This is a genomic window from Lachnospira multipara ATCC 19207, from assembly GCF_000424105.1.
GTDB lineage: Bacteria > Bacillota > Clostridia > Lachnospirales > Lachnospiraceae > Lachnospira > Lachnospira multipara.
The window spans coordinates 1-40856 of sequence record NZ_AUJG01000020.1; the positions used below are offsets into that span (position 1 = coordinate 1).

Here is a 40856-nt window from a genome sequence, read left to right on the forward strand (position 1 = left end):
TATCCCCCTGTATAAGGCAGGTTACCCACGCGTTACTCACCCGTCCGCCACTCAGTCAACAAATCGTCATCCCGAAGGAATCGTGATAAGTTGCTTCGTTCGACTTGCATGTGTTAAGCACGCCGCCAGCGTTCATCCTGAGCCAGGATCAAACTCTCATAAAAAGTTTTACCTTAGCTTAGTTCTGAACGAACTAGCTTAATAGTTTCGTTTCCGTTTAACATTACTGTTATTAAGGATAATCATTTCAAAACAAAATTTGTTTTACGATTGATTACTCGCTTGAATATTTCAAAGAATTTTCAAGGTTGTCATTCTGTTCAGTTGTCAAGGTTCAAATCAAATCCTTTGGATTTGATAGGCAAATTTAAAATCTGTGATTTTAAATTTGAGCGGAGAGGATGGGATTCGAACCCATGCGCCCGTGAAGACAAACGGTTTTCAAGACCGCCCCGTTATGACCACTTCGGTACCTCTCCAGAACATTTCTTAATGTTTTTGTTTTGTTGTCGTTGCTGTATCGCAGCGACTTGATAATAATAACATTCATAATATTTTTTGTCAACACATTTTTCGAGTTTTTTTTAGATTTTTTGCGATAATTTCTATACTTTACAAATCCTTTTGACAGTCTATTTATCAGTAATTTTGACATCAAATTATAAGAAAATAAGGCAAAAACGTCATAAAGCTAGATAAACACTGGCTTAGTTAGCATTTTCATAATAAAAGCAAGCTTAGGTCAGTGTTATTGTTGCTTGATTTTTGCTGCTTTTAAAAGAAATTTTAGCGATTGAAAAAAATTGGGGATTTTCTTTGATTTTAGGGCTTTTTATGGTGTTTTCTTTTGTTAATTCTTAATTTAAATTTGAAATTTAATTGCTTTTTAGTGGTTAAATAGACTACTAGAAATATAAAAAGCAGCTATGTAAATGCTAAATATAAAGATTCGAATTGCAGATGGCTATCAATATACATACAAATGGTAGATATTTGATACACATTTAGGATCATTAAATTAGCAAGTAGTATAGCTGCCTTGATTATTATATGAATGTTGTCTTTCTATATAAGTACATTTTCATAATTATAAGATTGAAGCAAAGAGGGGTGCAAGGATTACCGTAAGGATTCCTGCGACGGCGAGGGAGAGGCTGCTGATGGCGCCTTCTACTTCTCCGAGCTCCATTGCTTTTGATGTACCCATGGCGTGGCTTGAGGTGCCGATGGCGACGCCTTTTGCGATTGGGTGCTGGATTTTAAAGAGTTTGCATATGAGTTCTGCAAACATATTGCCAAAGATGCCAGTTACGATGATTGCAACGATGGTGATGGTGATGACGCCGCCCATTTCTTCTGAAACGCCGATACCGATTGCTGTTGTAATGGATTTTGGTAATAGGGTTACGTATGTTTCGTGGTTTAGCTTAAAGATTGCTGTGCAGGCTAGAACGCAGAGCATGCTAGTTATGGTACCTGATAGAATGCCTGTCATGATGGCAAGTCCGTTCTTTTTTAAGCTATCCATTTGCTCATACATTGGAACTGCAAGGCAAACTGTTGCTGGTGTTAACAAATAGGATATAAAATCTGCTCCTTCTGAATAGCTTTGATAGTCGATTCCTGTAAAGGCAAGGAAGATGATTATTAGAGCTATGGAGATAAGGAGTGGATTGAATATGGCTATTTTAAGCTTCTTCTTTATTAAAACGCCAATGGCGTATGTGATCAGGGTTATGGTTACTCCAAAGAACACTGAACTTTCTAATACTTCCATGATTAATTAACTCTCCTGATTTAATCTTTCTTTTTTCCTAATTACTAATTGTGAGACTCTTCCTGAAACTACCATAACAATTAGGGTTGAGCCGATAATTGTAATGGTGAGTGGGAGCCATACCCCTTTTATGAGGCCCCATTTTTCAAGTAGGCCTACGCCTGCTGGGATAAACATTAGTGGCATAACTTCTATTAAAAAGTCGGCTATGTCTTTTACGTGCTCAACTTTTATAACTTTAAACTGAAGTAAAACAAATAATATTAGCATACCATAAATGCTGCCAGGGATTGGTAGGTCAATATAGTAGTGTATTAGCTCGCCCACAAATGATATGAAAATAATAATTAGAAACTGTCTAACATATTTCATTTTTGTTTTCCTTTCTTTCATTTTTTATAAATGTAAATGCCATAAAATTATAGTGCTTTAAATTGTTAAAAACTAGGTGAATTTTTCACAAAATAAAAAGGGGAATTGCCCACCTATCTTTATAAGTGAACAATTCCCTTTATTTATTAGATACAATTTGTATTAAATTCTATAATTGCCTAATCAGATTACTGCTGATTGTTGAAGCCGCCAAAGGACTGGTTCTGCTGATTAGGATTTGCCTGTGTAGCCTGTGGGTTCTGAGGCTGAGCCTGCTGTGGCTGACCATACTGCTGCTGTGGCTGCTGGTACTGTGGCTGACCGTACTGCTGCTGTGGCTGACCCTGGAACTGTCCTGGCTGGCCATACTGCTGCTGTGGCTGCTGATACTGTGGCTGACCCTGGAACTGTCCTGGCTGGCCGTACTGCTGCTGTGGCTGCTGATACTGTGGCTGGCCATACTGCTGCTGTGGCTGCTGATACTGTGGCTGGCCATACTGCTGTGGCTGACCCTGGAACTGTCCTGGCTGACCGTACTGTGGCTGACCCTGGAACTGTGCATTAGTTGCACCGTAACCTGGACGTCCATTAGTAAGTGCAGCGAATGGGTTTAATACTGGTCTATACTGCACTGCCTTATATACGTAAGGAATGATAACACATTCGTTAATCCAGTATGATGCTGCTAAAATAATAGTTACAATAAGTTCTAACACAAAGCCTGCGCCAAACTTGATCTGGATGATATTACCAAACCATGCCTTGTAGGCGTCAATAAGCTTTTCTGACTGCTTTACATCGTCGTTGCTTACGATTACAGCAAGAATAAATACTACAAATGCTGCAATTGTAATGATTGTTGTTACCGCATTTAATACTGGATTTGACTTACCAAGTGCCTGAATTACAAAAAGCACAATTAATGCAATAATTACGATTAAGAACAATGTACCAAAGAAGTTATAATTTATAAGATTGTATGATGTCTTATAACCTTCTTCAAGCCAATCTTCTAATTCACTGGCATCTAATACAACTCTCTTAATTGGTAAGAAAGCGAAAATAAATGCTAGGATTGCTGCGCAAAAACCTACAATATTAGTTCTTTTTAAATTAAATTGGTTCATGGGACCTCCCTCATTATTATAAATTTTTATTAGATTATAGTATCATTATTTTTTTTAGTCAAGTTGGCTTATATCATTTATTTAATTTAAATTATAAGCCTAATGATTTTAGATGGCCTTTGATAAAAAGCATTCTATGATTGCTAAATCTTCTGGGGTTGTGGCTTTTATATTCTTATAGCTTGATTCTGTTAAAAATGGATCTACGCCTGCAAACTTTGATACTACCATAGCATCATCGGTTACACCGTTAGTTTCCTGGGCTTCATACATTTTCTTATAAGCATCTATTACAAGCTTAAGACCAAAGCTTTGCGGTGTTTGAATCTGATAGAGGCTGGCTCTATCTGGGGTCTTTATGGCAAAGCCTTCTTTGTTGGCCACTTTGATTGTGTCTTTTGCTTTTACTGCTGCAACGCTTGCCTTATATTTAAGGGCGTCGGCTACGCAATTTTCTATTATGTCAGTTGTCACTAGTGGGCGGGCGCCATCGTGGATGAGGCATACATTTTCATCGGAAATATCATGTGAGGGAATCATAGATAAACCGGAGAACACAGAGTCGTAGCGCTCTTGTCCTGCTTTGGCGATTCCATATACTTTGTCGAAATTATACTCTTTTATGATTCCTTTGAAGTAATTCTCGTAGTTTGGTGAGGAAACAATTATAATTCGGTCGATTAGCGGGCTTTCCTGAAATGCTTTAAGTGAGTAGTAAATCAAGGGATGTCCTAGTATTTCAAGATACTGCTTTGGGGTATTTGAACCCATTCTTTTGCCTTTTCCGCCGGATAAAAGTATGCAATAATTCATAATTTGCGCTCCTATTGTGACTAGTTTGTTATTATAGCTTATTAGTATTGTAACTTGTATGTATTAGGGCTGCTGCCCCGTAAGTTAAATTCTTTCGCCAAGTTTTAAGTTTGGCACTGCGTTTAGGTCGAGGCCATGTCTTGTGCCTTTGATGTATTCGTAATATGCTGCGGCGCCTATCATTGCGGCGTTATCTGTGCAGAGTACAAGGGATGGTGAATAAAACTCGATGCCTTCTTTTTCGCACTCTTTTCTTAGGGTTTCGTTAAGGCAAGAGTTCGCTGCAACGCCACCTGCGATGGCAAGCTTCTTTAGGCCGCTTTCCTTAGCTAGCATGATGGCTCTTGATACAAGGGCGTCTACTACTGCCTTCTGGAAGGAAGCAACTAGGTCGGCTCTGTTGATTTCCTCGTGCTTCATCTCTGCCTGGTTTATGTAATTTAGGACGGCTGACTTGATTCCACTAAAGGAGAAGTCGTATGGCGCATCATCCACATGTGCTCTTGGGAATTGTACTGCGTCTGGATTGCCTTCCTTACTTAATTTATCGATCTTTGGGCCACCTGGGTAACCAAGGCCTACTGCACGAGCCACCTTATCAAAGGCTTCTCCTGCGGCATCATCTCTTGTTCTACCTACAATTTCGTATTCGCCGTAGTCTAGAACCTTTATTAAATGTGTGTGACCGCCAGATACTACAAGACCTGCAAATGGTGGCTTTAAATCTGGGTATTCAATAAAGTTTGCAGAGATGTGACCTTCGATGTGGTGAACTCCTACTAATGGTTTCTTTAAAGCCCAAGCAAGAGCCTTTGCTTCTGCAACACCTACTAGTAGGGCGCCCACAAGACCTGGACCGTAAGTTACTGCGATTGCATCTATATCATCCCAAGTCATGTTAGCGTCTGCTAAGGCTTTCTTTATTACTGGGTTAATATTTTCAATGTGCTTTCTTGAGGCGATTTCAGGAACTACTCCGCCGTATTCTGTGTGAATGGCAATCTGAGTGTTGATTACACTTGAGATTACTTCACGTCCATTTTTTACAATTGCACAAGCAGTTTCATCACATGAACTTTCAATTGCTAGGATTGTGATGTCCTTTTTATTCAAATTTTCTGTATCTGCTTTTATATCTTCACTTGTTAAATTACTCATAAATACTCCTAAAGTAAATGACATATTTTGGGCTTAGCCAGATTTCCTGACTAAGCCCCAGTTATCTAAATTATTCTATTACGATTCTTGCTTATTCGCAAGTTTCTTTTTTTACTCTTCCTCTGTTGTATCTAACTCCCAGAAGAGAATCTTCCATTGGCCGGCGTCGTTTTTGCGCATGGTGTACTTATAGTAGGAACTGCGAAGGGTTGAGCCTTCTCTAAAATAATAGAGAACATGTATTGTGGCATACTGTCTTCCTTCAAAGGTTCCATACCTAGTGCCAGAGGCTGTTTGAACGGTGTAGCCGCTTATATAAATATTGGATTCTTTAAATTGTGATACTTCTTCTTTTAGGCCAGCAAGAAATTCATTATATGGATGCTTTTGGTTTAACTCATCATCAAAAAGGATTCTTGCTTGCTTTGCAAGACCATCAATTAACTCTTCTTTAGTGTCCTTGTCATAGTAGCATTTACTAATGCGGGCATAGAGAGCTGCCACCTCTTTTGGCGACTCTGGATAGGTCTTTTCTATATCTCTATTGATTAATGCTGAGGCCTCATCGCTGGCGGCTGCCTGTTCGACTGCTTGTTGGGTTATATCTTTATTAGCTAGATAAAAATAATAACCTACCGCAGCTATTGCTAGCACACCTATTACAATTACGGTTCTAAGGTATTTTTTCATAGTATTCGTCCCCCAACGATATACATAATTTCACGAGTTATTCTAAAAATATAATATCACAATTTTTATTATTAGTCATCCTCAAAATTAAGTTCTATGCTTTGCTGATCTTTAGCTGCAATTACCTTTGGAAAAATGTGCTTAATTGAATCTACGTAGTCCCAAGGTCTTACTAAAGATGGGGAATAGTGAGTAAGCCAGAGTCTTTCTACTTTAGCTTCTTTTGCAAGCTTTGCTGCCTCTTTAAAGGTCATGTGCTTGTATTCCCTTGCTTTGTGATCTTTATCGTTCTCTCCGTACATGCCTTCGCAAATAAAGAGGTCGGAGTTTTTAGCATTTTCAACGATGGCTGGTACTGGGCGAGTATCTGTACAATAGGTTACCTTGATGCCTTTTCTACTAGCTCCCATTACCATATCGGATGTAAAGGTCTTATCGTTAACCACTACATCTTCGCCATGCTGTAATTTATTCCAAAAATGAACTGGAATTTCTAATTCACGCGCTCTTACTGGGTCGAACTTTCCAATTCGTGGTATGCTAATTGAATAGCCATAGCAGGCTACTGTGTGATTTACCTTAAAGGCATCTATCTCATAGCCATTGATATTAAAGTGAGCTGATGGCTCTGTGATTTCGATACATTTTATTTCAAAGGGTAGTTCAGGGGCGATTACTCTAAGGGAGTTAACTACTCTTTGCAAGCCCTTTGGTCCTATTAGGGTTAGGGGGGCTGTTCTTTCTGAGTTGCCAATGGTTAGTAGTAAACCTGGCAATCCGCTTATGTGATCGGCATGGAAATGTGTAAAACAAATTACATCTATAGGGTTATAGCTCCAGCCCTTTTCTTTTATTGCTATCTGTGTTCCCTCTCCACAATCTACAAGTAAACTGCTGCCGTTATATCTTAACATCATTGATGTTAACCATCTCCCTGGAAGGGGCAACATGCCGCTTGTTCCTAGCAAACATACATCTAACATTATCTTACCTTTCTATTGTTTAATCTTATCATTGTCTTTATATATTGTCTTTATATATTCTCTTTGTTTATTATCTTGGACATTATAAGGGCGTCTTCCCTAGGTTTCTCATAGAAGTTTTTGCGCTTTCCTAGGTGCTTAAAGCCTAGCTTCTCATATAGCTTTATAGCTTTATCATTGGATTCTCTTACTTCTAGGAAAAATGCATTGATGCCTCTTTCATGTCCTTTTTCTTCTAAAATATTCATAAGCTTATAGGCTATTCCTAAACGTCTAAATCTAGAGTCTATGGCTACATTAGTTATTTCGCCTTCGTCTAGGCTTTGCCATAAGCCGGCATATCCTGCAACTTCTCCGTCTTTATAAGCTACAAGATAAAGGGTGTTGTCATTGTCTATAGTATCTTTAAAAGAGTCTCTTGACCAGGGAGTTGAAAATGTCTCTTCTTCGATTCTTGAAACCTCATCTAGGTCTTCTTCTTTTAAAATGTCTATGTCTATATTATTCAAAATTATCACCTTAATTATTCTTAGCCTTTTTGGCTGCAAGTTCTCTTTCTGCCTGTGATGGTCTTAAATAATCTGGCTTAACATCATCTGAGGAAACTAGCTTTCCTTCTTTTGCTAAGTCGAGGGCTCTAAGGCCAAGACTTGCTGCGTCCTGAAGTCTATCTAGAGGAGAGGCTTCGCAGTGGTTAATAGATAGATTTTCATTAAAGTAATCTCTTGCTACTTTGATACCGTCTCCTAAGAATACTACGTCATTGTAGGATTCGTTAAGTTCCTTTGTTAAGTCTTCAATTGAGATTAGGTTAGTTTCTCTAAGCTCAACTAACTTGCCTTCTTCAAATTTATAAATTGCACTATATACATGCTTTCTCTTAGCATCCATAATTGGCACGATTGTCTTAGTCTGACCGTATAGGTTATAGGCAAGGGCCTCAAGAGTCTTTACTGGAATCATTGGCTTATCCTTAGCTAGGGCAATTCCCTTAGCTGTAGCTACACCAATTCTTAAGCCTGTAAAGGATCCTGGCCCTACAGATACTGCTATGGCATCTAAATCATCTACGTCTGTTTCAGTCATTCTACAGATTTCATCTATCATTGGTAGAAGTGTCTGTGAATGTGTCTTCTTATGATTAATTGTGTAATTAGCTAAAACGCTGTCATCTTCTACAATAGCTACTGATGCAGTTACTGCAGAACTTTCTATTGCTAAAATCTTCATTACTATTCGACCTTTCCCTCAACTTCAATTAAACGGTAATCAAAGCCTTTTTCTAAATCTTTCTTTATGCTTATCTTAATAGCTTCTTCAGGGATTATCTCTTCTACTAGGCTTGCCCATTCAATTAGGCAGACACCATCTGAAAAGAAATATTCTTCATAGCCTATCTCGTCCATTTCATCTACATCTGCGATTCTATAAACATCAAAATGATATAGAGGAATTCTTCCTTCATGATATTCTTGAACTATAGTAAATGTTGGACTATTAATAGGTTCATCAATTCCAAGGCCTTTTGCAAAGCCTTGTGTAAAGACTGTCTTTCCTACGCCTAAGTCACCTTCTAAGCAATAGATTTCGCCTGAAGCCGCCTTTTGTCCTAATTCAAAGCCAAATTCAAAGGTCTCTTTTGAATTAAATGTTTCTTTTATCATTTTACTTTACTACTTTCTCTAACTTTTGCTTATTAACTTTTACCTGAAAGGGTTTTAATTTCTCCTTAGCAATATCAACAAAGTTAAGAGCGTTAGTGCCCATTGTTTCAAGAGTTAAGATATTAGCTCTTGAAGTGTTAATATATACTAAAAGATTTCTACCACTAAACTTTATCTTATAGATATTATCCCAAGATAAATCTTCCGTCAACTCTCCTTGACTTAAAGTGATTTTATCAGGGCTTACTTGATAATGCATTGGCTTTGTGAAAATGTCTAGCTTGCTTTGCTTTCTTGCTGCAAGCATCATATTAATTATTGGATAAATGCCAAACATAACTGCAAAAAGGAATAACATCAAAGTATATGTAATAGTTGTATTACCTATTGAGATAATGCCAAATACCAAAAATACAATTCCAGCCACTACGCCAAACCAGCCATTAAAGCTGTGGAAATTGTGATATAACTTAAAATCTATAAGGTCTTTTTTTGTTACCTGACTATCAAATTCAATTGTCTTGTCCACGGATAATAATCCTCCTTAATTAGTTTGAAATGTCACTTCTATTATACTAGCATAAATTAGTCGGACTTCGTATTAATTTTTACTAAAATAAAGATAAGTTAGACTAAAAAATCGGGTAAGACAAATTGCCCTACCCGATATTATTTAGATTTGCCTTGTAGGAATACTCCTATACGCAGTGGCACTGCGTTCAAATGCTATTACTTATTCATAAACTTAGCAAGACCGCTTAAGTTAAGCTCGCCTGGCTTCTTCTTGTTATTCTGTCTGTTCTTATTAAAGTTTTTATTAAATGGCTTCTTTCCCTGCTTTTTAGCATTTTCCTTAAACTCAGCCTTAGCCTTAGCTTCTGCTTCATCTAAAATCATTGAAAGTGCAATTCTTTCTTTAACTGTATCGATTTCCATTACACGAACATCAATTACATCGCCTACTGATACAACATCAAGTGGGTGATTTACTCTCTTAGTTGCGCTCATCTGCGAAATATGTACTAAACCATCCTGGTGAACACCGATATCTACAAATACACCAAAGTCTATTACATTTCTTACTGTACCCTTAAGGATCATGCCTGGCTTTAAGTCATTAATATCCATAATATCCTTTCGAAGGATTGGAGCTGGCATCTCATCTCTTGGATCACGTCCTGGCTTTTCAAGTTCCTTAATAATATCTTCAAGGGTAATTTCACCTACACCTAACTTGTCTGCCATTTCCTTAAGATTAGAAACCTTACTCTTAAGGTTTGTTAATTCGCCCTTAGTAATTGAATTTAAATCATAGCCTAAATCCTCTAAGAACTTAGCTGCTGCCTCATAGCTTTCTGGATGAACACTTGTTGCATCAAGTGGATTGTCTCCATCTGATATTCTCATGAAACCTGCACACTGCTGGTAAGCCTTAGGTCCTAACTTAGATACCTTAAGTAACTGCTTTCTGTTAGTAAACTTACCATTAGTCTCTCTGAAATCTACAATATTCTTAGCTACTGTCTTTGATACACCTGAAATGTATTCAAGAAGGGAAGCAGATGCTGTATTAAGATCAACGCCTACCTTATTAACAGAATCTTCTACTACGCCTGAAAGGGTTTCTCCAAGCTTCTTCTGATTCATATCATGCTGATACTGACCTACACCAATAGCCTTAGGTTCAATCTTTACAAGTTCAGCAAGTGGATCTTGAACACGTCTTGCGATTGAGATTGCACCTCTTGCAGCTACGTCATAATCTGGGAATTCTTCTGTTGCAAGCTTTGAAGCAGAATAAACAGAAGCACCTGCTTCGTTTGTGATGATGTAATCTACATTAAAGCCATTTTCCTTAATAATATCTGAAATAATCTGCTCTGATTCACGAGAAGCTGTACCATTACCGCAAGAGATAAGATTAACATTATACTTCTTAATTAAATCTACTACTATCTCTTTAGCCTTATCTACCTGATTTCTTGGCTCAGTTGGATAAATTACCTTATTATCAAGTACCTTTCCTGTTGGATCTACTACTGCTAGCTTACATCCATGAGCATATCCTGGATCCCAGCCAAGTACAGTCTTACCTGCGATTGGTGGCTGTAATAGGAGTTGCTCTAAGTTCTTACCAAAGACCTTAATAGCGCCATCTTCTGCCTTTTCTGTTAAGTTAGATCTAATTTCTCTTTCAATTGATGGTGCAATTAATCTCTGGTATGCATCTTCGATAGCCTTCTTTAAATATTCTGTTGTATATTCGTTATTCTCAGTAATAATCTGCTTTTCAAGGTATCTTAAAATTCTATCCTCTGGAGCTTCAATCTTAACTGTAATAAACTTTTCTGCTTCACCTCTATTAATAGCTAAAATTCTATGACCTGGCATTGTTGCTACTGCCTCATTATAATCATAGTAATTCTCATATACAGACTCTGCGTCCTTATCCTTAGCAGCACATACAATCTTACCTTCTTTAGAAGTAATATCTCTTATATAAGTTCTATAATCTGCCACATCTGAAATAGATTCAGCAATAATATCAAGTGCACCAGAAATAGCCTCAGAAGTGCTCTTAACTTCCTTGCCTTCTTCTTCAGATAAATAATTAGCTGCCTCTTCTTCTACTGAGTGACTAGCCTTCTGTTCATAGATAAATGTAGCAAGTGGCTCAAGACCTTTTTCCTTAGCCTGTGTTGCTCTTGTTCTTCTCTTCTGCTTATAAGGTCTATATAAATCTTCAACAAGCACTAAAGTTTCTGCTGCAAGGATTGCATCCTTAAGTTCACTTGTAAGCTTGCCCTGCTCTTCAATGCTTGATATTACAGAAGCCTTTCTATCCTCTAATCCTCTTAAATACTTAAGTCTTTCATCTAAAACTCTTAATTGTTCATCATCAAGGGAGCCTGTTACTTCCTTACGGTATCTTGCGATAAAAGGAATTGTATTACCTTCATCTATTAATGATACTGCGGCTTCAACTTGAGATACTTTAATTTCCAATTCTTCTGCAATCTTCTTATTAATATCCATGTTGTAATAATCCTCTTTTCAAATTGTCTTAGACATAACGTCAACTTGTATAATTATAACAATACGAAAAAATTATGGCAATAAAAATTAGATTTAACATAAGAATATTTAAAGATTTTCGAATACATTTTTTTCAAATGAAATAAGATCTGTTGCATATTCATCTATATCTAATCTATCATATTCTTTAACTACACTTCCCTTTTTCATTACAAATACCTTGTCTGCAATATTATAAATATCACTAATAATATGCGTACAATAAATAATAATTTTGTCCTTAGCTATCTCTTTTAAATAGCTTTTAAAGTTTTCTCTTTCAATTGGATCTAGACCAACTGTAGGTTCATCAAGAATTATTATCTTTGGATCATTTAATAGGACTTGTGCTAAAACAATTCTTTGTTTCATACCACCTGAATAATTGACAATCTTTCTATTTTTAGCATCAGTTAAATTAAATCTTTCTAGCATTTCTTTAACAAGAACCTTTTTATTTCTTACAGACTTTAAACCTGCAATATAATATAAATACTCCTGTCCTGTAAAGTCTTCATAATATCCTTTGTTTTGTGGCATATAACCAAGTAAAGTTCTATAGTTTTTACCCATTTTAAATATGTTCTTGCCATTATATAAAACCTCTCCACTTGTTGCCTTCAAATTAGTTGTTATAATCTTAAGAAGTGTTGTCTTTCCTGCACCATTAGTTCCTATAAATGCATATATACCATTTTCTAATTCAATATTAATATTTGTTAATGCTTTTAAATTGCCATATTTTTTATTAATATCAATAATTTCTAATCTATTGTCCATTTTTTTATTGCCCTCCTCACTAAAATAACACTTATAGCTAATAACGCAATCATAATTACACTTAGCTCAATAATAGGAATTTTAAGAGAAAATAAATCTATCCCTAAAAAATATCTATAAATACCAAAACAAATCACTATAGATACTAAATAAGTGCTCATATCTGAATATATAAATGAAATACTTATTAGGATTGTTGATACTAGTATTCCTAAACATACTCTTATTAAAATTAAAATAAAAAACATTTCTTTAATTGTTATATCATGTTCAAAGCATTCAAACATTGTTAAACTTTGAATAGATGCATTTAATTCATAAGGCTTTAACACATACGAATATTTTATATTTTCATAGCAAAACATATTAATCATTACTAATGTGATGAATATTATTACTAGCTTTATAGCATATATTCTTGCTAAAAAAAATGTTTTCCCTTTTACAGTTGAACGTATAAGATATGTTACTTCATTCTTTTTTTCAAATGAATGTGTTCCTGTTGAGACAAAAACAACGACAAGCAACATGATAAACACCATTGAAATCATATAATTTCTTCCATTTTTGTTTAGGAGATTGTTGAATTTTATCTCATCAAGAACCTGTACATTCTTTATACCTTTGTTAGATAGTTCCACTAATCTATCCCTAATAGCTAATATTTCCTCTTTTATTTTCTCATATTCATAAATTTTCCCACTAAAAGTAGAACTATCACCTACTCTAGTAGATATATCTCTATACATTTCTATATAGCCATCTATGTTATCTATATAAGATAAAGTTTTATCTTCATAATCTCCATTTACAGCATTATAATATTGCTTAATTTGTATATCTTGTTCTGTTATTGAATATCCTGTAGTTATTTTTAAACTTACCATAACAACAATTATCATAAGTAAAAAAGATAAAACATTTTGTGAAATTATTATTTTTTTTAGTTCCAACAAATGGTAATTATTTTTCAAGTGAACTCTTTCTATATACCTTGAAAAAGAAAAAGTATTATTAAATTTAATTGTAATTCCCATTAGCATCAACACTAAAGTTAATAAGAAAACCACAAATAAATAAAATTCAAAAAATGAAATCCAATACTTACCAATTCCTATTAAGTTGTAAGTGCTAAATAAGTTTTTAGCTGATTGAAAAATATTTATTGTTTTTAAAATCGTTATTATTTTAGCAGAAGATTTTATTGCCATTATTGAAGATTCTACAAGCAAAAAAAATGCAAACACTAACATCCTAAAGGATCTACTTTTGAAAGTGTTAATAAAGTAATAACTCAATAAACCAATGCAAAACAGTTTTAATATTTCTGTACTTAGTATATATAAATATGCTTCTTTTATATTTACAAGCAAAGCCGATAATTTCCATATATTAGAATTCTGAACAGCATAATTTAAAGTATTAAAATCTCCATTTTTTATATTAGAAACGATAATTGGTAAAATAAAGTTTACCGTCACCGTTATAATTACAAGTACTAGTATGGATAGAATATTATATCTATTATATTTTTTCTTTGAGTGCTTAGTAGTGTCAATTAAATCCAAAAAATCATCCCCTGGTCTACCTAAGAAAAAAACAAAAAACACTACAATAAAAATTGATATCATATCATCAATATTGAATGTACTAAATTCATTAAAAGACTTTGTCTCTATTTTTTTTATTTCAACTTTTCTCAGATTAGATAAGTCATATTTAGTTTTTAAAAGTCTATAATAGCTTTCACTTTCTTGCTCAACTAAAGATGTTTTTATATGATTATCTATATTATCAATCTTTTCAGCAATATACTCATTATATTCTTCACTATTATTTAATTCTTCATATGAAATTTCACTATTGCAAAACACAATATACAAGCTAACATTTATTATGCAAGCAATTATAAATACCCCTACAAATTTTATATTAAGTAAACGTTTAAACCCCAATTTCCCCTCCATTATCTAAAATAAGACTAACCTTTTTCGAGGTTAGTCTTTTCATTTTATTGAAATTATATATCTAGTCTAATCACCAATACTTCGTCTGAATAAATTGTTGATAAATCTAACATATACAACTTATAATCATCACCATAAATATAACAGTACTCATCTGTTAAGCCAAGAATAGAAACCATTTCACAATCTTCTAAAGTTTTTCCAGTTTCATCTTGAAATCTAATATTTAAATTTGACACATTTAAGCTCTTATCATTAGTTATATCATAAAGATATATATTCGTATCAGATTCTATATTGGTTTTTTCACCATTAAAATCTATTGGACTGCTCATAGAATTTTCCAAATAATTCTTATTAAATAAAATATAATTATTATTTGCAAAAATTCCATACTCTGATAATTTAAATAAATCGTTAAAATTTTTAATCACTTTTCCATCTATTAAATTTATCAGATTATTCTTATCGTCTAAAGCATATACGTCACTATCATTAGTCGCAATACTTACATTATTAAATGCTGCATATTTACTGTCTGTTGTATAAGTTTCACATATTTCTTCTTTTAAATTAGTGTTTAAATCAACTTTATAAACCACCTCTTTATATGTTTCTAATTCATTATCAGGATAATGACTAGCTTCTAAATATATGCACTGATTTTTTTCTAATATTCTAGATGCATTAACAGAATAATAATTACCATCAAGCTGACAAAGTTCTGAATATTTACCAGTTTCTAGGTTTACTTTGCATATATGCAAAGTGCCATCCTCTGTTAAGCATTTATAATAAAGAAAGTCCTCAATTTGACGTCCTAATACTATATTACAAGGTATATTATTGTCGTAAAGTAATGCAAACCTTTCATAATTCAAGCCTGTCTTATCATATTTATAAAGATATGATCCATTTTCTTCTGTTATTAATTTAAATATTGAGTCATTATAAATATAAAAATCATAATAATATGAATTATCTTCATAATAGGACACGCATGTATTATCGTTATGTTCGCAATCTATTTTACTACAAACAATTGTATCTATACCTGTCTTAAAATCGTAGAAATAAAGCTTCTTTGTAGCTATTTCAGATTCAGAAAATATTACTAGATGATAAATACCATCTTTAGATGAACAAAATTGTGCTGGTGGCTCTTTAATAAAAGCTACATTATCTGTTTCATGAAATGATACTCTTGTTTCTTCTTTACTAGTTGTTTCTTCATTTTCAATATATGCAAATCTCCCACAACCACTAAGTAAAAACAAAAAACTTACAAACACTAACGATAATTTCTTAGATTTCATTTTCATAAAAACCCTACTACTTTATAATTATTTAATATAATTGTATTATATTAAATTATTAACTTTTAATCAATATAATTTTAAAGTTTTATGAAATTTGTTTCTCTTTTAAATAAACAGTAAAGCGGACATTCGGAATCCGCTTCGCTACTTCCTCATGAACGCAGTGGCACTTTGTGCCACCTGTCAGAAGGGGCTTTAACCCCTTCTGACACCAGTAAGCTTTATACCCCCGCTTAAAGCTTACGCTTTTGAAGCGGGGGATTGCCTACTCTGCGTTCAAAAAGGCGAACCCTTAAGGGTCCGCCCATTTAACACATACTAATTTAGGTAATTTTTATTCACTTTTTATTAGTTATAAGAAGCTAAAGCCACTAAGCTTCTTCTTGAATATGTAACCAGTCTAAATTACGCTTCCTCTTGTACGAATACTCCATAAATAGTTCTAATTGCATCTTCAAAATACTTGTTTCTAACACCAATGATAATATTAAGCTCTGATGAACCCTGGTCGATCATCTTGATGTTAATCTTTTCTTTAGCGAGCGCAGAGAAAATAGCGCCTGCAATACCTGAATTATTCTTCATTCCTCGTCCAACAACTGCGATTAAGCTTAGGTCTGACTCTAATTCGATTGTATCAGGATTAACTGCTCTATGAAGGCCTGCAAGTACTTTCTGCTCTTTCTCCACAAATTCATCCTGATGGACAAAAACTGTCATTGTATCAATTCCTGAAGGCATGTGCTCAAAGGAAATTCCATTGTCTTCAAATACCTGCAATACTTTGCGACCAAAACCGATTTCAGAGTTCATTAATTCCTTATCGATGCTGATAGAAACAAAACCCTTCTTACCGGCAATACCTGTAATTGTATAACTTGGTACATTACATGTTGTACCAACAATCATAGTTCCCTTATCCTGTGGTGCATTAGTATTACGAATATTGATTGGAATACCTTCCTTACGTACAGGGAAAATTGCCGATTCATGAAGTACTGAAGCTCCCATATATGAAAGCTCTCTTAACTCCCTGTATGTAATTACATCAATTGACTTAGGGTTCTTAACTATTCTTGGGTCAGCAGCCATAAATCCAGAAACATCAGTCCAGTTCTCATAAACATCTGCTTTAACAGCACGCGCAACAATTGAGCCTGTAACATCTGATCCACCTCTTGAGAAAGTCTTGATTTTGCCATTGGCTAATACACCGTAGAATCCCGGAATAACGGCTCTTTCAACCTTGGCAAGCTTCTTTTGTAGTGTTTCATTAGTTTTCTCTGAATCGAATTCCCCGTTCTTATCAAAGAAAATCACTGTTGCTGCATCAATAAATTCATATCCTAGGTATTCAGCCATTATAATACCATTTAGATATTCGCCTCGTGATGCTGCATAATCACTACCTGCAAGATTCTCAAAATTTTTCTTTATAGTCTTGAACTGGTCCGCTAAGCTTAGCTTTAAACCAAGTCCCTTGATGATTTCGTCATATCTCTCCTTAATTGCCTGAAGAGACTTATCTATATTCTTTCCATTTTCAGCTTCTGCGTAACATTTATAAAGCATATCTGTTACCTTAATATCCTCTGAAAATCTCTTTCCTGGTGCAGAAGGAACTACATATCTTCTTTCTTCTTCTGCTCTGATAATATTACCTACTTTTTTAAACTGTTCAGCACTAGCAAGTGAACTACCACCAAATTTAACTACTTTAATCATTGTTTCTCCTTCATCATATTTCATTTATATGTCTTATTTTTACAAAAGCCTATATCTTGTTTTTGTAAAAATGTTATGTCACATTTTTGCAAAAATTAATTTAAAACTGTATCATCAACTCTAATTCTTGTAATCATATCAAGCTTAGAAACTGACTCATTAAATTCTTTTTCTGTCATCTTCTCAGTAAAGAATGCAAACTCATCTGTTAATTCGTTTAATTCTACGATATTAATTTCTCCTGAAAATGCATCCATTGCCTTCTTAGTATCTTTACCCTTAACTCTTACAAAGAAAGCTCTTACCTCATCATTAGTATCCCCTAAATCTAATTCTTCTTCTGACCAGAAAACTTCCTGGTGATTGCTTAGATTCTTTACACAATCTACAACATCTGCACATACAGCAGCTGCTGTTGGCAACTTACCAGCTCCTGAACCAAAGAACATTAAATCTCCTACCATATTACCGTTAACATAGATGCCATTTAAAACGCCATTTACATTATATAATGGGTGGTTCTTATCAATCATAAAAGGTGCTGTGATTGCATAAACCTTACCATCTTTAACATAGCTGCTTGCAAGTAATTTAATCACACAACCAAGCTTCTTAGCATAAGCAAAGTCTTCGTTAGAAATCTTAGTTATTCCTTCGCAAGTTACATTCTTAAACTTTACTGTCTTTCCAGAATAAAGGGATGTAAGAATTGAAATCTTACGACAAGCATCATGTCCTTCTACATCAGCTTCAGGATTACGCTCTGCATAACCAAGTTCCTGTGCTTCCTTTAAAACATCTTCATAAGAAGCACCTTCCATACTCATCTTAGTTAAAATGTAATTAGTTGTTCCGTTCATAATACCTGTAATCTTGTTAACCTTATCTGCTGTAAGGCTTGTGTTAAGCGGACGAATAATTGGAATTCCGCCACCAACTGATGCTTCAAACATAAAGTTAACATTCTTTGACTTAGCAAGGGCAATTAGTTCAGGTCCCTTTGCTTCAACTAAAGCCTTATTAGATGTGCACACGCTCTTACCTGCTTCAAGACATGCCTTAACAAACTTGTATGGTACATCTACGCCACCCATAACTTCAACAACTACATCAATTTCAGGATCATTAACGATTAAATCAATATCATGTACAATCTTTTCCTGAATTGGATCTCCTGGGAAATCTCTCAAATCAAGAACTGATTTAACTACTACTTCTTCTCCTGCCTTTAACTTAACTGAGTCTGCGTTTCGTTCTAAAACTTCTACTACACCAGAACCTACAGTGCCGTATCCTAATACTGCCACTTTTGCCATTTACCTTGTCCTCCTAATTAACACTTACTACATATCGCCTATAAATCTATTATCTAAATTACTACTATCTAAATTTAATTAACTTAACTATTATCTAACTCCCTATAAAGTCGCATCTGAGCTTAGAATCTTTAAATATCTTACCCCGTGTAGGGCTTCAATTTCCTCAATCATCTTTGATGGATCGAGGGTTTCTTGTAAGATTTCTACACTTAAGGTTAATGATGCAACACCATTAACTGGAATTGTCTGATGAATTGTTAATAAGTTAGCCTTAAAATCTGCCACCTTCTTTAAAACAAGAGAAAGAATTCCAGTTTCATCATTCATTGATAATACAAAGGTAATAGTCTTACCCTTAACATTATCTCTAAATGGAAAAATGTCATCTTTATACTTGTAATAAGAACTTCTACTAATCCCCACTTGTTCTGTAGCATCTGCTACGCTTATATTACTTGATTCTATAAGTTTGTTAGCTTCAGCCACCTTTAATAAAACATCTGGCAGGGCCTTTTGCTTAACAACATAATATTTAATGTTCTCATCCATAATTTCACCCATGTTTTTGTTTTTCTACGAAAGACAACTGTCTTTCGTAGAAAGAATATTAACATATATATTAGAATTATGCAAGGGAAAATACTAGAAAAATCATATTTTTTCACATAAAAAACCCCTCGTGAAACGGGAGAGAAAAAACACGAGGGGTGTATTTAAAAATAAAGCAACAGCTTTATCTTTAAAACCATATTAAATTGTTTACTCCCTTCTTCCTTTAAATAGTTCCGGGGCTATGATTGGGGAAAGCCCCGGATCCTTGGGGGAGAGGGAAAGACAATAGGGGCTTAGGGGAACCTCCCATTGCCTTTATATATGCAAGATACGGCGGGGGGAGGATTGCCATATCCTACATCTAAAAAGTCCTAAGACTTAATAGCAAATTAAAAATATAAATTGTAATAATAATTATGCTTTTAATGCCAAGCGACAGTCTGCCTTATCAACGTTTGGGGACAAGCACATGTCCTGTCGCTTAAGCACTGTAAAATTGAGTAACTTCTACTTTAACCATTGGTTAAAGTCTTCTCTTAACGATGACTTTAAATCAGCCTATTCGCTAACTTAGGTTTCATCTTGTAGGATATTCAAATTTAGCTTATATACAAACTTGTAGCATTAATTCATAAATATTGCTACCCAGTAGTACTTACCTGCTGAGTCTTGTGCAACTCCCACACCTACTCTTGTATACTTAGAACTTACCATACAATTATAGTGAGCCTGTGAATTATGCCATCCAGTTACAATATCTGCTGGAGTTGATTGGTATCTTCCCATTACCTCTCCAAAGCTACCATACTGGCCGTAGTAGTAGCATATTGTCTTAGCTTCTTTTAAACTGCCATCAGATGCATAGAATGGTCTTCTATGATGTCCACCTGAATAGTCAAAGAAATTATTATCAGCATTCTCTGCTGCTCTATGACAAGCCATTATTGTTAAGCTGCTATCGAACGATACTGCTGCTTGACCAACGGCTGCTCTTTCCTCGTTAATAAGGTTATAAACCTGTTGAATATATGATGAATAAGCACCTGCATTAGTTGCTGCCATACCATGATACTCATCGTCTGATCTATGAGCATTAATACTTAATTCTGTAGCTGCCTGAGTAGGAGCTTGTGTTGGTGCCTCTGTTGCTGCCTGTGTAGGCGCTTGTGTTGGTGCCTCTGTTGCTGCCTGTGTAGCTGCTTGTGTTGGTGCCTCTGTCTGGCTTTCTGTTACTGCCTGTGTTGTTTCTTCTCGTGTTGGGGCTTCAGTCTGACTTTGTGTTGTTGATTCATTAGCGCTGCCAGTTGAGCCTACTACTGCTTTATATCCCATATCTGTCTCCTGCTCGTCTACATTGATCTTCCCTGTTCCTGTAGCTAACTCGCTTTCTCCTGCAACTGATCCGCTATTGGTTGTATCAGTTGTATTCGCTGCTGCCACACTCACTGATGCGCTCTTTTTTGAATTGTTGCTTCCTGCAACGTTAATTGCGATAAATGCACCTGTTCCCATAACTAAAAGTGCTGCAATAATTGATAAAAACTTTACATTTTTTCTAGAATTCCTCATAATCATATCTCCCATTCTCCACGCCAAGTTTTAAATGTTACATATGAGTACTAGATAAACATCTTACGTAAAAATCTTAAGCCATCCTGCTTATCTGACTCCCCGAGTCTTATTCGACCTCCATGTCTCATGCGACTTCCTTGTCCAATCCCTAGTAAGTTAACCTCCTTGTTAACTTAAAGATTACTTAAACAGTTGTTTAAAATAAAAAAGCACCCTTACCGGGTGCATAATAAACTTCATTATAACTTAGACACAACTAGCTTTTTACATCCCTGTAAACTTCCAGTTATTAAAAGTTAATCGAAATAAAGTGCAACCGGCTGTCGTTCCTTCGTCCTTGAAGGGTTAGACCCTTGGCTTTGCGTCCTTAGCTTTCGCTAAGTTTGCCAACATATTAAGTTCTCTTTCTATCTTAATTATACCAACTATATATCATATGTAAATAGTACTTTAGTACTATTTTACGCAAATTCGGATATTTTAGGGTTAGAAAATTATTTGCAGATTTATTGATATTTTAAAAAGTACAATCCGCCCTGTTAAAGGCGAATTGTACTTTACTTATTAATTTTCTTCTATTATCATACACGTTCTCTATCAAAAACGCTAGCGTAATATTTCATTACGTTAAGACATTTTTCATCAAGAGCACCTTTAGTCATACGCCACTTCCAGTTAGTTCCTGTGCTTGAAGGCATGTTAATTCTTGCATGATTATCAAGACCTAAAATGTCCCAGACGCCAAAAATTGTAAGGACTGCCACTGAACTATAGGCGGCTCTAAACATTTTATCCAAAAGCTCTTCCCTATTCTTAGTTCCTAAATAGTCAAAGGCGTAGGCAAGCTCGCTATCTGGCCTATCTTTAAAGAAGCCCACAATGGTTTCGTTATCATGGGTGCCTCCATAAACCACGCAATTTTTCTCATAGTTATAAGGCAAATGCGGATTATCCCTGCTGCCACCAAAGGCAAATTCAAGGACCTTCATGCCTGGATATCCGTTATATTCTAGAATTTCATTGACCTCTTCTAGATAGACGCCTAGATCTTCTGCTATAAGCTTCTTATCCCCAAGTTCTTCGTTAATGGCATCAAGAAGGGCTTGTCCTGGTCCTTTTTTGTAGCTTCCATTCTTTGCATTCTCGTCAGCCTCAGGAACTGTATAGTACTTTATAATGCCTAGGAAATGGTCGATTCTTATGACATCGTAGAGCTTAGTTTGCCATTTTACCCTATCTCTCCACCATTTAAAATCATCTTTTGCCATCTTATCCCAGTCGTAGAGCGGATTGCCCCACTTCTGGCCATCAGCACTAAAATCATCTGGTGGAACTCCTGCAACCTTAGTTGGCGTTAAGTTCTCATCCAATTGAAACTGCTCTTGGCCTGCCCAGACATCCACGCTGTCATAGCCCATATAGATTGGAATATCCCCAATAATTTCTATATCAAAGCTGTTGGCATAGGCCTTTAATTTATCCCACTGCTCAAAGAACTTATACTGGATAAACTGCCAGAAACATATCTCATCCTTTAGCTCTTCTTCCTTTGCTTTTAAGGCCTTTTCTTTTCTATAACGAAGATCATCCTCCCAGCTTGCCCAGGATTTGTGGTCGTTTTCAGCCTTTAAGGCCATATAAAGAGCGTAGTCTTCTAGCCATTTAGTTTCCTTTATGAATTTTGAAAATGCATCCGCTTTACTTTTGTCTGTCTTTATAAGCTCAAGGAAACGCTTAAAGGCAGTTCTTAGAATTGTATAGCGGTTTTTATACATTTTCTCATAACTAACGTATCTACTGTCCCCTAGTTTAATATCATAGGCTGTCTCATACTGTCCTAGTAGAGCTTGTTGCTCTGTTACTTCAACAGGGACAAAGCCATCGCCCCAGTCTAGGGCTAATACCTCAGACTTTAAGAGTAACTTCTCCTCAATTAAAATGTCTAGGTCGATAAAATATGGATTTCCTGCATTGGCTGAATAGGACTGGTAAGGGCTGTCGCCGTAGGTTGTTGGGCCAAGGGGCAAAACCTGCCAGTACTTGTGCTTGCTCTCCTTTACAAAATCCACAAATTCATAGGCTGCCTTTCCTAAGCTTCCTATGCCATAAGGCGATGGCAAGGAGCTTATGGGCATTAAAATTCCTGCACTTCTTTTAAATTTAGTCTTGTTCATTCTCCACCTCTTTATTAGCGGCCTCCTTCACCTTCTCGATGTCTGATAATTCTTCCTTTGAAAGAATGGCATCTACGTTTAGTAAAACCACTAATTTACCATTAATATTGGCTACTCTGTCAAAAACCTCTTCCCCTGGTTTTTTAGCTAATTCGGGCATTTCGCTAATGTTAGCGCTTTCCACATCCCCTATGTGTAAAACGCTATCTACTGTTATAGCTAATTTAGTATCTTTAGTTCTTATAACGATTATACTCTTATCGGCTGGATTAGTACTATCCCCGGCAAAAGTGAACTTCTTCTTTAAATCATAAAGAGGAATTACATCTCCTCGAAGATTAATAATACCTTCTACACAAGGAGATTCATTAGGTATTCTTACCGCTTTTACCTGTTTTTCAATTGATAGGATTAGACTTATATCCACGCCAAAGAGATGTCCATTTAATGAGAAAACAACTGGTTTGATGTAACTTGCCATGTATTATCCTCCTTGAATTAGCTTTCCTTTATAAGGATTTGTAGCTTTTATTTCTCCCGTTTATAACTAAAAATATTATAGCACATTTTATTAATAGTGAGAATATATTAGAATTCATATTTAATTGTCAGTTTCTTCGTTGGCCTTCTGGCCTGTGCTTATATAGATTAAATAAGCATTGATAAATGGATCAATATCTCCATCAAGAACCATCTGAGCGTTTCCAATATCCTTGGCTGTTCTGTGGTCTTTTACCATAGTGTATGGCTGTAAAATGTAACTTCTAATCTGACTTCCGAAATTGATATCCTTAACGTCTCCTCGAATATCTGCGGCATTCTTTGCATTTTCCTCTTGAGCAAGTAAATACAATCTAGACTTTAACATCTGCATAGCCTTGTCTTTGTTTTGATGCTGAGAACGCTCATTCTGACACTGTACTACAATTCCTGTTGGAAGGTGAGTAATTCTAATGGCAGAACTTGTCTTGTTGATATGCTGTCCACCGGCACCACTTGAGCGGTATGTATCTATTCTTAAATCATCGTCGTTGATTTCAATGTCAATATCCTTGTCAATATCTGGCATGACATCACAGGAAACAAAAGATGTCTGTCTCTTGCCTGCTGCATTAAATGGAGAAATTCTAACTAGTCTGTGGATGCCATGTTCTGACTTTAAATGTCCATAGGCATTATCACCTGAGATTTCAATAGTTACAGACTTAATTCCTGCTTCTTCACCATCAAGGTAATCAATGATTTCATAGCTGTAATCATGCTTTTCTGCCCATCTTGTGTACATTCTATAAAGCATCTGACACCAGTCGCAGCTCTCAGTTCCACCTGCTCCTGCATGAAGAGTAAGAATGGCATTGCAGCTATCATATTCGCCGGATAAAAGAGTTTCAATTCTTAGATTATCCATGTTAGTCTCTAGCTTACTAAGCTCCTCTTCTACTTCTGCTACAAGGGAAGTATCTTCGTCTTCTTCGGCCATTTCAATTAAAGTCTTAATGTCTTCAAGACTTTGCTTTAGGGCGTCGTAATTCTCAAAGCTAGACTTTAAGCTCTTTAATTCCTTCATCTCTTTATTGGACTTGTCGGGATTGTCCCAAAAGCCTGGAGCTTCCATATCTGCTTCTATCTCTTCTATTCTTTTTGCCTTAGAATCAAGATCTAATGATTCCTTAATTCTTTTAAGGGGATTTTCTAGGGCTTCTAATTTTAATTTAAACTGATCGTATTCAACCATAATGGCTCCTTTAAATTATCTCTTATTTAGATTACATATTATCTTTTTATCAAAAATAATTGTAAAAAGCAAGGACAGTTAAATGTCCTTGCCTTAAATCTTAATTATATCTAATTACTATTATGCTCTACCGCAGCAATTCTTATACTTCTTACCGCTTCCACATGGGCATGGGTCGTTAGGGTAAATCTTCTTATCTACTCTCTTAACTGGTGCCTTAACAGATGGACCGTCGTCCTTATTAGTTCCTGTAACCTTAGCAACCTGTTCTCTTTCAACCTTCTGCTCAACCTGTACATGCATAAGAAGTCTTACTGTATCTTCTGTAATGCCTTCTGTCATTTCGTTGAACATGTCATAACCCATCATCTTATACTGAACAACTGGGTCTTTCTGACCGTAAGCCTGTAAACCGATACCCTGCTTTAACTGATCCATATCATCGATATGATCCATCCACTTTCTATCAATTACCTTAAGTAAGATAACACGCTCGAATTCACGAATCTGCTCTGCTTCTGGGAACTGAGCTTCCTTTTCTTCGTAAAGTCTTACAGCCTTTTCCTTAAGATCTTGCATAAGCTCGTTCTTAGTCTTTATATTCTCATCTGGATAAACCTTTGGAAGTGGAATTGTAGGAATTAATAATTCATTAATAGCTTCATAATCCCAATCTTCGTAATCGGCATCTTCGTTGACTGTACGATTAATTACATTTTCAACAAAGTCAGTAATCATCTTAATGATTGACTTACGCATGTTCTCACCATCAAGAACCTTACGTCTTTCAGCATACATAATTTCACGCTGTTCATTCATTACCTGATCGTATTCAAGTAAGTGACTTCTGATACCGTAGTTGTTAATTTCAATCTTCTTCTGAGCTGATTCAATGGCACGGCTAAGCATCTTGTGCTCAAGCTGTTCGTACTCATCAACACCAAGTCTATTAAAGGTATTAATTAAAGTCTCCTGTGCAAAGAGTCTCATTAAATCATCTTCAAGAGATAGATAGAATCTTGATTCACCAGGATCACCCTGACGACCTGCTCTACCACGGAGCTGGTTATCAATACGTCTTGAATCATGTCTTTCTGTACCAATAATCTTAAGACCGCCTGCTGCTCTTGCTTCTTCATCAAGCTTAATATCAGTACCACGACCTGCCATGTTAGTAGCAATTGTTACAGCACCATGCTGACCTGCTTGAGCAACAATTTCAGCTTCCTGCTCATGGAACTTAGCATTCAATACGTTATGAGGAATGCCTTCCTTTGTAAGCATCTTGCTAAGTAATTCTGATGTCTCGATTGTAATTGTACCTACTAAGACTGGCTGTCCCTTAGCATGAGCTTCCTTAACAGCATTAACTACTGCTGCGAACTTACCCTTCTTAGTCTTAAATACTGCATCGTTTAAATCCTTTCTAAGAACTGGCTTGTTAGTTGGAACTTCTACTACATCAAGGCCATAGATATCTCTAAATTCCTTCTCTTCTGTAATAGCAGTACCTGTCATACCTGCCTTCTTAGCAAATTTATTAAAGAAGTTCTGGAAAGTGATTGTAGCAAGAGTCTTACTTTCTCTCTTAACCTTTACCTTCTCCTTAGCTTCAATAGCCTGATGAAGACCATCTGAATAACGACGACCTGGCATGATACGTCCTGTAAATTCATCAACGATTAATACTTCATCATCCTTAACTACATAATCCTTATCTCTATGCATAAGGTAATTAGCACGAAGAGCTAATGTTACATTATGCTGAATCTCTAAGTTTTCTGGGTCTGCGTAGTTGTCGATGTGGAAGAACTGCTCAACCTTGTGAACACCCTGTTCTGTTAAGTTAACAACCTTATCCTTCTCATTAACGATAAAGTCGCCATCTTCTTCAATTTCTTCCTGCATCATGTACTGCATCTTAGTCATCTCGCCCTTGTATTCACCCTGCTTTAATTGACGAGCAAGTACATCACAAAGCTCGTAAATCTTAGTAGACTTACCTGACTGACCTGAAATAATAAGTGGTGTTCTAGCTTCATCAATAAGAATTGAATCCACCTCATCGATGATGCAGTAATTTAACTTACGTAAAACAAGCTGTTCCTTGTAAATTGCCATGTTATCACGAAGGTAATCAAAACCAAGTTCGTTGTTAGTTACATAAGTAATATCACAAGCATAAGCTTCTCTTCTTTCATCTGGCTTAAGGTCGTGAAGTACAATACCTACCTTTAAACCTAAGAACTCATGAATCTTACCCATCCATTCAGCATCACGCTTTGCTAAGTAGTCATTAACTGTTACTACTAAAACGCCTTCTCCTGTAAGGGCATTAAGGTAAGATGGTAATGTACAAACAAGTGTCTTACCTTCACCAGTACGCATCTCAGCAATACGTCCCTGGTGGAGAATAATACCACCAATGATCTGTACTCTATAATGTTCCATACCAAGAACTCTCTTAGAAGCTTCTCTTACTGTTGCAAAAGCCTCTGGTAAAATGTCGTCTAATGTTTCCCCTTTAGCTAATCTATCCTTGAATTCTCTTGTTTTAGCCTGTAATTGCTCATCTGATAATTTGCTAAATTCATCTCTTAGCGCCTCTACCTTATCAGCAATTGGAGTTATTCTTTTAAGCTCACGTTCACTGTGAGTACCAAAAATTTTCTGAGCTAATCCCATTATTTTACGCTCCTTTTAATTCCTCTAGTGCATCGTTTCAGCCAAATTAAGGCAAAAACGAAATTGGAAAATTTGCACAATTAACAAGTTTTCACACGTTTGTAATTGTAACATTTTGTTAGGTTATACGCAAGTTTTCACGGGGGCTATGAATATTAAATAAAGATAAAGATAAAGGGCATACTTAAAAATTTAAGTATGCCCATAAATATTAATTATATAACTAAGTCTTCCTCTTCCTCTTATTTTAGATAACCAACCCAGTCTTTAGATTACCTAAACAGTTTTTGTTTAATTAGGATTGACTTAGCCAATTCACTAATTAAGTAAAATTACTAGTCTAATTCTGGTTCAATAAGACCATATGTGTTGCCCTTTCTCTTATAGACAACATTAACTTCTTCTGTCTCTGCATTAAAGAATACAAAGAAGTCATGTCCAAGTAATTCCATCTGTACACAAGCTTCTTCTGGATCCATTGGCTTAATGCCGAATCTCTTAGTACGGATGATCTTTACTTCTTCCTCATCCTCTACTTCCTTTTCAACGAATTCCTTAGTGAAGCTTGCATGATTGTTCTGCTTATCAACAATCTTGTTCTTATATTTCTTTAACTGACGTTCAATGACTTCTTCTACTAAGTCAATTGAAACGTACATATCATTACTTACCTCCTCGGCTCTAACGATATTTCCCTTTACAGGAATAGTAACCTCAATCTTCTGTCTTTCTTTCTCAACACTTAATGTAACATTGACTTCTGTCTCAGGAGCAAAAAATCTGTCTAACTTTCCTAGTTTATCTTCTACTGCTGACTTCAAACCCTCTGTAATATCAATATTTCTACCTGTTATAATAAAACGCATGATGTCCAACTCCTTTACATTAGATTGTCGTGGGAAAAACAACTTCACATGTACTAATATCAAACATCTCAATTACTATTCAAACCCCATGAATAAATGTTAATTGAAATGCCTAACCTCTTAAAAACCTCCTTAACACAAATCCCATATGTAAGTTTCACGACTGTTAGATACATATTGTATCTTTATGTGTATATTATACCATATTTACGTATTTAAACAAGTTTAGAACTTATGAACTTTATGTAAATTTTGGAACTGCTTTTCCACTTAGTTTTACCCACTATGTTGATAACTTATTTAAAATATTAGTTCCAAAGTACTAGTATATTTTTCGAAAATGTGGACAAGTCCTATAAGTCTTCTCCTAACTGGCTTTGAACTTGTGGATTATTTACTACCAGTGTGGATAAGTATATTTTTAATTAATACCATTGAACCAATTAGTTATGCTTATTTACTATTTTTAATTAAAAACTAGTACTAGGGTACCGCAAAATTGCTGGTTCATCTCTTAGTCAAAATGTCAAACCCTATTTTTAGATTCTCACTTTTTAACAAAATTCATTTCCTACTTTTAGGGGAATAAATTTAGGTTTAATATTCCACTTTTTAATTGTGGATAAAGTGGATAACTTTGTGGTTAAGTCCAAAAGCCCTTGAAATCAGGGCTTTTGCGCTGTGGATAAGTCTAAAGTTTCCACATTTATAATATCAAGACTATTTTAAATAATTTTAATAGAAAGGATATTTTTTGTAAAAGATGCACAAAAAAATAAAAATCAATAGTAACTTTTGTTATATTTAATCGTTCTTCTTTACTTTAGATATAAAAATCTAATAGAAATAATAAACATTATCAACAATAGAAAGCATAAGCTTTGTGGATAAGTTTTCCACAATCATTATAGCTATACATTTTTAATGGCATAAATAGGGAGTTTTTGATATAATCTAGAAAATAAAATGCAATATTAAATCCGCTTTAAATAGGGATAAATACTAGAAAGGACTAAAAAATGAGTCGAAATATAATTATTACAGGTGCCTCTAGAGGAATTGGAAAAGCTATTGCTAAAAACCTAGCTGGCCCTGATACAAATATTCTTATTAGCAGTTTTCACAATTCAAGCCTTTTAGAGGAGACTAAGAAAGAATTATCGTGCATTTCTAATAAAGTCATTAGTTTTACAGGTGACATGGGAAATTACGAAGATGTGGAAAAGATGTTTGATCTTGCCCTAAAGGAATTTGGCAGTGTGGATGTGTTGATTAACAATGCTGGTATTTCTATGGTGGGGCTTTTCCAGGATATGTCTTATAAGGAGTGGCAAGAGATTCTTAATACTAATCTTGGTTCTGTTTATAACTGCTGCCACTTTGCTGTAAATGACATGATTAAAAGACATGAGGGTAAGATTATTAATATCTCTTCTGTCTGGGGGCTTTACGGGGCTAGCTGTGAGGTGGCTTATAGTGCTACTAAGGGTGGCGTGGATGCCTTTACTAAGGCCTTAGCTAAGGAACTTGCCCCAAGCAATATTCAGGTTAATGCCATTGCCTGTGGCGCCATTGATACAGAGATGAATGGCCATTTATCAAAGGAAGAGCTAGAAGAACTCGCCCTTGAAATTCCTGAAGGAAGACTAGGGGATCCTAGCGAAGTTGCAGAACTTGTAAGAAAAATACTTGAGTCACCTAGCTATTTAACTGGTCAGATTATTCAGTTTGATGGTGGATGGATTTAAGATTTACTTAGATTAAACTAATTATTATGCTTATAGCCAATATCTATAGGGTCTGCGTGAATACTTACATAGCACTTAAACTCTTCTGATATCTGCTTTTCTATTGCGTCCACGCAGTCGTGGGCAGTGACTAGGTCAAGGTCCTTGTCGATCTCTGCATGAAGGGATACAAATTTTCTACCAGGACCGTAATCGTGAACGATAAGGTCATGGAAACCATAAATCTTATTATTAGATAAAACTATTCTTTTAATTCCGGAAACCATTTTTTCATCGGGGGCTTTACCAAGTAGCGGTGAAACCGTGTCTCTAATAGTGCAAACTCCAGCGATTAGTACAAGGATTGCCACAAGGGCACCTGCATAAGCATCAAAGTTAAAGTTTGAAAAGCTTGTTAGAATAACTGAAATTAAAACCACAGATGTTGCAAGGACATCATTTCTTGAGTCGCTAGCAGTGGCAAGCATAGTTGTGGAATTAAATTTGTGGCCTAGCTTGTTATTAATAAGGGCTAGGAAGACTTTAGCAAGGATGGAAAATACTAAGATTACAATGGATACAATGCTAAAGATAACCTTGTCTGGATGAATTATCTTTAAAACTGAAGTGTGTAGTAATTCCGCTCCCATAAGTAGGATAAGTTCAGCTACTACAAGGCCTGCAATATATTCCATACGGCCGTGGCCATAAGGATGTTCTTTATCTGCCGGCTTTCCAGCCATTTTAAATCCTATTAGGGTGACAATTGAAGAGGCAGCATCGGAAAAGTTGTTAGCTGCATCTGCTGTAATTGAGACAGCCCCTGTAATAAAACCGGCTACTAGTTTTAAAATCACAAGGCATAGGTTTACAACAATACCTACAATTCCTGTAAATATGCCTACTCTAGACCTTTTACTGGTCTCGTCTAAATTTTCATAATCCTTTATACATCTTGACAAAATAGTGTCCATAAAATACCTCTGAAATTAAATCGTATACAATCTATTTTTAATATAATATAAAATGCATCAATATTCAAGTTGAAAACTTGATTTGTAACTTGCTAATACATATAATTGTTTTATGTAATGCGGGATTTTTATGGAGGTTACTTACTTATGACTGAATTTTTTAAACAAGCTAAGGCAAAAGAGCTTGGAATTCCTAATGAGTATATTATGAATTTTTCTAAACGCCTTGAAGAAAAACATTTGCCGATGCATTCAATTATGCTAATGCGTCATGACAAATTAATCTATGAATCTTTCTATGCCCCTTATACTAGGGATTCGCTACATAGAATGTTTTCTGTAACTAAGTCTTTTGTATCCCTTGGAATTGGTCTTTTAATTGAAGAAGGAAAATTATCTCTTGATGATCACATCGTGGATTTTTTCCCAGATAAATTGCCTAAGGGAGAGGTGCATCCTTTCCTTAAGATGATGACAATTAGGGATATGCTTGAGATGAAGTCTTGTCATAGATTTACAACCTATAAGGCTACTGGTGTTTCTGACTGGCTAGGTTCATTTTTTACAACAAAGCCAACTCATGTGCCAGGCACTAACTTTGCCTATGATACAAGTTCGACTCACACTTTAGGGATCTTAATTGAGAGACTTTCTGGTAAGAATTTCTTTGATTATTTAAGAGATAAATTCCTTAATGAGCTAGAGTTTAGTAAGGAGGCTTATGTCTTAACAGACCCAACTAATATGAGCATGGGTGGTTCTGGACTTAACTGTTCAAGCCTTGATTTACTAAAGGTTTTCTATCTTGTAGTTCATAAGGGTGACTGGTTTGGAAAGCAGCTTCTTCCAAAGGAATATATTGAGGATGCCATTAGTTGTCATTCTGATAACTGGGCAAAGTCTGATACTTTAGAAGAGATGCAGGGCTATGGCTATCAGTTCTGGCGCACAAGTCATGGGGGATACGCAATGTATGGCATGGGCGGTCAGTTGGCAGTTTATGTGCCAGATAAGGACATTATTCTTATTACTACTGCAGATGCCCAAGGTCGAAAGGGCGGCGTTCAGCTAATCTATGATAGTTTCTGGGAGGAAATTGTTGATAAATTAGATGCGCTTGAAAATGTATCAAATAAGGATGGGCTAAACAAAGTCTTTGACAGTGTTTCTGATGAAGAACTAGAGACTTATGCTAATTCAAGAAAGCTTGAGATTATGGAGCCTTCTATGATTGAAGCTAATAAGTGTGCCCACTTCCTTAATAAGATAAACAAGAGAAGTTATGAAGCACTAGATGAAAATGTATGCACTATTAAGAAGTTTTCAATTGATATAAATGAGGACAAGTCAGAGGGCTGCTTTAATTATACTAACGCCTACGGTGACTTTAGCCTTAGATTTGGATTTGGCAAGAATATTATTCAACAGTTTGCAAACTATGATTTAAGAGTTGCAGCTAGTGCTAGTGTTCGTTCTGAATCCCTACTTGATATAAAGATTCAAGTTATTGATGAAGTACTTGGTAATATCTACTTTGCTCTTAACTTTAAGGATCCTTATATTACAGTTATGATGAGAAAAATTGAAGAACATACCTTTGAGGAATACGATGGTGTCTTCTCAGCTAAATTAGTGGATTAAGATTAAAGGTAATTTGGGGCCGGCTAATGCCGGTCCTTTTTTATTGTGCTTTCTGATTATTCTTTATTATTCTTTATTATTATTTACTACTCTTTATTTCCTGCTATGCAATCTAGGATATCCCCTATTCTTTGGCAATAGCTGTGATATTTTTTAACTCTTTCAAAGCCAGACCTAGCAATTTCTTTTCTTTCCTTCTCATGCTCAAGATAGTAAAGGCTCTTAGTTACTGCCTCATCTATGCTTTCAAAGACCACGAGGTCCTCCCCTATCTTAAAATAATCCTCTAATTCTATCTGTTTATTGGTAAGTAAAAAGCCACCAGAAGCTAGCACATCCCAGACTCTTAAAGGAATACCTGTTCTTATATTTCTAAGGCTTATATTAAGATTAATCTTAGATTGTCTAAAGATTTCTGGCATCTCTATATTGTAGTCTACGGTGTTGTGAAGAATTACATTTTCTAAATTATTATCTGTGTCGTCTGTAAAAAGGTCCACCTTGTAGCCGTAGTTTTTTAGGGCTGCTGCTAGGGCATTAAGGATAACCACTCTTTCAATGTTTGCTAGCTTAAAGCCTAAAAAGGTGTTAGTAAAGATTGTAAGGATATCTGAAAAAGAGCCCTCGCTTTGCTTAAAATCTGTGATTTCAAGAAGTTTTGTTAAGAGCTCAACAGATAGGGAATTATCTATAATATCCATGCCTGGGCTAAAGAGCTGCTCTTTTAAAACCTCATTAAAATAATTCTTTAAATCCTCATCCAATTTATCTTTAATATTGTCATAGGAATTTCTGTGATACATGCCCCCAACAAAGGATAGGTCGTATTTATAATCCTTTATATCAAGGCATGAAGGAATATTACTCTTTTCTAGCTGACTTTCAATCCTTTTTGCATTTGCCCCTAAAGGAAGATAGAAAAGATGCTCAAGCTCTAATTCCTTTAGCTGGTAATAGAAAAATTTATCAAAGACAAATATGTAATTGCAAGGATTGTAAATGGAATTATGATATAGGGAAATTAGCGGAGAATCCACTGTATAGCTTATATAGATTATGCCTAGTTTGTTGCAGATTTCTGATATATGAGCAAAATAATTAAAGGAGAAGACCATATCAACTCCTTTAATTATATTAGTCAGCTCATTATTATCATGAAATTTAAGGCCTTTGGCTTCATCAAGATATACCGATGGTTCTTCGTATTCTACAACCTCGTAGCCATAGTCAAAGAAAGCCTCGGCTATATCTTCCTGATTAAAGACCTTCCACTTATAAATTAATACTTTCATAGCCAATCCCCCAAGTAAAGCTATCCACATATTGAATTTTTCGTATATTTAATTATATTTTATTGCTTTTTGTTAAAATAATCAACTAAGTTCTCAATAGGCACTGGTCTTGAGTAATAATAACCCTGAATACTTTCAAAGCCCTTATTTACTGCAAATTCCACCTGTGTTATTGTCTCAACTCCCTCAACTAAGGTATTAATGCCTCTCTTCTTAACTAAGCTAATTAACGCATCAAGCATCTCTTCTGTTTCCTTATTAGCTAAGGCTTTATAAAAAATACTCTTATCAAACTTAATAGTTGAAAACTCACTATCTGTCATTCTATCTAAGTTAGAATAACCTGTACCATAATCATCAAGATAGAATCTAATGCCTGAGTCTTTAAGCTTTCTTATGTTCTTAGTCATGATTTCAGTATCCTCAAACATGGCGCTTTCAGTGATTTCAAGTCTGATCTTATCATAAGAAATATTGTAAGAATCTAGTATTCCTAAAACCTCTGCGGCAAATTGCTCATCTGATAATTCTCCCGCAGAAATATTAATTGTTATAGCATCAAATTCTGAATCCTTTAATTCATTATTAATTGCCTCTGCTACCTTATGTATCATTGCTAGACTTAAGCTATGAATATAACCTCTTTCTTCCGCAATGGGAATAAATTTAATTGGAGGAACATTAACTCCATTAATCTGAAGTCTTACAAGTGCCTCTGCGGTTTTATATTTATTCTCGTCTACATTAAGAATAGGCTGAGCATAACAAACAATTCTTGGATCCTTGTATTTTTTGTTTTCTCTAATATCCTCAAATATTTCTATAACTTTTCTTTCTAATAAAAAGCCTTTATAGTTTTGTGGTTCTGCTAGCACAAATTGGTTCTTATTACCTTTTTTAATATATTTTAAATTCATATATGAAACAAAGTCCTTAACGTCTTTAATAGACTTTATATTAGTATCGCTTTTAAACAAAATATATTTAGCATAGGTTATCTCATCATAAGTGTTAGTTGTAGTTTCCTGTAAATTAGACAATACAGCTACAAATCTGTCGTATTCTCTATTTCGTTTAGTCTCGTCTATAGATAATTTTTTCAAAACTATAAAATCTGTTGCACTGTATTGGTACATGCTTACATTTTTTATATTCTTAAAAATATAATTACAAGCCCTAGAAATCGCTGATTCTATAGTATCTGATTTATTATCATCTATTGTAAGTGCTACCTGCGGATAAGACATATGCGCATAGGCAAATTCATTTTTAGTTGCAAATAATAATTTCAAGCTTGTTTTTAGTGATGATAGATTCTGACATCCTGTTATTTCATCCACCGGATTAGAATGATGAAGCATATAAAAGATAGTAAAACTAATAACATAAGATGCACTAATTAAAATTGTTTTTTCAGTAAAATATTGATACAACAATAAAATTACATCAATACTTGAAAAAATATAAATATTAGTTAGTACAAAGCGAGCTATATTTTTTCTATTATCGAATGAAGCTAATAATGTAAGTAAATACATTGCTATACCGTAAAGAGTTAATAATTTAATTAAACCAATAATCTGTAGGTTTTCGTTTTGGATTTCGACTAAGTAACCTTTTATGTACAAAATCGCTGCGACAATTAAAAATATAATCTGATAAACCAAAGTCATCATGAAAATATATTTCCTCTGTCTTATCCTATTATGGCCAAGTAATACAGTATATACATAATGAGCCTGCATTATAGAACCAAAAGCCAAAATAACCAACCAAGTTACAATCTGGATAGTAGGGGTTAGACTTTTTAAGTTACCATGATCCGTCAAGTTAACTAGATATAAAATTAAGAATATCTCAATTACCGAAGTAACTAAACCAAATAATAATAATGGAAAACCATGTGTATTCTTAGGTCTGGTAAATAGCATGAAAAATATCATTATAATTGCAATACCTAAGCACATGTATTCCACGCCTACTCCATAAGAAGCGATATTCTTATATTGGTCTATGCTAAAAATTGCATGTTCCATAATATAATATCCTCTATATATTAAATTTTTCTCTCCCACAATTTATGTATTATACTTAAAGTATGATTTTAATTCAAGCAAATTTTATATTTTTTTCTAATAAATTAAGAAACTGCCGAAAGATTTCTTATGCCAAACTAGAATAAATCTAGCCTACCTAAGAAACTCGGCAGTTTTAGTTTATAAAAATTTTATTGTCTACAAGCTGTTTCTAATACATGGAAGTAATTCTCAAAGGTCTTACCACAACATTCATAATTATCAATCTCGATACCATCAATTAGTAAGCCAATTAGGGCAAAGGACATAGCCATTCTATGATCATCATGAGTATCTACAAGTCCTGGTGTTGGCTTGCCCGGCATAATTTCAATTCTATCTCTGCCTTCCTTAACATCTATACCTAGGTTGTTAAGTTCTGAAACCATACTTGCAATTCTATCAGACTCCTGTAGTCTTATATGCTCGATGTTTCTAATGCAAGTGGCTGTCTTTGCAAATGGAGCAATAGCCGCAAGGGTCATAGACTGATCTGAGAAATCATTCATATCTACGTCAATTCCGCTAAACTCTCCATTAACTGGACCAGTTACACAGATTCCTTCTCTCTCCTCAGTTACTGCACAGCCTAACTGCTTTAAGACATCAAGGAACTTCATGTCTCCCTGCATTACGTTAGAATGTACATTCTTAACTAGGGCTCTACCTCCTGTAATTGCAGCGGCTGCATAAAAATAGCAAGCTGCAGATACATCTGGCTCAATCTGGTAAGTTCTTGATCTATAATGCTCACCTGCTGGCACATCATAACTTGCGCCATCATGGAATACTTCGCAACCAAACTGGCGCATCATATCCATAGTAATATTGATATAAGAACCTGAAGTCTTCTTTGAGGTAATTAAAACTCTTAAGCCATTAGATAGCATTGGTGCTGTCATAAGGAGGGCACTTAAAAACTGAGTACTCTCGCTAATATCAATGGATACTTCACTTTCTGGTGTCTTACCATTAGCTTTAGCACCTACTACCTTAACGGGTAAATGTCCTTTTTCTTCAAGATATGTAAAACTTGCTCCTAAGCTTTCTAGTGCTTCAAATAAAGGAAGCATAGGTCTTCTCTTCATCTGCTCAGAAGCATTGATTGTATATTCTCCGTCTGATAAGGCAAGCATTGATGTTAAAAATCTAGCTGCTGTTCCTGCTGAACCAACATCAATTGTAGCTTCCTTCTTAGGAATATCTCCATCACATCCGCATACTGTTACGTAGTGATCTACTTCATTAACCTGTAATTTAAAACCTAGTGATAATAGACTTGTTATAAAATGTCTAGAATCATCTGAAAATAATACACCATTAAGGGTACACTCTTCGTTAGATAGGGCTGCAAGTAAAAGGGCTCTATTAGTGACACTCTTAGAACCTGGAACCTCAACTACAGCATTAAAGGGATGTGTTATTGGTTTAACTTTATATCTTGACATGTTCGACTCCTCTAAAATTTAATCCTTGTAGATTAAATTATTTATGTCCATTCTACAAAAGTAAGAGTTATCTCTCATCTATTGTTGTATATGGTCTGTGATGACCAACGTACTTATAGGCTGGACGAATAATCTTTCCTGCATTAACTAACTCCTCTAGTCTATGAGCACACCAACCTGAAATTCTTGCAGTTGCAAACATTGGTGTAAACATTTCCTCTGGAATACCTAACATAGTATAAACCAAACCACTATAAAAATCTACATTAGCACAGACTGGTTTGAACATTTTTCTCTTAGCCATAATAAGTTCGCCAGCTTCCTTCTCCACTGTCTCGTAAAGGGCAAATTCCTTAGTCATACCCTTCTCTTCAGAAAGCTTCTTAGCAAAGCTCTTTAGGATTACTTCTCTTGGATCTGAGTTTGTATAAACTGCGTGACCCATACCATAAATAAGACCTGCTCCATCAAAGGCTTCCTTATCAAGAATCTTATTAAGGTAAGTCTTAATAGACTCAGTATCTGACCAATCACTTACATGCTCCTTAATGTCTGTAAACATCTCCTGAACCTTTAGGTTTGCACCACCATGCTTAGGTCCCTTAAGGGATGCAATAGAAGCTGCGATTGCTGAGTATGTATCTGTTCCTGATGATGTAACTACGTGAGTTGTAAATGTAGAGTTATTACCACCACCATGCTCTGCATGAAGTACAAGACAGATATCAAGTACCTTAGCCTCAAGCTCAGAGAAGTTACCATCATCTCTTAACATATATAAAATATTCTCGGCTGTAGAATATCCCTTCTTTGGATTCTTAATCATAAGTGTTCCATCAAGACGGAAATGTCTAAAAGCCTGATATGCATAAACTGTTAAAAGTGGCATCTTAGCAATAAGCTGTAAGCTCTGTCTAAGTACGTTAGGTACTGAAGTGTCATCTGGGTGCTCATCATAAGAATATAAGCTTAAGATGGACTTCATAAGGGAATTCATTAGGTTGTCTGAAGTTGCCTTCATAATAACATCACGAATGAATGCTCCTGAAAGTTCCTGCAAATCAGTCTGGATACGGACAAATCTCTTTAAATTCTCTTCCTTTGGTAATGAACCAAATAATAATAAATAAGTTGCCTCTTCGAAACGGAATCTATCTGTCTTAGAGTTCTTAATTAAATCTTCTACATTATAGCCTTGAAAATATAATTCTCCATCAACAGGGATCTTTCGTCCATTAATACTTTGGTTTCCAAGTACATCTGATATCTCTGTAAGGCCTGTAAGAACACCATTACCGTTACTATCACGTAAGCCACGCTTAACATCGTACTCTATGTATAAATTCTGGTCTATTGAACCTGAAGCAGTAACTTCCTTTACTAACTCCTCAAACTCACTATTATCGACCGTTGTGAGTTCCATCATTTCCTGATTGTTCATGGGCGATCCTCCTTGTTATATATCTTGCATGAATATAAAAAGAAAAGCTATTACTTCCTCACTAATAGCTCATAATTTTAAAGTGATTAGACAACTCCCAATTGTTGTCTGACATCATGCGGTGTCCTATGTATTATGTGATAAAGTGGGGATATTGTCAAGCAATTCCCCACTTTTTCTTAATAATATTATGTTATTTCTTATTTTACTTTATAATCTTTTGTCTTTCCTTAATTTTCTAAGGTCTTATTTTGAACGCAGTGTAAGCAATCCCACGCTTTACAGTTTAGCCTGATGATCTTCATTTTCAATATCAAGTTGTGTAACGTAAGAATCATCTATGCTATCTTCGTTAATCTTAATTACATCCTTTTTTGCCTTAGTTTCCTTAGCCTCAGTTCTAGTGGAAAGAATAGCATTAGCTAGTTCTAGTAAGTCCTTATCGCTAGCACTTGTAAAGCCCTTACGAGATAGACTTAGGCAGTCCTCATTACTAAAGAAAATGTAGATGTAATCCGAGTCTTTTTCCACTCTAAGGACGTCGTCCCATTTTAAAAGGTCCACATCCTTATCGGCATCTTCAACCTTAATGGTATCTGAGTCAATTTCATAGTTAAACTCCACACCTATCATGTTCTTATAGAGGTTATTAAAGCGTCTCTTGTTGTCCCTATCCATTAGATACATGCCAATAAATAGGAAAACCGCTGCTGCCACAGCATAAAAGACTGTTAGGAAAATGTCCTTACTATCATCATTAGTCACAAACAGGACCATGTATCTTACAAAAAGCATAAGAAAAATAAGTCCTGCAAGGTTATATATAAGTTTGAATTTCTTGTATTTTTCATTAGTAAAATTACTGGCTCTATTAAGACCCTCAAGTGTTTCTTTAGTAAACACTGTAGTATTCTTTATAAGCATATAGACCTCCCAAAAATGTACTTTTATGCACATATTTTTTCTGATATAATCATATTATATTTTATAAATATAATCTATTTTACCACATTTTCATGGACTTATAAATCCTTAATTATTTTGTAGTAAATGGATATTATTATGGAGGTTGATGATAGTTAAGTAAAACTTATAAAAGTATATAAAATACTGTTGAGTTTTATAAGTTATTAGTATAGAATAATATTGAAAGGAAGTGCTATTTTGAACAAATATTATTCTATACATGAATTTTCAAAAATCATAGGCGTATCAGCGCAGACATTACGGAATTGGGATTCCAATGGAAAACTTCATCCTCATCATACTACAGCAAGTGGCTATAGATATTATTCCGATGAACAACTTAATCAAGTAATGAATATAAAGCCTAAAAATCGCGTTACAATCGGTTATTGTCGTGTATCTAGCCATAAGCAAAAAGATGATTTAGAGCGACAGATTTATAACGTAAAAACATATCTTATGGCAAAAGGACAACCGTTTGAGATAATAACTGATATAGGTTCTGGTATTAATTATAAGAAAAAAGGACTTCAAGAACTGATTAAACGTATATCTCAAAATCAAGTAGAAAGAGTTGTTGTTTTACATAAAGATAGACTTTTACGATTTGGTTTCGAGTTGGTCGAATATATAGCTTCGTTGTATAACTGTGAAATTGAGATTATTGACAATACTGAGAAATCTGAACAGCAAGAGCTTGTTGAAGATTTGGTACAAATAATCACAGTATTCAGTTGTAAATCACAAGGCAAAAGAGCTAATAAAGCTAAGAAACTTGTCCAAGAATTGATTCAATGGGAGGAGAGTAATGATAAAGGCAATAAAAGTAATGTTGATACCTAATAACGTGCAACAAACGAAAATGTTTCAGTACGCAGGTGCAGCAAGATTTGCTTTTAATTGGGCTTTAGCTAAGGAAAAAGAAAACTACGAAAAAGG

At 35.0% G+C, this 40856-nt stretch carries 34 protein-coding genes, 1 tRNA gene, 1 rRNA gene and 1 riboswitch; of the genes, 4 read left to right on the forward strand and 32 right to left on the reverse strand.

What is annotated here, in order from left to right:
* The 26 genes from G600_RS0112240 to hpf all read right to left on the reverse strand — a co-directional run.
* Nucleotides 1-164, reverse strand: a 16S ribosomal RNA gene (locus tag G600_RS0112240); the annotation flags it as partial.
* 229 nt (nucleotides 165-393) lie between these two features.
* Nucleotides 394-479 (reverse strand) — tRNA-Ser (locus G600_RS0112245).
* Between the two features lie 608 nt (nucleotides 480-1087).
* Nucleotides 1088-1780 carry an LrgB family protein gene (locus G600_RS0112250; RefSeq protein WP_027432164.1) on the reverse strand — a complete coding sequence of 231 codons (693 nt, stop codon included), beginning with the start codon at nucleotides 1778-1780 and terminating at the stop codon, nucleotides 1088-1090.
* Nucleotides 1781-1783: 3 nt separating this feature from the next.
* Complete coding sequence (locus G600_RS0112255; RefSeq protein ID WP_027432165.1) at nucleotides 1784-2149, reverse strand: CidA/LrgA family protein; 366 nt, start codon at nucleotides 2147-2149, stop codon at nucleotides 1784-1786.
* Between the two features lie 188 nt (nucleotides 2150-2337).
* On the reverse strand, nucleotides 2338-3276 hold the full coding sequence (locus G600_RS15890; protein WP_027432166.1) for a hypothetical protein: 939 nt from the start codon (nucleotides 3274-3276) through the stop codon (nucleotides 2338-2340).
* 108 nt (nucleotides 3277-3384) lie between these two features.
* Nucleotides 3385-4089, reverse strand: coding sequence for a 2-C-methyl-D-erythritol 4-phosphate cytidylyltransferase (ispD, locus tag G600_RS0112265; RefSeq protein WP_034246470.1), 705 nt, complete (start codon nucleotides 4087-4089; stop codon nucleotides 3385-3387).
* Between the two features lie 84 nt (nucleotides 4090-4173).
* Nucleotides 4174-5247, reverse strand: a complete 1074-nt coding sequence (tsaD, locus tag G600_RS0112270; protein ID WP_051195517.1) for a tRNA (adenosine(37)-N6)-threonylcarbamoyltransferase complex transferase subunit TsaD — start codon at nucleotides 5245-5247, stop codon at nucleotides 4174-4176.
* Between the two features lie 111 nt (nucleotides 5248-5358).
* Nucleotides 5359-5937 (reverse strand): DUF6715 family protein, encoded by a 579-nt coding sequence (locus G600_RS0112275; RefSeq protein WP_027432169.1) that lies wholly within the window; start codon nucleotides 5935-5937, stop codon nucleotides 5359-5361.
* A gap of 71 nt (nucleotides 5938-6008) precedes the next feature.
* Complete coding sequence (locus G600_RS0112280; RefSeq protein WP_027432170.1) at nucleotides 6009-6920, reverse strand: ribonuclease Z; 912 nt, start codon at nucleotides 6918-6920, stop codon at nucleotides 6009-6011.
* 50 nt (nucleotides 6921-6970) lie between these two features.
* Entirely contained in the window at nucleotides 6971-7429 is a 459-nt protein-coding gene (gene rimI / locus G600_RS0112285; RefSeq protein ID WP_242826387.1) for a ribosomal protein S18-alanine N-acetyltransferase, read from the reverse strand.
* Nucleotides 7430-7439: 10 nt separating this feature from the next.
* The gene (gene tsaB / locus G600_RS0112290; protein WP_027432172.1) at nucleotides 7440-8150 is read right to left on the reverse strand and encodes a tRNA (adenosine(37)-N6)-threonylcarbamoyltransferase complex dimerization subunit type 1 TsaB; all 711 of its coding nucleotides are present in this window, start codon (nucleotides 8148-8150) and stop codon (nucleotides 7440-7442) included.
* 2 nt (nucleotides 8151-8152) lie between these two features.
* Nucleotides 8153-8584, reverse strand: coding sequence for a tRNA (adenosine(37)-N6)-threonylcarbamoyltransferase complex ATPase subunit type 1 TsaE (gene tsaE / locus G600_RS0112295; protein WP_027432173.1), 432 nt, complete (start codon nucleotides 8582-8584; stop codon nucleotides 8153-8155).
* Between the two features lies 1 nt (nucleotide 8585).
* Complete coding sequence (locus G600_RS0112300; protein ID WP_027432174.1) at nucleotides 8586-9113, reverse strand: YcxB family protein; 528 nt, start codon at nucleotides 9111-9113, stop codon at nucleotides 8586-8588.
* Between the two features lie 200 nt (nucleotides 9114-9313).
* Nucleotides 9314-11620 (reverse strand): Tex family protein, encoded by a 2307-nt coding sequence (locus G600_RS0112305; RefSeq protein WP_027432175.1) that lies wholly within the window; start codon nucleotides 11618-11620, stop codon nucleotides 9314-9316.
* A gap of 108 nt (nucleotides 11621-11728) precedes the next feature.
* The gene (locus G600_RS14625; RefSeq protein ID WP_051195518.1) at nucleotides 11729-12439 is read right to left on the reverse strand and encodes an ABC transporter ATP-binding protein; all 711 of its coding nucleotides are present in this window, start codon (nucleotides 12437-12439) and stop codon (nucleotides 11729-11731) included.
* Nucleotides 12424-14394, reverse strand: coding sequence for a hypothetical protein (locus tag G600_RS0112315; RefSeq protein WP_027432176.1), 1971 nt, complete (start codon nucleotides 14392-14394; stop codon nucleotides 12424-12426). Before G600_RS0112315 ends, G600_RS14625 begins: the two co-directional genes overlap by 16 nt.
* 65 nt (nucleotides 14395-14459) lie before the next feature.
* Nucleotides 14460-15728, reverse strand: a complete 1269-nt coding sequence (locus G600_RS0112320) for a hypothetical protein (RefSeq protein ID WP_027432177.1) — start codon at nucleotides 15726-15728, stop codon at nucleotides 14460-14462.
* A gap of 402 nt (nucleotides 15729-16130) precedes the next feature.
* Complete coding sequence (locus G600_RS0112325) at nucleotides 16131-17450, reverse strand: aspartate kinase (protein WP_027432178.1); 1320 nt, start codon at nucleotides 17448-17450, stop codon at nucleotides 16131-16133.
* 95 nt (nucleotides 17451-17545) lie between these two features.
* Nucleotides 17546-18766, reverse strand: a complete 1221-nt coding sequence (locus G600_RS0112330; protein ID WP_027432179.1) for a homoserine dehydrogenase — start codon at nucleotides 18764-18766, stop codon at nucleotides 17546-17548.
* Nucleotides 18767-18868: 102 nt separating this feature from the next.
* A complete protein-coding gene (locus tag G600_RS0112335) occupies nucleotides 18869-19318 on the reverse strand; it encodes an ACT domain-containing protein (protein ID WP_027432180.1) in 450 nt (149 codons plus the stop codon).
* 627 nt (nucleotides 19319-19945) lie between these two features.
* Nucleotides 19946-20890 (reverse strand): CAP domain-containing protein, encoded by a 945-nt coding sequence (locus tag G600_RS0112340; protein ID WP_027432181.1) that lies wholly within the window; start codon nucleotides 20888-20890, stop codon nucleotides 19946-19948.
* Between the two features lie 311 nt (nucleotides 20891-21201).
* Nucleotides 21202-21291: riboswitch (cyclic di-GMP riboswitch) on the reverse strand.
* Nucleotides 21292-21474: 183 nt separating this feature from the next.
* Nucleotides 21475-23067: a 4-alpha-glucanotransferase gene (gene malQ / locus G600_RS0112350; protein WP_027432182.1), complete on the reverse strand. Its 1593-nt coding sequence runs from the start codon at nucleotides 23065-23067 to the stop codon at nucleotides 21475-21477.
* On the reverse strand, nucleotides 23054-23548 hold the full coding sequence (locus G600_RS14630; protein ID WP_051195519.1) for a chemotaxis protein CheW: 495 nt from the start codon (nucleotides 23546-23548) through the stop codon (nucleotides 23054-23056). Before G600_RS14630 ends, malQ begins: the two co-directional genes overlap by 14 nt.
* A gap of 120 nt (nucleotides 23549-23668) precedes the next feature.
* A complete protein-coding gene (gene prfB / locus G600_RS0112360; RefSeq protein ID WP_027432183.1) occupies nucleotides 23669-24802 on the reverse strand; it encodes a peptide chain release factor 2 in 1134 nt (377 codons plus the stop codon).
* 120 nt (nucleotides 24803-24922) lie between these two features.
* Nucleotides 24923-27487, reverse strand: a complete 2565-nt coding sequence (gene secA, locus G600_RS0112365; RefSeq protein ID WP_027432184.1) for a preprotein translocase subunit SecA — start codon at nucleotides 27485-27487, stop codon at nucleotides 24923-24925.
* 335 nt (nucleotides 27488-27822) lie between these two features.
* Nucleotides 27823-28353, reverse strand: a complete 531-nt coding sequence (gene hpf, locus G600_RS0112370) for a ribosome hibernation-promoting factor, HPF/YfiA family (RefSeq protein ID WP_027432185.1) — start codon at nucleotides 28351-28353, stop codon at nucleotides 27823-27825.
* Between the two features lie 1019 nt (nucleotides 28354-29372).
* Between hpf and ymfI the strand changes: the two genes are divergently transcribed.
* A complete protein-coding gene (gene ymfI / locus G600_RS0112375; protein ID WP_027432186.1) occupies nucleotides 29373-30101 on the forward strand; it encodes an elongation factor P 5-aminopentanone reductase in 729 nt (242 codons plus the stop codon).
* Between the two features lie 17 nt (nucleotides 30102-30118).
* Here ymfI and G600_RS14635 read toward each other — a convergent pair whose 3' ends face one another.
* Nucleotides 30119-31054, reverse strand: a complete 936-nt coding sequence (locus tag G600_RS14635; protein WP_034246475.1) for a cation diffusion facilitator family transporter — start codon at nucleotides 31052-31054, stop codon at nucleotides 30119-30121.
* Between the two features lie 147 nt (nucleotides 31055-31201).
* On the opposite strand from G600_RS14635, the gene G600_RS0112385 reads away from it, so the two are divergent.
* Nucleotides 31202-32695, forward strand: coding sequence for a serine hydrolase domain-containing protein (locus tag G600_RS0112385; protein WP_027432187.1), 1494 nt, complete (start codon nucleotides 31202-31204; stop codon nucleotides 32693-32695).
* 86 nt (nucleotides 32696-32781) lie between these two features.
* Here the strand turns inward: G600_RS0112385 and G600_RS0112390 are convergent, their stop codons facing one another.
* From G600_RS0112390 to G600_RS0112410, 5 genes are all read right to left on the reverse strand, one after another.
* A complete protein-coding gene (locus G600_RS0112390) occupies nucleotides 32782-33987 on the reverse strand; it encodes a glycosyltransferase family protein (protein ID WP_034246477.1) in 1206 nt (401 codons plus the stop codon).
* Nucleotides 33988-34046: 59 nt separating this feature from the next.
* A complete protein-coding gene (locus tag G600_RS0112395) occupies nucleotides 34047-36023 on the reverse strand; it encodes an EAL domain-containing protein (RefSeq protein ID WP_027432189.1) in 1977 nt (658 codons plus the stop codon).
* A 191-nt stretch (nucleotides 36024-36214) separates the two neighbouring features.
* Entirely contained in the window at nucleotides 36215-37510 is a 1296-nt protein-coding gene (aroA, locus tag G600_RS0112400; protein ID WP_027432190.1) for a 3-phosphoshikimate 1-carboxyvinyltransferase, read from the reverse strand.
* 67 nt (nucleotides 37511-37577) lie between these two features.
* Entirely contained in the window at nucleotides 37578-38951 is a 1374-nt protein-coding gene (locus G600_RS0112405; RefSeq protein ID WP_027432191.1) for a citrate/2-methylcitrate synthase, read from the reverse strand.
* A gap of 279 nt (nucleotides 38952-39230) precedes the next feature.
* Complete coding sequence (locus G600_RS0112410; RefSeq protein WP_027432192.1) at nucleotides 39231-39875, reverse strand: YcxB family protein; 645 nt, start codon at nucleotides 39873-39875, stop codon at nucleotides 39231-39233.
* 240 nt (nucleotides 39876-40115) lie between these two features.
* On the opposite strand from G600_RS0112410, the gene G600_RS0112415 reads away from it, so the two are divergent.
* A complete protein-coding gene (locus tag G600_RS0112415) occupies nucleotides 40116-40760 on the forward strand; it encodes an IS607 family transposase (protein ID WP_027432193.1) in 645 nt (214 codons plus the stop codon).
* Nucleotides 40761-40779: 19 nt separating this feature from the next.
* On the forward strand, nucleotides 40780-40856 hold a 77-nt coding region (locus G600_RS16180; protein WP_334290766.1), incomplete at its 3' end, for a helix-turn-helix domain-containing protein.

Excerpts from the sequence above, each read along its gene's own strand:
- G600_RS0112390 (WP_034246477.1), bottom strand. The coding sequence starts at position 33,987 with ATGAAAGTATTAATTTATAAGTGGAAGGTCTTTAATCAGGAAGATATA.
- G600_RS14625 (WP_051195518.1), bottom strand. The coding sequence starts at position 12,439 with ATGGACAATAGATTAGAAATTATTGATATTAATAAAAAATATGGCAAT.
- hpf (WP_027432185.1), bottom strand. The coding sequence starts at position 28,353 with ATGCGTTTTATTATAACAGGTAGAAATATTGATATTACAGAGGGTTTG.
- ispD (WP_034246470.1), bottom strand. The coding sequence starts at position 4,089 with ATGAATTATTGCATACTTTTATCCGGCGGAAAAGGCAAAAGAATGGGT.
- G600_RS0112325 (WP_027432178.1), bottom strand. The coding sequence starts at position 17,450 with ATGATTAAAGTAGTTAAATTTGGTGGTAGTTCACTTGCTAGTGCTGAA.
- G600_RS0112305 (WP_027432175.1), bottom strand. The coding sequence starts at position 11,620 with ATGGATATTAATAAGAAGATTGCAGAAGAATTGGAAATTAAAGTATCT.
- G600_RS0112405 (WP_027432191.1), bottom strand. The coding sequence starts at position 38,951 with ATGAACAATCAGGAAATGATGGAACTCACAACGGTCGATAATAGTGAG.
- G600_RS0112410 (WP_027432192.1), bottom strand. The coding sequence starts at position 39,875 with ATGCTTATAAAGAATACTACAGTGTTTACTAAAGAAACACTTGAGGGT.
- aroA (WP_027432190.1), bottom strand. The coding sequence starts at position 37,510 with ATGTCAAGATATAAAGTTAAACCAATAACACATCCCTTTAATGCTGTA.
- G600_RS0112340 (WP_027432181.1), bottom strand. The coding sequence starts at position 20,890 with ATGAGGAATTCTAGAAAAAATGTAAAGTTTTTATCAATTATTGCAGCA.
- tsaB (WP_027432172.1), bottom strand. The coding sequence starts at position 8,150 with ATGAAGATTTTAGCAATAGAAAGTTCTGCAGTAACTGCATCAGTAGCT.
- G600_RS0112385 (WP_027432187.1), top strand. The coding sequence starts at position 31,202 with ATGACTGAATTTTTTAAACAAGCTAAGGCAAAAGAGCTTGGAATTCCT.
- G600_RS14630 (WP_051195519.1), bottom strand. The coding sequence starts at position 23,548 with ATGGCAAGTTACATCAAACCAGTTGTTTTCTCATTAAATGGACATCTC.
- G600_RS0112330 (WP_027432179.1), bottom strand. The coding sequence starts at position 18,766 with ATGGCAAAAGTGGCAGTATTAGGATACGGCACTGTAGGTTCTGGTGTA.
- tsaE (WP_027432173.1), bottom strand. The coding sequence starts at position 8,584 with ATGATAAAAGAAACATTTAATTCAAAAGAGACCTTTGAATTTGGCTTT.
- G600_RS0112395 (WP_027432189.1), bottom strand. The coding sequence starts at position 36,023 with ATGGAACATGCAATTTTTAGCATAGACCAATATAAGAATATCGCTTCT.
- tsaD (WP_051195517.1), bottom strand. The coding sequence starts at position 5,247 with ATGAGTAATTTAACAAGTGAAGATATAAAAGCAGATACAGAAAATTTG.
- G600_RS0112335 (WP_027432180.1), bottom strand. The coding sequence starts at position 19,318 with ATGGATGAGAACATTAAATATTATGTTGTTAAGCAAAAGGCCCTGCCA.
- G600_RS0112320 (WP_027432177.1), bottom strand. The coding sequence starts at position 15,728 with ATGAAAATGAAATCTAAGAAATTATCGTTAGTGTTTGTAAGTTTTTTG.
- G600_RS15890 (WP_027432166.1), bottom strand. The coding sequence starts at position 3,276 with ATGAACCAATTTAATTTAAAAAGAACTAATATTGTAGGTTTTTGCGCA.
- G600_RS14635 (WP_034246475.1), bottom strand. The coding sequence starts at position 31,054 with ATGGACACTATTTTGTCAAGATGTATAAAGGATTATGAAAATTTAGAC.
- malQ (WP_027432182.1), bottom strand. The coding sequence starts at position 23,067 with ATGAACAAGACTAAATTTAAAAGAAGTGCAGGAATTTTAATGCCCATA.
- G600_RS0112255 (WP_027432165.1), bottom strand. The coding sequence starts at position 2,149 with ATGAAATATGTTAGACAGTTTCTAATTATTATTTTCATATCATTTGTG.
- prfB (WP_027432183.1), bottom strand. The coding sequence starts at position 24,802 with ATGGTTGAATACGATCAGTTTAAATTAAAATTAGAAGCCCTAGAAAAT.
- secA (WP_027432184.1), bottom strand. The coding sequence starts at position 27,487 with ATGGGATTAGCTCAGAAAATTTTTGGTACTCACAGTGAACGTGAGCTT.
- G600_RS0112280 (WP_027432170.1), bottom strand. The coding sequence starts at position 6,920 with ATGTTAGATGTATGTTTGCTAGGAACAAGCGGCATGTTGCCCCTTCCA.
- ymfI (WP_027432186.1), top strand. The coding sequence starts at position 29,373 with ATGAGTCGAAATATAATTATTACAGGTGCCTCTAGAGGAATTGGAAAA.
- G600_RS0112275 (WP_027432169.1), bottom strand. The coding sequence starts at position 5,937 with ATGAAAAAATACCTTAGAACCGTAATTGTAATAGGTGTGCTAGCAATA.